This is a genomic window from Clostridium sp. UMB9555A (assembly GCF_030222355.1).
Classification (GTDB): Bacteria; Bacillota; Clostridia; order Clostridiales; family Clostridiaceae; genus Sarcina; species Sarcina perfringens.
In genome coordinates, this window is record NZ_JASORQ010000005.1 from 115343 (window position 1) to 173013 (window position 57671).

Annotated in this window: 50 protein-coding genes and 1 riboswitch (2 of these 51 running past the window's edge); of the genes, 44 read left to right on the forward strand and 6 right to left on the reverse strand. The window is 27.9% G+C overall.

The window, feature by feature from the left end:
• Nucleotides 1–728, forward strand: partial view of a DNA-3-methyladenine glycosylase family protein gene (locus tag QP548_RS13395; RefSeq protein WP_061429463.1) — the 3' portion only. Its footprint begins 211 nt before the window's first position; the window shows 728 of its 939 coding nt (coding positions 212–939); its start codon lies off the left edge, out of view; its stop codon occupies nucleotides 726–728.
• 123 nt (nucleotides 729–851) lie between these two features.
• On the opposite strand, the gene QP548_RS13400 is transcribed toward QP548_RS13395, so the two are convergent.
• Nucleotides 852–1157, reverse strand: a complete 306-nt coding sequence (locus QP548_RS13400; protein ID WP_003454503.1) for an HNH endonuclease — start codon at nucleotides 1155–1157, stop codon at nucleotides 852–854.
• Between the two features lie 148 nt (nucleotides 1158–1305).
• Complete coding sequence (locus QP548_RS13405; RefSeq protein ID WP_061429177.1) at nucleotides 1306–1956, reverse strand: TIGR01906 family membrane protein; 651 nt, start codon at nucleotides 1954–1956, stop codon at nucleotides 1306–1308.
• A gap of 372 nt (nucleotides 1957–2328) precedes the next feature.
• On the opposite strand from QP548_RS13405, the gene groES reads away from it, so the two are divergent.
• The 16 genes from groES (at nucleotide 2329) to guaA (ending at nucleotide 23131) form a co-directional block, all read left to right on the forward strand.
• Nucleotides 2329–2613, forward strand: a complete 285-nt coding sequence (groES, locus tag QP548_RS13410; protein ID WP_061429176.1) for a co-chaperone GroES — start codon at nucleotides 2329–2331, stop codon at nucleotides 2611–2613.
• 54 nt (nucleotides 2614–2667) lie between these two features.
• Nucleotides 2668–4287, forward strand: a complete 1620-nt coding sequence (gene groL, locus QP548_RS13415; RefSeq protein WP_075808028.1) for a chaperonin GroEL — start codon at nucleotides 2668–2670, stop codon at nucleotides 4285–4287.
• 647 nt (nucleotides 4288–4934) lie between these two features.
• Nucleotides 4935–5354 (forward strand): type II secretion system protein, encoded by a 420-nt coding sequence (locus QP548_RS13420; RefSeq protein WP_061429174.1) that lies wholly within the window; start codon nucleotides 4935–4937, stop codon nucleotides 5352–5354.
• A 277-nt stretch (nucleotides 5355–5631) separates the two neighbouring features.
• Nucleotides 5632–6375 carry a prepilin peptidase gene (locus QP548_RS13425; RefSeq protein ID WP_061429173.1) on the forward strand — a complete coding sequence of 248 codons (744 nt, stop codon included), beginning with the start codon at nucleotides 5632–5634 and terminating at the stop codon, nucleotides 6373–6375.
• A 69-nt stretch (nucleotides 6376–6444) separates the two neighbouring features.
• Nucleotides 6445–8136 carry a GspE/PulE family protein gene (locus QP548_RS13430; RefSeq protein WP_061429172.1) on the forward strand — a complete coding sequence of 564 codons (1692 nt, stop codon included), beginning with the start codon at nucleotides 6445–6447 and terminating at the stop codon, nucleotides 8134–8136.
• A gap of 26 nt (nucleotides 8137–8162) precedes the next feature.
• Complete coding sequence (locus tag QP548_RS13435) at nucleotides 8163–9368, forward strand: type II secretion system F family protein (protein WP_061429171.1); 1206 nt, start codon at nucleotides 8163–8165, stop codon at nucleotides 9366–9368.
• 71 nt (nucleotides 9369–9439) lie between these two features.
• A complete protein-coding gene (locus QP548_RS13440) occupies nucleotides 9440–9952 on the forward strand; it encodes a prepilin-type N-terminal cleavage/methylation domain-containing protein (RefSeq protein WP_061429170.1) in 513 nt (170 codons plus the stop codon).
• Between the two features lie 82 nt (nucleotides 9953–10034).
• Nucleotides 10035–11189 (forward strand): type IV pilus assembly protein PilM, encoded by a 1155-nt coding sequence (gene pilM, locus QP548_RS13445; RefSeq protein ID WP_061429169.1) that lies wholly within the window; start codon nucleotides 10035–10037, stop codon nucleotides 11187–11189.
• 14 nt (nucleotides 11190–11203) lie between these two features.
• Nucleotides 11204–11770 (forward strand): PilN domain-containing protein, encoded by a 567-nt coding sequence (locus QP548_RS13450; protein WP_061429168.1) that lies wholly within the window; start codon nucleotides 11204–11206, stop codon nucleotides 11768–11770.
• Entirely contained in the window at nucleotides 11760–12977 is a 1218-nt protein-coding gene (locus QP548_RS13455; RefSeq protein ID WP_061429167.1) for a hypothetical protein, read from the forward strand. Before QP548_RS13450 ends, QP548_RS13455 begins: the two co-directional genes overlap by 11 nt.
• A gap of 20 nt (nucleotides 12978–12997) precedes the next feature.
• Nucleotides 12998–13999: a type IV pilus modification PilV family protein gene (locus QP548_RS13460; RefSeq protein ID WP_061429166.1), complete on the forward strand. Its 1002-nt coding sequence runs from the start codon at nucleotides 12998–13000 to the stop codon at nucleotides 13997–13999.
• A 4-nt stretch (nucleotides 14000–14003) separates the two neighbouring features.
• Complete coding sequence (locus QP548_RS13465) at nucleotides 14004–16112, forward strand: type II secretion system protein (protein ID WP_061429165.1); 2109 nt, start codon at nucleotides 14004–14006, stop codon at nucleotides 16110–16112.
• Nucleotides 16113–16137: 25 nt separating this feature from the next.
• Nucleotides 16138–16698 (forward strand): PilW family protein, encoded by a 561-nt coding sequence (locus QP548_RS13470; protein ID WP_061429164.1) that lies wholly within the window; start codon nucleotides 16138–16140, stop codon nucleotides 16696–16698.
• A 23-nt stretch (nucleotides 16699–16721) separates the two neighbouring features.
• Complete coding sequence (locus tag QP548_RS13475) at nucleotides 16722–19331, forward strand: PA14 domain-containing protein (protein ID WP_061429163.1); 2610 nt, start codon at nucleotides 16722–16724, stop codon at nucleotides 19329–19331.
• A 424-nt stretch (nucleotides 19332–19755) separates the two neighbouring features.
• Nucleotides 19756–19853, forward strand: a riboswitch (purine riboswitch).
• 188 nt (nucleotides 19854–20041) lie between these two features.
• Nucleotides 20042–21496: an IMP dehydrogenase gene (guaB, locus tag QP548_RS13480; RefSeq protein ID WP_003454518.1), complete on the forward strand. Its 1455-nt coding sequence runs from the start codon at nucleotides 20042–20044 to the stop codon at nucleotides 21494–21496.
• A gap of 105 nt (nucleotides 21497–21601) precedes the next feature.
• Nucleotides 21602–23131 carry a glutamine-hydrolyzing GMP synthase gene (gene guaA, locus QP548_RS13485; RefSeq protein ID WP_003460104.1) on the forward strand — a complete coding sequence of 510 codons (1530 nt, stop codon included), beginning with the start codon at nucleotides 21602–21604 and terminating at the stop codon, nucleotides 23129–23131.
• Between the two features lie 119 nt (nucleotides 23132–23250).
• On the opposite strand, the gene QP548_RS13490 is transcribed toward guaA, so the two are convergent.
• Nucleotides 23251–23607: a hypothetical protein gene (locus QP548_RS13490; RefSeq protein ID WP_061429162.1), complete on the reverse strand. Its 357-nt coding sequence runs from the start codon at nucleotides 23605–23607 to the stop codon at nucleotides 23251–23253.
• 279 nt (nucleotides 23608–23886) lie between these two features.
• Between QP548_RS13490 and QP548_RS13495 the strand changes: the two genes are divergently transcribed.
• The 10 genes from QP548_RS13495 to QP548_RS13540 all read left to right on the forward strand — a co-directional run bounded on the left by QP548_RS13495 (nucleotide 23887) and on the right by QP548_RS13540 (nucleotide 32015).
• Nucleotides 23887–24465: a hypothetical protein gene (locus tag QP548_RS13495; protein WP_061429161.1), complete on the forward strand. Its 579-nt coding sequence runs from the start codon at nucleotides 23887–23889 to the stop codon at nucleotides 24463–24465.
• 233 nt (nucleotides 24466–24698) lie between these two features.
• Nucleotides 24699–24989 (forward strand): hypothetical protein, encoded by a 291-nt coding sequence (locus tag QP548_RS13500; protein WP_061429160.1) that lies wholly within the window; start codon nucleotides 24699–24701, stop codon nucleotides 24987–24989.
• Nucleotides 24986–26359: an FtsK/SpoIIIE domain-containing protein gene (locus QP548_RS13505; RefSeq protein ID WP_236907310.1), complete on the forward strand. Its 1374-nt coding sequence runs from the start codon at nucleotides 24986–24988 to the stop codon at nucleotides 26357–26359. The genes QP548_RS13500 and QP548_RS13505 overlap by 4 nt, the downstream gene beginning before the upstream one ends.
• 266 nt (nucleotides 26360–26625) lie before the next feature.
• Entirely contained in the window at nucleotides 26626–27129 is a 504-nt protein-coding gene (locus tag QP548_RS13510) for a hypothetical protein (protein ID WP_061429159.1), read from the forward strand.
• A complete protein-coding gene (locus tag QP548_RS13515) occupies nucleotides 27110–28141 on the forward strand; it encodes a replication initiation factor domain-containing protein (RefSeq protein ID WP_061415972.1) in 1032 nt (343 codons plus the stop codon). Before QP548_RS13510 ends, QP548_RS13515 begins: the two co-directional genes overlap by 20 nt.
• A gap of 22 nt (nucleotides 28142–28163) precedes the next feature.
• Nucleotides 28164–28373 (forward strand): DUF3173 domain-containing protein, encoded by a 210-nt coding sequence (locus QP548_RS13520; protein ID WP_011722909.1) that lies wholly within the window; start codon nucleotides 28164–28166, stop codon nucleotides 28371–28373.
• A complete protein-coding gene (locus tag QP548_RS13525) occupies nucleotides 28366–29622 on the forward strand; it encodes a tyrosine-type recombinase/integrase (RefSeq protein ID WP_061429158.1) in 1257 nt (418 codons plus the stop codon). The genes QP548_RS13520 and QP548_RS13525 overlap by 8 nt, the downstream gene beginning before the upstream one ends.
• Before the next feature lie 237 nt (nucleotides 29623–29859).
• On the forward strand, nucleotides 29860–30297 hold the full coding sequence (locus QP548_RS13530) for a hypothetical protein (RefSeq protein ID WP_061429157.1): 438 nt from the start codon (nucleotides 29860–29862) through the stop codon (nucleotides 30295–30297).
• A gap of 492 nt (nucleotides 30298–30789) precedes the next feature.
• Nucleotides 30790–31161 carry a hypothetical protein gene (locus tag QP548_RS13535; RefSeq protein WP_236907309.1) on the forward strand — a complete coding sequence of 124 codons (372 nt, stop codon included), beginning with the start codon at nucleotides 30790–30792 and terminating at the stop codon, nucleotides 31159–31161.
• A complete protein-coding gene (locus QP548_RS13540) occupies nucleotides 31158–32015 on the forward strand; it encodes a macro domain-containing protein (RefSeq protein ID WP_061429155.1) in 858 nt (285 codons plus the stop codon). Before QP548_RS13535 ends, QP548_RS13540 begins: the two co-directional genes overlap by 4 nt.
• Nucleotides 32016–32775: 760 nt before the next feature.
• Here the strand turns inward: QP548_RS13540 and QP548_RS13545 are convergent.
• Nucleotides 32776–34068 carry an MFS transporter gene (locus tag QP548_RS13545; protein WP_003479149.1) on the reverse strand — a complete coding sequence of 431 codons (1293 nt, stop codon included), beginning with the start codon at nucleotides 34066–34068 and terminating at the stop codon, nucleotides 32776–32778.
• Between the two features lie 629 nt (nucleotides 34069–34697).
• On the opposite strand from QP548_RS13545, the gene QP548_RS13550 reads away from it, so the two are divergent.
• The 15 genes from QP548_RS13550 (at nucleotide 34698) to ligA (ending at nucleotide 53252) form a co-directional block, all read left to right on the forward strand.
• Nucleotides 34698–36437, forward strand: a complete 1740-nt coding sequence (locus QP548_RS13550; protein WP_075808027.1) for an ABC transporter substrate-binding protein — start codon at nucleotides 34698–34700, stop codon at nucleotides 36435–36437.
• 74 nt (nucleotides 36438–36511) lie between these two features.
• Nucleotides 36512–37477 (forward strand): ABC transporter permease, encoded by a 966-nt coding sequence (locus QP548_RS13555; protein WP_061429153.1) that lies wholly within the window; start codon nucleotides 36512–36514, stop codon nucleotides 37475–37477.
• 14 nt (nucleotides 37478–37491) lie between these two features.
• Nucleotides 37492–38406, forward strand: a complete 915-nt coding sequence (opp4C, locus tag QP548_RS13560; RefSeq protein ID WP_061429152.1) for an oligopeptide ABC transporter permease — start codon at nucleotides 37492–37494, stop codon at nucleotides 38404–38406.
• 13 nt (nucleotides 38407–38419) lie between these two features.
• Entirely contained in the window at nucleotides 38420–39397 is a 978-nt protein-coding gene (locus QP548_RS13565; protein ID WP_003454477.1) for an ABC transporter ATP-binding protein, read from the forward strand.
• Complete coding sequence (locus tag QP548_RS13570; RefSeq protein ID WP_061429151.1) at nucleotides 39398–40366, forward strand: ABC transporter ATP-binding protein; 969 nt, start codon at nucleotides 39398–39400, stop codon at nucleotides 40364–40366.
• Between the two features lie 201 nt (nucleotides 40367–40567).
• Nucleotides 40568–40777: a hypothetical protein gene (locus QP548_RS13575; RefSeq protein WP_003454512.1), complete on the forward strand. Its 210-nt coding sequence runs from the start codon at nucleotides 40568–40570 to the stop codon at nucleotides 40775–40777.
• A 29-nt stretch (nucleotides 40778–40806) separates the two neighbouring features.
• Nucleotides 40807–42159, forward strand: a complete 1353-nt coding sequence (locus QP548_RS13580; protein WP_061429150.1) for a glucose-6-phosphate isomerase — start codon at nucleotides 40807–40809, stop codon at nucleotides 42157–42159.
• A 196-nt stretch (nucleotides 42160–42355) separates the two neighbouring features.
• Nucleotides 42356–42805, forward strand: a complete 450-nt coding sequence (locus tag QP548_RS13585) for a YaiI/YqxD family protein (RefSeq protein ID WP_003454468.1) — start codon at nucleotides 42356–42358, stop codon at nucleotides 42803–42805.
• Between the two features lie 372 nt (nucleotides 42806–43177).
• Entirely contained in the window at nucleotides 43178–45223 is a 2046-nt protein-coding gene (locus QP548_RS13590; protein WP_061429149.1) for a triple tyrosine motif-containing protein, read from the forward strand.
• A gap of 236 nt (nucleotides 45224–45459) precedes the next feature.
• On the forward strand, nucleotides 45460–46179 hold the full coding sequence (locus QP548_RS13595) for a pseudouridine synthase (RefSeq protein WP_003462288.1): 720 nt from the start codon (nucleotides 45460–45462) through the stop codon (nucleotides 46177–46179).
• Between the two features lie 553 nt (nucleotides 46180–46732).
• A complete protein-coding gene (locus tag QP548_RS13600) occupies nucleotides 46733–47404 on the forward strand; it encodes an LPXTG cell wall anchor domain-containing protein (protein ID WP_061429148.1) in 672 nt (223 codons plus the stop codon).
• A 1-nt stretch (nucleotide 47405) separates the two neighbouring features.
• Nucleotides 47406–47954, forward strand: a complete 549-nt coding sequence (locus tag QP548_RS13605; RefSeq protein ID WP_061429147.1) for a TasA family protein — start codon at nucleotides 47406–47408, stop codon at nucleotides 47952–47954.
• 16 nt (nucleotides 47955–47970) lie between these two features.
• A complete protein-coding gene (locus QP548_RS13610; protein ID WP_061429146.1) occupies nucleotides 47971–48759 on the forward strand; it encodes a hypothetical protein in 789 nt (262 codons plus the stop codon).
• 211 nt (nucleotides 48760–48970) lie between these two features.
• Nucleotides 48971–51226 carry a DNA helicase PcrA gene (gene pcrA, locus QP548_RS13615; protein WP_061429145.1) on the forward strand — a complete coding sequence of 752 codons (2256 nt, stop codon included), beginning with the start codon at nucleotides 48971–48973 and terminating at the stop codon, nucleotides 51224–51226.
• Between the two features lie 37 nt (nucleotides 51227–51263).
• Nucleotides 51264–53252, forward strand: coding sequence for an NAD-dependent DNA ligase LigA (gene ligA, locus QP548_RS13620; RefSeq protein ID WP_061429144.1), 1989 nt, complete (start codon nucleotides 51264–51266; stop codon nucleotides 53250–53252).
• A 34-nt stretch (nucleotides 53253–53286) separates the two neighbouring features.
• Here ligA and QP548_RS13625 read toward each other — a convergent pair whose 3' ends face one another.
• Nucleotides 53287–53610 (reverse strand): hypothetical protein, encoded by a 324-nt coding sequence (locus QP548_RS13625; protein ID WP_061429143.1) that lies wholly within the window; start codon nucleotides 53608–53610, stop codon nucleotides 53287–53289.
• 123 nt (nucleotides 53611–53733) lie between these two features.
• On the opposite strand from QP548_RS13625, the gene QP548_RS13630 reads away from it, so the two are divergent.
• Together QP548_RS13630 and QP548_RS13635 are read left to right on the forward strand one after the other, a co-directional pair.
• Nucleotides 53734–54198, forward strand: a complete 465-nt coding sequence (locus QP548_RS13630) for a restriction endonuclease (RefSeq protein WP_003454358.1) — start codon at nucleotides 53734–53736, stop codon at nucleotides 54196–54198.
• A 196-nt stretch (nucleotides 54199–54394) separates the two neighbouring features.
• Nucleotides 54395–55915, forward strand: a complete 1521-nt coding sequence (locus QP548_RS13635; RefSeq protein WP_061429142.1) for an ABC transporter substrate-binding protein — start codon at nucleotides 54395–54397, stop codon at nucleotides 55913–55915.
• Between the two features lie 267 nt (nucleotides 55916–56182).
• Here the strand turns inward: QP548_RS13635 and QP548_RS13640 are convergent, their stop codons facing one another.
• Nucleotides 56183–57671, reverse strand: partial view of a hypothetical protein gene (locus tag QP548_RS13640; protein WP_061429141.1) — the 3' portion only. 215 nt of this gene lie beyond the right edge of the window; the window shows 1489 of its 1704 coding nt (coding positions 216–1704); its start codon lies beyond the right edge, outside the window — the gene reads right to left on this strand; the stop codon is at nucleotides 56183–56185.

Here is a 57671-nt window from a genome sequence, read left to right on the forward strand (position 1 = left end):
TTGAAAATATTTGGGTTGATTATTTTGATTTAGAAAGAGATTATTCAAAAGTAAAAGAAGCTTTATCTTGGGATGAAACATTAAAGAGTGCTGTTGAATTTGGATATGGAATAAGAATATTAAATCAAGATCCTTTTGAACTTGTTATTTCATTTATAATATCAGCAAGAAATAGTATTCCTGTAATTTCAAAGACCATAAAGAAAATAAGTGAAAGATGGGGAGAACCAATAGAGTATAAGGGAAATACTTATTATTCATTCCCAACTCCAGAAAGCCTATCTAAGGCTTCAATAGATGATATAAGAGAGACAGGAGCTTCATTTAGAAGTAAATATATATGGAATACAACTAAAAACATATATAACTGTGAGTTAGCTAAAAAGGGAATACTAGAGGCTCCAGAAGAAGAGATAGTTGAAATATTAGAAAAATATGATTTAGAAAAGATAACTAATATGGATGCTGATGGATGTCATAAAGGACTTCAAGAATTTATGGGAGTAGGAGCAAAGGTAGCAGACTGTATAATGCTATTTTCTATGAAAAAAAGTTCTGCATTCCCAGTAGATGTTTGGGTTAAAAGAGCAATGATGCATTTTTATGGAGCTGATGATGCTTCATTAAATAAAATAAGAATTTTTGCAAGAGAGAGATTTGGAGAATATTCTGGATTTGCTCAACAATATCTATTCTATTATGCTAGAGAAAATGGAATAAAGATCTAAGAAAAAACTTACAAACATATTTAGAGAATTACTAGATTAAGCTAAGAATTTAAATTCTAAAGCTTATTTTAGATATTTTCTTTATATTGTTTGTAAGTTTTATTTTGATGCAGTACATTATTGTTAATAACGGCCTTTTTTACGAATAGCTTTTGATTTTTTTATAGTAACATTAGCATCGCCAGGTTGCTTTTTTATGAATTTTAAGTAACGCTTGATTTTTTCATCATCTTTAAGTCTTGGAAGAGAATTAAGTCTAACAGCCAATTCATAGTTACTATATAAAGCATGTACTTGTTTATGACAAGGTACACAAAGCCAAGTTGTTTCATCAAATCTTCCACCTTTTTCGCGAGGAATTAGGTGATGTTCTGTGATTTTAGGAACTTTTCTTTCGCAAAGAGCACATATATGAGTTTCTTTATTCATATTAATCACACCTTAAATAATTAGAATACTTATAAATATTATAATATATGTATTTAAAATTAAAAAAGCCGTTACTTTAATAGTTTGAAAATTTAAGAAGATTTATTCTAAATTTTTAAATTAACCTATTGTATATTAAATATTATTTTTATTTTAAATGTTTATGTTTTTTGAGGTTATAAAATATTTTAGATATTATTGAAAATATCATTACTAGAAATAAAATAAAAATTGCTAAAAATAAAAAATAAGATTCAGGCAAAACATTTATTATTGGATCTTTCTTAGGATCAAATATCCAGTAATCATTATTGAAAAATATTTTATGAAATATAGTAAAGACTTTTGAGAAGTTTAAGTAAAAACTTAAAATTAAACTAAGAAATATAAATAAAACTTCATAGAAGAAAATATTGAAAGCTTTTAATGATATTTTTAGTTTGAATTTTTTTGAAAGTATAAATAAAATTATTCCTAAAATTAAGCAAGCTAATCCTATTAAATATATTGAAGAAAAAATTTCTTTAACTTCTAGAAAGTGAAATTCTCCTATAGGGCTTATTTTAAAGTTTTTAAACTTAAGAACTTCTTCTGATGGAGAATTTAAATAATGAATTATATTATTATAGTCATTTAAAATTTCTTCACTGCCAATGTTGTTATAGTTAGGGATTCTATTAAGCTTAATAAATAGAGAATAGATTATGGGAGAAATATTTAATGTTACAATAACAGAAAATACTAATGAACTTATTAGTAAGTAAAATGAGAATAATATATCTTTTAAAATCTTAATCATTATTTACTCCTTAAAATAATTATTTTTATTTATTTTAGACTTTTTTATTAAATATTAAACAAAAATACATATTTTAAGAAAAATTTTAGTATTAATTTATAGTATGTAGTGTATTAAGATATAATAATATGGAAATAAGTAATAAATAGAGATGTATATTAAAAAAAGCAAATTAAAGAAATTTCAAAAGAATAGCAGAAAACTTAAGATAAATTATCTTAAACATAGAAAATAATAATAATATATTCTAAATAAATAAATTTAGTTATTGAATTTACAACTGGTAAATTATATGATAATAGTAAGAATTAGCACTCTATATTAGTGAGTGCTAAATAAAAAATAATTAGCATTTTTAAGGAGGGTTTTTTAATGAGTATTAAACCACTTGGAGACAGGGTTGTTATTAAAAGATTAGAAGCAGAAGAAACTACTAAAAGCGGTATAATAGTTACTGGAACTGCTAAGGAAAGACCACAAGAAGCAGAGGTTATTGCTGTGGGTCCAGGAGCAATAGTTGATGGAAAAAGAACTGAGATGGAAGTTAAAATAGGAGATAAAGTATTATATTCTAAATATGCAGGAACAGAAGTTAAGTTCGAGGGGGAAGAATATACTATCTTAAGACAAGACGATATACTAGCAATAGTTGAATAGTTTTAAACTATAAGTGATTTAGATATTCATAATATATTTGGGAGGTAAATTAATATGGCTAAAACATTATTATTCGGTGAAGAAGCAAGAAGATCTATGCAAGCGGGTGTAGATAAATTAGCTAACACTGTTAAGGTTACATTAGGACCAAAAGGAAGAAATGTTATTTTAGATAAAAAATTTGGATCACCATTAATAACAAATGATGGGGTTACAATAGCAAGAGAAATTGAACTTGAAGATGCTTATGAAAATATGGGAGCTCAACTTGTAAAAGAAGTAGCTACAAAGACTAATGATGTGGCAGGAGATGGAACTACTACAGCTACCTTATTAGCGCAAGCTATTATAAGAGAAGGATTAAAAAATGTAACAGCAGGGGCAAATCCTATATTAATAAGAAATGGAATTAAAACTGCCGTTGAAAAAGCTGTAGAGGAAATACAAAAAATTTCTAAGCCTGTAAATGGAAAAGAAGATATAGCGAGAGTTGCTGCAATTTCAGCTGCTGATGAAAAAGTTGGTAAGTTAATTGCAGATGCTATGGAAAAGGTAGGAAATGAAGGCGTTATAACTGTAGAAGAATCTAAATCAATGGGAACAGAGTTAGACGTTGTTGAAGGTATGCAATTTGATAGAGGATATGTATCAGCTTATATGGTTACTGACACTGAAAAAATGGAAGCTGTTTTAGATAATCCATTAGTATTAATAACAGATAAGAAAATAAGTAATATCCAAGATTTATTACCATTACTTGAGCAAATAGTTCAAGCAGGTAAAAAACTTTTAATAATAGCTGATGATATAGAAGGCGAAGCTATGACAACATTAGTTGTTAATAAATTAAGAGGAACATTTACATGTGTTGGGGTTAAAGCACCTGGATTTGGTGATAGAAGAAAAGAAATGTTACAAGATATAGCTACTTTAACAGGTGGCGTTGTTATATCTGATGAAGTAGGCGGAGATTTAAAAGAAGCTACATTAGATATGCTTGGAGAAGCTGAAAGTGTTAAGGTAACTAAAGAAAGTACTACAATAGTTAATGGAAGAGGAAACTCAGAAGAGATTAAAAATAGAGTTAACCAAATAAAATTACAATTAGAAGCTACTACTTCTGAATTTGACAAAGAAAAATTACAAGAAAGATTAGCTAAATTAGCAGGTGGGGTTGCAGTAGTTAAGGTTGGAGCTGCTACTGAAACAGAGCTTAAGGAAAGTAAGCTAAGAATAGAGGATGCTTTAGCAGCTACAAAGGCAGCTGTTGAAGAAGGAATAGTTCCAGGTGGTGGAACAGCTTACGTAAATGTAATAAATGAAGTTGCAAAATTAACTTCTGATATTCAAGATGAACAAGTTGGTATAAATATAATTGTAAGATCTTTAGAAGAACCTATGAGACAAATAGCTCATAACGCAGGACTAGAAGGTTCAGTTATAATAGAAAAAGTTAAAAATAGTGATGTAGGTGTAGGATTTGATGCTTTAAGAGGAGAATATAAAGATATGATTAAAGCAGGAATAGTTGATCCAACTAAAGTTACAAGATCAGCTCTTCAAAATGCAGCATCAGTAGCATCAACATTCTTAACAACAGAGGCTGCTGTAGCAGATATTCCAGAAAAAGAAATGCCTCAAGGTGCAGGTATGGGAATGGACGGAATGTATTAATAAAAGAATAAAAAGGATGACTTAAATGTCATCCTTTTTTATTTAACTCTTATTGAAAATAATTACATAATATGATTAAAATGGTTTAAATGTCGAAAAAGTGATTGAAAAGTTTATGAAAACAGTTTATTTAGAAATTAATTGTAATTAAAAGTATTAATTTTAAGGTTTTAATTGGTATAAAAAATATATATTAAAAAAAATAAAAAATATTGTATTATTTTGTAGACAACTGGGAAAAAATGTGTTATTATAAATACATAAGTTACAAATGATTTTTGAAAAACAAAAGAACTATAAATACTAAAGATAAAATAATGACTAGCAAATGAATTCATAGAACGAAAGATATTAAAGTTACATATGAGTTAAGTTTAAAAATAGTTTTTGCTATTAAAACAAAAGACATTAGAGAGATACGAAAGAATTTATAGAATACTTAAATAAGTTAGAATAAACAAAAGATTTAAAAAAACGAAAGAGTTAAGATAACATAAGAGATTAAATATACAAATGATATATTAAAAGAGATTCTTTAAAAGAATCTCTTTTTTTGTGCATATAAATGGTAAAAATGTCCATAATCCTAATATAAATCTAAAGTTAAATATTTTTTAACTTTAAAAAATATAAAGGGAGGACTATAAATGTCATTAATAAGAAGAAGTGTAATAAGTAGAAGAAATGAAGGGAAAAGAAATAAGAAAGGAGGATTCACATTAATAGAATTAACTGTTGTTTTAGCTATTATGGCTATAATTTTAACAGTTATAGCTCCAAATTTCTCATCTGTTAAAGATAGTGCTAAGACAAAAGTAGATCAACAAAATTGTGCTGCTATTGAAAGATCTGTGGAAATGTTATTGGCAGAAGATGCTATTTCAAGTAGTGTTACAAACATAAAAATAACTTCAAGTAATGGAAATGTACAAATTACAGGAATAAGTGATGATGCTAGTAAAGGTAAGTTACAAGATTTACTTGAAGATTTAGATAAGCCTCAAAGCGGAAACTCTTATGATGTAAATATAGAAAATGGAAGAAAAGTTACGGTGTCTATAATATAAATATACTTTAATTAAATTAATTTTTATAGGGGCTGTATAAAATATAATAATAAAACTTATTTTGCTACATGCCCTTATTTTTTAGGATTTCAAAAGATATAATTTAATCATTTATTAAGTATTATTTAAGAATAATATTAAATAATTAAAAAAAATAAATTATTCGTATAATGATTAAAAAAGCTCAATGAAAAATGTTTACAAAAAATTCTAAGATGTTTATAATAATTATGAAATATTAATAAATAATTCATTTTTAAATGATTTTGGAGGAAATGTGTCTATAATATTTTTTTTATTTGGATTAATAATTGGAAGTTTTTTAAATGTGTGTATTTTTAGAATTCCTGCGGGGGAGTCTATAGCATTTCCGCCTTCACACTGTGGTACATGCAAAAAACAATTAAAACCCATAGATTTGGTACCTGTTTTTAGTTATTTATTTTTAGGGGGAAAGTGTAGATATTGTAAAAGTAAAATATCTATAAGATATCCATTAATAGAATTGCTTACAGGTTTTTTATATTTTTGTGTATATAAATATTATGGTATATCTTTTTTGACAGTTAAGTACATAGTCTTAATTACATTTCTCATAGTAATTTCATTTATAGATTACGACACCCAAGATGTTTACGCGGTTACTACTTATCCAGCTATAATACTTGGGATTATTTTTGCCCTAATAGAAAAAATTTATTTTGGAGAAAATATTTTAAATTACTTTATAGGATTATTAATATCCTCTATAGTAATATTTTTAATTAGTAAATTGACTGGAGCTATGGGAAGTGGAGATATAGAGATACATGCTATAGCAGGAATTTTTTTAGGATGGAAATTAGCAATAATAAATATATTTTTATCATTTATTATTGGAGGAGTAATAGCTGTATTAGCTATTTTATTTAAACAAAAGAAAAAAGGTGATTATATAGCTTTTGGACCAGCTATAGGAATATCTACTATTGTTTTAATATTTTTTGGAAACATAATAATACCAATATATTTTGGGTTGTGAAAAATTTAATATACTAGTTTAGATTAAGTTTTATAGTTAAATTTTTCGCTTGAAAAGGAGGCATTTTCTTTGATTAGTTATCAGAAAAAGCGTTTAGGAGATATACTAATTGAATCAGGAAAGCTTACAGAGGATAGGCTTAAAGAAGCATTATTTATTCAGAAGCAAGTTGGAAAAAGGCTTGGAGAAATCTTAGTTGAACAAAATTTTGTTACTGAAGAGGATATAATAGAAGTTTTAGAAAAACAATTAAATATTGAAAGAGTAAATCTTGAAATTATAAGAATAGATAGAAGAGCTATAAAGATGATTTCAGAAAAGGTTTGTAGAAAACATTTAATATTTCCTTATGAAGTGGATGATAATACCATAAAAGTTGCAATGGCAGATCCACTAGATATAGTTGCAATAGATGATGTTGAGATTTCTACAGGTTTAAATGTGCGTCCGTATATAGCTGTAAAACAATCTATTCAAAGAGCTATAGATATATATTATTCAAACCAAAAAGTTTTATCAGTTGCAGAAGAATTATCAAAAGCTTCTGATGAAGAAAGTAATGAACTTAATTTAGATAAAATTGAGGAAATAGATAATTTGGATAATGCTCCTATTGTAAAAATGATAGAGTATGTTATTAAAAACGCAGTTGAAGAGAGAGCTAGTGATATACATATTGAAACTTATGAAAATATATTAAGAATTAGATATAGAATAGATGGTAAGTTACATACCATATCTACTTTGCCGGTAGATACCCTAGCTCCTTTAGTTACTCGTGTTAAAATTTTAGCAAACTTAGATATATCAGAGAAAAGGCTTCCTCAAGATGGAAGAATTCTTACTAAGGTTGGGGATAAGCAAATAGACTTAAGGGTATCTATTCTTCCTATGATAACAGGAGAAAAGATAGTTATAAGAATAATAAATAAGGAAAATTTCATAATTTCTAAGGAAGGACTTGGACTAAAGGATTATGAACTTACTTTGTTAGACAAAATAACAAAGCATTCTAATGGAATAATTCTTGTTACAGGGCCTACAGGAAGTGGTAAAACCACAACACTTTATACTATTTTAAATGAGCTAAACACAGAAAGTAAAAATATTATTACTGTAGAGGATCCTGTTGAGGTATCAATTGAAGGAATTAACCAAGTTAATGTTAATACTAAAGTTGGATTAACATTTGCTACAGGATTAAGATCTATATTAAGACAAGACCCTGATACCATAATGGTTGGGGAAATAAGAGATACTGAAACAGCTCAAATAGCAATAAGATCAGCTATTACAGGTCACTTAGTTTTATCAACTTTACATACTAGTGATGCTCCATCTAGTGTTTTAAGATTAGAAGATATGGGAGTTCAAAGATATTTGATTGCAAATGCTATTAAAGGAGTTATAGCTCAAAGACTTGTAAGAAGAATTTGTCCAAATTGTGGACAAACATATGAAGCTACACCATATGAAAAAGAAATATTAAATATAGATATAAATGAAGAGCTTATACTTCGTAGAGGAAAAGGGTGTGCTTATTGTAATAATACTGGCTATGTAGGTAGAATGGGTATTTATGAAATTATGGAAGTAACTAAGGAACATAGAGATGCTATTTTAGAAAATAAAAGTGCAGATATTCTTAAGGAAATTTCAATTAAGCATGGTATGAGAACTCTTGGACAATCATGTAGAAGGTTAGTCTTAGAGGGGAATACCACAGTTGAAGAAATGTTAAATATAACTTACGATATGTAATTTGGTGAAAGAAAAGGAGAGGAATTATGGCAAATTTTAAATATAAAGCTATTAATTCAGAAGGGCAAAGAATAGAAGGTTCTCAAAGTGCTGATTCTGAAAGCCAAGTTAGGGAAATGCTTTTATCAAATCAATATTATCCTCTAAGCATAGAAAAGGAAAATAGTAAAAGTAAAAGCAGTTTTTCTTTTAATCGTAAGGTGAAGCTTAAGGATATAGCAGTATTTTGTAGACAGTTTTATGTTATGTTAGATTCTGGATTATCTATAGGTAAAGCTTTAAATATATTAATAGAGCAAGGTGAGAAGCCAAAGATTAGGGAAGCTTTGATTGGAGTAAATGGAGATTTAAAAAGAGGTGAAACTCTAGCAAACTCCATGAGAAAAAGAAAGGATGTTTTTCCAAACTTACTTACTAGCATGATTGATGCTGGTGAGAGAAGTGGTAATTTAGATATAATCTTAAAAAGAATGGCTGAATACTACGAAAAAGAGACAAAGATAAGAGGAAAGATTAAAAGTGCTATGATTTATCCAATAGTTCTTGGAGTAGTAGCTATTATTGCTATTACATTTATTCTTACCTTTGTAATGCCAACCTTTGTACAAATGTTTGAAGAAAACAATGTAGATCTTCCAACATCAACTAAGATGGTTCTTGGGACAAGCAAAATGTTAGGGAAGTATGGAATTATAATTTTTTTAATTTTAGTAACAGCAATTATATTACTTGGCAAATATTTAAAGAGTGAAGAGGGTCAATATAAGTTAAGTGTAATAAACTTAAAAATTCCAGTGATAAAGAAATTAACTCAAAAAATAATAGTTTCTAGATTTACAAGAACAATGGGAATAGTATCATCAAGTGGAATGTCCTTAGTAACCTCTCTAGAAATAGTTGCCTCTGTAGTTGGAAATAAAATTGCAGAGAAGGAATTACTAAAAGTAAAAGAAAAGGTCTTAAAAGGCGAAGGATTAGGAGATTCAATAATGAATATAAAAATCTTTCCACCAATGCTTGCTTCCATGGTTAAGGTTGGAGAGGAAGCTGGTTCACTAGATAGCATATTAGATAAAACAGCAGACTTTTATGATGATGAACTAGAAAGAGAAATACAAACAGCAACAGCCTTAATAGAGCCAGCAATGATAGTTCTTATGGGAGTAATTATAGGATTCCTACTAATTTCAATATTAACACCTATGTTTAAAATGTATAACAGTATAGGTTAAAAGGAGAATTACTAAGAATTAAAAGTTTAGCTTTTAATATAAATTACATATTATTTTAAGGAGGAAAACCAATGAATACAAAAAAACAAAACAAAAAAAAGAAAGGGTTCACGCTAATTGAACTTATTATAGTAATAGCAATCATAGCAATATTAGCAGCAATAGCTATACCAAACTTCTTATCAATTCAAAGAAAATCTAAAGTTAAAGCAGATATAGCAAGTGCTAAAAACATTTATGATGTAACATCTGCTTTAGTTGCCGATAATAAAATAACTTCTGATTGTGCATATGTTTTAGATCCAAATGCAACAGAAAAAGATATCGTAGAAAAAGCTATGCAAACTATACCAACTTCTAAATCTATAAAAGGAGATTACTTTAAAGTTGTAGTAACTGGAATTACTAATGATTCTACTAAAGGTGTAGATGCTCAAGCACCAAAAATAAGTGTTTATTTAATTAAAAAAGGACAAGATAATGGTGATGCACCTAATATAACTGATCAAAATAATCAAAATTTAACAAAAGATGCAGTTTTAATTTATCCAGATGCAACTGGGGAATATAATATAAATGATTAATATTTAATTTCAATATAATTATGAAAAGTGTAAGGAAACTTTCCTTGCACTTTTCAACTATAAAGGCAAGGGAGGGAAAGTTTTGGCAATAGGAAATAATGAGAAAAAGAGCATATTGCAGATGGATGTTTCTGATATACTCAAGGCTCTTAAGAAGAAAAATTCTGGGAAAAAGAATGATAAAAAAGGTAGTAAGAAAAAAGCTAAGATTGTTATATGTAAAAAAGCTATTTCTATTGATGTTGGAAGTGAGAATACCAAGGTTGTGGTTGGTAGATATCATAGAAACAAGGTTACTATAGACAAAGCTTTTTCTTTTAAGACTCCTGAAGGAAGTATAGAGGATGGTCATATTAAGGATGTAGATAGTTTGGCTATAGCTATTAATGATGCTTTAGATTCTCATAATGTTAAGAATGATAATGTTATTTTTACTACAAATAGCACTTCTATTATAAATAGAACAATTATTATTCCAAAGGTTAATGAGGATGAAATAGAATCAGTTATTAAGTATGAAGTTCAGCAATATCTTCCTATAAACTTAGAGGATCATATGATTCAATATAATATTTTAGATGAAAAGGTTATTGATGGCAATGAAAAGCTAGAGGTCTTAATTGTGGTTTATCCAAATAAAATGGTTTATTCCTATGCAGAGCTTGTTAATAAAATTGGTGGAAAACCATATGCTTTAGATTTAAATTATAATTCTAAAAGAAAAGCTTATTATGTAATGAACCCTGAAATAAAGGAAACGGCTTTAAGTATTGATATGGGAGCTGAGAATATAGGCTTAACAATAATGAAAGACAATGAGTTAATACTGATAAAAACTACAAAATCTGGTGGAAATTATTTGAATAGTAAAGTATCAAAAGTATTAGAAATTTCATTAGAAAATGCAGAAATGCAAAAGAGAGAAAATTGTAATTTGATGAACAGAGAAGAAGGGCCTTTAGAGCATGTTGTTAGAGAGGTTGTAGATTCTTGGTTTGATGAAGCAAATAGAATAATTAAATATTATAAAAGTAAAAATACTCAAAATAATATAGACAAGATATATCTTTGTGGAGGAAGTTCAAACATAAAGGGGCTAGAAAGATATGTATCAACTAAACTAAATATGAAAGTAAAGATAGTTCAAGGAAATAGCAATATAGAATTTAAAAAAGGTGTAGAAGAAGTGAATATTTCAGAATACATAAATGCTATTGGAGCCTTAATAAGACTTTAGGTTGGTGATAAATAATGAGAGATTTTAACTTTTTCTCCCATATAGCTGAGGAAAGAAAAAGTGATTCAAAAAGAAAGTATATAGGATTTGGAATAATTGGAGCCTTAGCCTTTATATTTGTAGTTAATTTTTCAGTGAACATGTTAAAAGAGCATGTTTTAAATAAAAACATAAATTATTATCAAGGAGAAATAGATAAGCCAGATATGCAAGAAAAGTTAGGTTTAGCAATGAAGGTGGAAAAGGAGCATGATGATTTAGAAAAGTATTATACTAATGTGAAAGTTGCTACAGAACAAGTTTATGATAATAATTATGTAACTACTCAAAGGATTAAAATAATAAATAGTACTGTTCCTAAGGATTTAGTATTTACTCAAATAAGTATAGATAATAAAACTTTAACAATACAAGCATTATCAAAAACAAGAAGTGCTATAAGTGATCTTCAATATAACTTAAATAATTTAGGTTTTATAGAAAATACATATATAAGTGGAATTGGAGAAAGAAATGCACAGGGAGACTATTCATTCTCCATAAGTTGTACTTTAAAGGAGGTAGGAAATAATGAAAATTAATAAAAGAGAAAAAACTTTATTATTTGTCCTAGCTCTAGGGGTTGTTGGTTTTGGATATTATAAAGTGGTTTGGGATTATCAATATAACAAATTGAAAGACTTAAAATCAAAGGAACTAAAAGTAAAGGAAGAATATAACCATGATGTGAAAATGGTTAATTCCACAGAACCTAATAAAGAAGAAATAAATATTTTTAACTCAGAAATTCAAAATTTAACATCAGGCTTTTATTCAAACATATCACAGCCCAATATAATATTAGAATTAAATAATCTTATGAATGATGCAAATGTTAAAGGAACTATGAGTTTTTCTGAAATAAAAACTATGCCAGTTATGGAGAAGCAAGATGGAGATTCCTCTAGTAAAAGTGAGGATGATGAAAATCCAAATCAAATACAGGGAATAGTTAATGATTATAACAATATAACTAATAAGAAGAAAAATGAAGATAACAAAGATAAAAAGCAAGAAGAAATATATAACTTAAGTCAAATGACAGTTTCATTAAGTGTAAATGGTACTTATGATAATGTGATGAAATTTATGAAGTCTATTGAAGAGAATCCAAAGCACATAAATATACTTAATTTTAATTTAAGTGCACAAACTGATGGAAATGTATCAGCAAATATGAATATACAACTTGTTGCAATTCCAAAGATAGATGATTCAAAAGAAGAGTTTACAACAGCTGATGAGAAGTATGGTAAGGAAAATCCATTTTCAGGAGCAAGTGCAGTTGGAACAGGAACAATAGAAAATGAATTAGAAAATTCAAAGGTTAAGAATGATTTCTTAATGACTGTTAGACCTATAAACTCAGATTTGCCAACAATAGTTTTAGGTAAAGCAGATGATAAAGATAAAAAAACATATTTAAATAATGATGAAAACTCAGTAAGTAATATTGAAATGTACATTTCAGGTGATAATGGAAAGTACTATTACAAATACAAGGTTGAAGGAAAAAGTTATCCAACAAAATTTGAGGGTAATGGAGAAGAATTTAAACCAAATGGAAATGATATAAACTTTGAAATATTCTCAGAGAAAAGAGTAAACAAAGATGATAAATCTGGAGTTAACATAAAAATTGTAAATAGTTCAGATAAAGAAGTTAATTTAATAATAAATAAGGATGACGAAAAAAGTCCAAGAGTTAATGTAACCACAGATGGTAAGGTTAAAATCATTAAAAACTAATAGAAAAGGTGTGTGAAGCTATGGGTATCAAAAAAAGAAAAAGTAAAAAAGGGTTTACAGTAATAGAAGCTATAATTAGTTTGGTTTTGTTTACTTTAATAATGATACCCCTAGGTAGCTTTACTTTAACTGCAGTTAAAACATCAGTAAAAAGTGGTGAAAAGCAGCAAGCTATAGATATTGCTCAAAGTACCATAGAACAAATAAAAGCATTAAAAATTGATAAATTATATAATTTATCCACATATCCCGATAAAAATAAAATAGTATTGAATAATGGAATGATTATAACTTTAAATAAAGAAAATAATAGTCAAGATAACTTTGATTCTTATAAAGTTAGTGGTATTTTTAAACCTAATAATACAAATAAGAGTTTTGAGATTGAGGGTACTATAACTCCAAATTTAAATGATTATAATCATAATAAAAGCGAAGAAAATAAAGAGAGTGAAAAATTAGACTTTAATTATTGTGTTTATATTGGAAATACTAGTATAACTGTTTATAAAATAGTAAATAGGGTATGGTATAGATTAAAATATAAAAGAATTAACAATGAAAATAATGATTTACTTGAATTGAGTATAGATAAGAATATTAAAGGTGAAATTAAGATTAGATCAACACATGAAACTGATATAGATGTATCATCAAATACTGATAATGTAAAAACTAAAAAGGATTTGAATGAAGAAGATCTATTAGATAAAGATAAAGAGTCTAAAGTTAAAGTTCTTTTTTATGAAGATGAAAAAAATAAAGCTATAAAGTTGAAAGCTTCTAATAGTGATACAAATGGTGATTTAAGTGTATATGCTTATAAATACAAGGGGAGTGGTGTAAGGTATTATGATAATATTGAAAATACTACTCCTCAAGGCATAGTTAAAATTTATAAAAACTATGTTGAGAAATCACCTTATGACAATAAAGTTGGTTTATATGATATAGACTTAAATGTCAATTATGGCAATCAAGAGATATACAGTATAAAGGCTACAGAATTTATAGGAGAGTGATAATATGTTATACATGAAGAAGAAAAAAGGAGCTTCTCTTGCATATGTAATAGTAGTCTTGGCAATAATTGCAACAATAGGTACAGCTATAGTTTCACTTTCTTTAGCAAATTATAAAGCTATAATAGTTGATTCTAAAAAAACTCAAAATTTATATATGTCAGAATCAGGGTTAGATGAAGCTAAAGTGAAAATTAATAATTTGACTTCAAAGGCTGTAGAAGCGGGAAATGATGCGGTAACTAAAAGTAGTATTGAAAATTTAACTTCTGAAAATATAGAAAGTACTCAAAATGAGATTTTTAAAAAGGAATATAAAAAATACATACAGAATAATCTTAAAAGTTTATTTAAAATTAAAGATGGACATGTCTTGTTTAATACAAAAGGATTTAAATATGAAAAAGAAGATAATTATTATGATATAGAATTAGTTTCTATAAATAATAATAAATTAGAGTTAGTTAATAGAATAAACCAATTAGGTGATTTGGATAAAAACTTTATTTTTGAATTATCAGGAAATAAAAAAAGTGATAAGGAGATTCTAACTCTAAGATTAAATTCAAAATTTAATGTTAAAGATGGAAATGAAATTAAAAACTATAAGGATGTATCATTAACTTTTGAGATAGAAGTGCCAGATTATAATGGAGCATATTATACAGAAAAGATACCAGTATATAATATATGGCAACAAGGTTTAGTGGTAGGTGAAAATCTTAATATTAATCAAAATAGCAATTTAAATATAAATGGAAGTGCTTATGTTTCGGCAAATTATAGTTTTGAAGATAATAAGTCATATAAAAATTCAAGTCAAAACAAAAATGCAAGTGGAATAGTTATTTCTGGTGGTGATTTAAGTGTAGATAACGGAATTTTAGTTAGTAAGCAAGACATAATTCTTAATGGAGAGAATGGAGAACTTAAAGTTTTATCTTCATTAGGTGGAAATAATGGGGGAGTGTATACACATAATCTTGGTATATATTCTTTTGAAAATCTCAATTCTAATAAAGTTTTTGGTAATAGTGAAACTTTAGAGGGAAATAAGATTGACACTAAGGTTCCTGTTTATACTATGAATGATTTAATAATGAATGGATTAAACTCAACAATAAAACTTCAAGATGGTTTTTATGGAATAAACAGTAACTCTGGTGATAAAACTTTAACTGGAGAAAAACAAAATTCAAGTGCTATAATAATAAATTCAAAAGATTTAGGCAATGGATCAAGTTTAGATATCAAGAATAAAGCTGTAATAATGGGAAGTGCATATATAAATACTTTAGGTGAAAGTTACCAAACAGGGGAGTCTTTAGCTGTAAAGGGAAATTATATAGCTTATACATATGCGGTTAAAGGTAAAGATGTTGAGTTTAAATATTATAATCCGCTACAGTTAGTTGAGAGAATAAATGGAGATAGCAGTTTAGACGCTAAAGCTAAATACTTTAAGGAAGCTAGTAAGAGTTTTAATATAAAAAGTAATGGAATAAAATTACCTAGTTCTGATGATGTAATAAGTGTTGGGGTAACTGTAGATGGTAATAATGATATAAAAGGAAACAACTTAATTTTAGATGATATTAAAAAAATAAGAGAAGAGTATGTAGATAATTATTTTAGAAAAGTAAATGTAGTAAATACAGAAACAACAATTTCTAGAGAAAAGAAATATACAAATAAAATTACAAAGGATAATGATTTAATATATATTGATATAAATAATGGAGCTAATGTTCTAAAAAATATAGAGAATAGTCCGTTGAAAATAAAAGATAAATTAATAACAATAAATAAAAGTTGTAATGGGATTATTATAACAGATAAAGATATAAAAATAGATAGTAGTATAGATTTTAAGGGAACTATAATAACTACTGGGAATTTAGATGTTTTAAATAAGGATACGACTAAAAAACAAAATATAAGTATAACTTATGATGAAGAATATTTAAAACAATTAATAGGAAGTAATTATGAATATTTTAAAGGCGTATTTACTGGAAATCCAGATTCTACATATTTATTAGTGAAATCAGAAAAAGATATAAATGATATAACTTTAGATTTAGTTAAAACAAGTAATTGGGAAGTAAACTAACTATTAAGAGAAAGATGGTGATTAAATGAAAAATTTAAAATTAAGAAAAAGAGGTCTTTCTCTTATAGAATTAGTTGTAGCACTATCATTAATAGCAATCATATTAATGATAGTCAGCCCATTCTTTATTTCAAATTATGTAACTTTAGATAAGACAAGCAATCAAATAGATTTTCAAAGGGAAGCAAAGTCTATAATGAATTATTTTACTGAATCATCTATGGAAGCTTCAAAAATTTCAAGTATTAAAATTGATAATAGTAAAGATAGTATTGATCTAACTAGAAATAGTACAACCGTTGGTCTAGGAAAAGGAGATAATATATCAATAACATTTGATAATGATGAATTAGATAATAATATAAAAACTACTTTTAGGTTAGAAAATGAAGTTTTATATTATAAGAAAGATAATAAAAAAGAGTTTCAGATAGGACAATTTGTAAAAGATATAGAATTTAATGCATTACCTAGTGGAAAAAATTTTAATACAGCTAACTCAATAGAGGTAAAAATAGAATTTGATACTAAGTATGCTACTCCATATGAAGTTAGTAATATATTAACTTTTAGAAATAAAAAATAAAAGAGGGTTTGGAGGTGAAATAGTTGATTAAGTTAGTTGATAATAGAAGAAATAGTTTTATTTTTATATTAGCAATAGGGATAATAAGTTTAATAAGTTTAAATGTTTTAGCTTATTCAATCTCTAATACTAAAATAAGTACTGATAATACGGAATATAAAATAAATAACAATGAAGAGGTAAATGTTACTTATATGGTACAATTACAAGATTTATCTGCTAGATATTTTGGGGATAGTTTTTGGAATGGATATAATTATGTAGAAGATCTTAGAAATATAACACTAGATTTAAATATACCTAAGGGAATACGGGTAAAAGAAATAAAGTTGAGTCAAGAGGAAACTAATGAAAATATTAATATTGATGGAGTGAATATTAATTCAATTAAGCTCCCAAATGTAGAATATAAACTTTCAGGAAATTGGTGGGACAGATATTATAGTGCTAATCCTTTTAAAATTACTATAAAATATATTGGTAAGAATTTAAATAATGAAGCTATTAATGAATATATTGTAGATGGAAGTATAAAAATAAATGGAGCTACTTTAAAAAACTTACCGGAGGTAAAATTTACTGTTAATAATGGATTAAGTGTAAATATATCTGTAAGTGATTCAAGGGGTACTTTAGGAAAAACTTATAATACTGAAAATGATAAAAATAATAAAATTTATTACGAAGATTTAACTCAAGATAATACTTTAATAGGAAGAGGATTAGCTAACTTTAAAGTTTCAGGAATAGCAAAGGATAAAAATAGTGATTATTATTTAAAATACAGATTTATAAAAAGGGGACAAGATGACAATACTGAATGGAAAAGTATACTGTTAACTACAAATAGTATAAATGCAGATATAGATTATGATAATCCTAATAATTTAACATTTAGATCTTACGATGTTAACCATTTGCCTACATTAAGTGGTAATAGCCAATGGTCTGACCCTAATTTAGTATTTAAAAATCCATCAAGTAATATAAAATATTTACCTACAACTGTTGCTAGTAGTAAAAGTCAATATGGACATTTAACTAGTTATATTGATAGTGATGGGATAACACAATACAAATGGGTACCTAATATGACTTTTTATAATAATATGTATATTGGTGGAGAGTATAAAGAGGCAGCCAAATATTGGGGATACATAAAACCTAAAAAAACTGGGTGGTATATATTGGGTATACTATCTGATGATGGTGCTAAGGGAACTATTACAGCCGATGGAAAAGCATATGAATTTTCAAAGAATGGATTTTATCCTCATGGGGTACAGTATTTTTCAAATAGTAATGCAAATCCAATATATTTAAATGAAAATGAATACTATCCTATATCATTAGAATATTTTAACTGGGGAGGTGGAGGTGCCTTTAAAGTAGGGTATCAATATAGTAAATATAGGGAGTATGGATATGAACATAGAAAATTTATGGGAGAAGATGGATCTGCATTTACTTTCTATCCTTCAAAAAGTAAAGAACCAGGTGAAAATGCCGATGGAATATTTACTGGTGGAAAGGATGGAATACCATTTCCATCAGAAGAAGGTAGTTACTACATCGATTATAGAATAGTATCTATAGATAAGAATAATGATTCAAATCAAGAGGTGTTAAAGGAAGGTAAATATGGTTATTTTAATGTAGAGAATAGATTTATTACTAATATAAGTATAGAAAATGGAGAAAAATTAATCCAAGGGAAAAAATATGATTTAAAATATACATTAAAACCTAAGTCTATTGCGACTAAAGATATAAGTAATATTTCTAGTGACAAGTTACCAGATACTATAAGACTAACTGATATAAAAATAAATGGAATGTTACCTCCAGGAATTAAGTTCGTTTCAAAAAGCAATAGTAATTTAAATGAGAATTCAAATAGATATTATATCATAGAAAAGTCTGGTGATGAGACACCAAATGGTACTAATTTTACAATTAAATTTAGTAATGATTTGGTTTATACTTTAGATAAAAGTGATATGATGTATAAAGCTGAAATTATAGAAATTCCAGTTAAAATACAAATTGGTAGAATTGGAGAATTTATCTTTAATGGAAATGATAATAGAATTACCTATAAGTATTCGGGAAAGGATATGGCAACTATAACTCAATATTTTCCTACAATAAATATAAATGCTATAAGTAGTTCTAAAATAATTAAGATGGGAATTTTAGATTCAGCAGTTAAACCTAGTAATATTGGAAATGTTAATAGTATAAGTAATGTAGTAAATGGAATTCCAAGTAAAGTTGCATTAAGTGTAAAAATAAATTCATTAGGAACTATTATTAATGTTTCTTTAAATTCAAATTACTTAAGAACAGGAAATAGAGATATAACTGTAAGTAAATATAAGATAATAAATGGAAATGTTGACTTTGAAAAATCTGAAACTGCAGAATTTAGTTTAAACAATAATAATATATCCATAAAAGATAAAGATAAATTTAAATTAGAAGAAGGTACTGATTATTTAATTGTTATAAATATTACACCAGACATACCAAATAGGGAACAATTAAAAGTAGAGGGTTCTATTGAAGGTGCAAGTGATATGGATAAGCATTATGCAATTCTTCAGCCAACAGAAATGCCAGATGTATTTTAATCTAAAAGAAAAATAAGATCACATAACTTAATTTGTGGTCTTATTTTTGTATTTATTAATAAATTTTAGAGCATAATATATTTAATTAAGACTTAAAAATAAGATTAATATAGAAATGCTTTAGTATTATTTAATAAAAAGTGAATATTTATTTATAACTAGGAAGACAAAGGAAAAATTTCATTGAAAAGCTTTATTATTACAGATAATCTGTAAGATATATATAATAAAATTAAAAATGTATGTATTAATATGAAAAGTACCACTAATAAGTATATACTATATTATATAAAAATAAGTGAATTATTTCTTGCAAATTATATAAAATATGATTCTAAAAAATCAGATGTGAACTTTTGAAATTTATTTTATGCATTTTATTGACAAGCTTTCTTTCATAGATTATAATTAATAAAAATTAAACAAAACGGAATATAAACAAACTCGTATAAGCTTTGAATAAGGCAAGGCGTTTCTACCGGAAACCTTAAATTTCCGTCTATGAGTGAATTTGATATACTATAGGCGTACTATAAGCATATTAACTTCACTTAGGAGTTATTATGCTTTTTTTTGAAAATAAAATTTCATCTTTTGTGTATATTTGCAAGTTTGCTTTCAAAAAATAAGTAGAAGTTTAAAAGGTAGAAATACGGAAAAACATTTAATTGTACGTAAATAACTTAAAGATAGTGTGTGGAGGCGATAGTATGGCAAGAATATTAAAAACAGCATATACATTTGATGATGTATTACTAGTACCAAACAAATCAGAGGTCCTACCTAATGAGGTTTCTTTAAAAACTCAATTAACTAAAAAAATTCAATTAAATATTCCATTAATGAGTGCAAGTATGGATACAGTTACTGAATCTAAAATGGCAATAGCTATGGCTAGAGAAGGTGGAATAGGAATAATCCATAAAAACATGACAATAGAAGATCAAGCAAGAGAAGTTGATAGAGTAAAAAGACAAGAAAATGGAGTAATAACAGATCCAATATTCTTATCAGAAGATCACACAGTAAGAGAAGCTTTAGATTTAATGGCTCAATATAGAATTTCAGGAGTTCCTGTAACAAGAGAAGGAAAACTAGTTGGAATCATAACAAACAGAGACATAGTATTTGAAACAAATTACGATAAAAAAGTTTCAGAAGTTATGACAAAAAGCCCATTAGTTACTGCGAAGGAAGGAACTACATTAACTGAAGCATTAGAAATATTAAAGCAACATAAAATAGAAAAGCTTCCTTTAGTTGATGATGAAAATAATCTAAAAGGACTTATAACTATAAAAGATATAGAAAAAGCTAAAGCTTTCCCAAATGCAGCTAAAGATGAAAAAGGAAGACTTTTATGTGGAGCTTCAATTGGTGTAACTAATGACATGATGGAAAGAGTAGATGCAGTAGTTAAAGCAAAGGTTGACGTTATTGTTTTAGATACAGCTCATGGTCATTCAAAAGGAGTTATTGAAGGAGTTAAGAGAATAAAAGCTAAATATCCTGAACTCCAAGTAATAGCTGGTAACATAGCTACACCAGAGGCTGTAAGAGATTTAGCAGAAGCAGGTGCAGATTGTGTTAAGGTAGGTATAGGCCCTGGATCAATATGTACTACAAGAATAGTTGCAGGTGTTGGGGTTCCTCAATTAACAGCAGTTATGGATTGTGCTGAAGAAGGTAAAAAATTAGGAATACCAGTAATAGCTGACGGTGGATTAAAATATTCAGGAGATATAGTTAAGGCTTTAGCAGCTGGAGCATGTGCAGCTATGATGGGATCAATCTTTGCAGGATGTGAAGAAGCACCAGGAGCTATAGAAATATATCAAGGTAGAAGCTATAAAGTTTACAGAGGAATGGGTTCACTTGGAGCAATGGCTAAAGGATCAAGTGATAGATATTTCCAAAATGGTACTAAGAAATTCGTTCCAGAAGGTGTAGAAGGAAGAATTGCTTACAAAGGACATTTAGCAGATACTATCTACCAATTAATAGGTGGAATAAAATCAGGAATGGGTTACTTAGGAGCACCAACTTTAGAAAATTTATATGAAAATGCTAATTTTGTTGTTCAAACTTCAGCAGGATTTAGAGAAAGTCACCCTCATGATATAAACATAACTAAGGAAGCACCAAACTACAGTGTTAACCAATAATTAGATTAAAAGCTTCAGCAAAATGTTAAAATATATATTAAGTTTTAACATTTTGTTGAATATATTTTATACATAAACGGAAAATGAAATTGTGGAGGAAAGTAAATGAGAGATTTAGTTTTAGTTGTCGACTTTGGTGGGCAATATAATCAATTAATAGCTAGAAGAGTTAGAGAATGTGGAGTTTATTGTGAAATAATACCTTACACATACAGCATAGAAAAAATAAAAGAAAAGAATCCAAAAGGAATAATATTCACTGGTGGACCAAACTCAGTTTATGGAGAAAACACTCCTACATTAGACAAAGAAATATTCAACTTAAATGTTCCTGTATTAGGAATATGCTATGGAGATCAATTAATGGCACACCTTTTAGGAGGAAAAGTTGATACTGCTCCAGTAAGAGAATATGGAAAAACTAATGTAACTTTAGATAATTCATCAAAATTATTTGCTGGAATAGAAGCAGATGAAACTTGTTGGATGAGTCACACTGATTACATAGCAGAAGCACCAGAAGGATTCAAAATCATAGCTCATACAGATGTTTGTCCAGTAGCAGCTATGGAAAACGAAGAAAGAAGACTTTATGGGGTTCAATTCCATCCAGAAGTTGAGCACACTCCATTTGGTCAAAACATGATGAGAAATTTCCTTTACAACATATGTGGATTAGAAAATTCTTGGTCAATGGCTTCTTTCGCAGAAGAAAAAATAGCTGAAATCAAGAAAATAGTTGGAGATAAAAAATTAATATGTGCATTATCAGGTGGAGTTGATTCATCAGTTGCAGCTGTTATGGTTCACAAGGCTGTAGGTAAGCAATTAACTTGTATCTTTGTTGACCATGGTCTATTAAGAAAAGATGAGGGAGATCAAGTAGAAAAAATCTTCAAAGAAGGTTTTGATATGAACCTTATCAGAGTGAACGCTCAAGATAGATTCTTAGGTAAATTAAAAGGAGTTTCAGATCCAGAAACTAAGAGAAAGATAATCGGAGAAGAATTCATAAGAGTATTTGAAGAAGAAGCTGGAAAATTAGGAGATATTAAATTCTTAGTTCAAGGAACAATTTATCCAGACGTTGTTGAAAGTGGAACAGATACTTCAGCAGTAATTAAGAGTCACCACAATGTTGGAGGACTTCCAGAAGATATGGAATTCTCATTAATAGAGCCATTAAGAGAATTATTCAAAGATGAAGTAAGAGCTGTAGGAGAAGAATTAGGAATTCCTCACCACTTAGTATGGAGACAGCCATTCCCAGGACCAGGATTAGCTATAAGAGTTCTAGGAGAAGTAACTGAAGATAAATTAGAAGTTGTTAGAGAAGCTGACGCTATATTCAGAGAAGAAATAGCTTTAGCAGGTCTTGAAAGTGAAATATGGCAATACTTCGCAGTATTACCTAACATTCAATCAGTTGGTGTTATGGGAGACGAAAGAACTTACTGCCACACTGTAGGATTAAGAGCAGTTACATCATCAGACGGAATGACTTCAAACTGGGCTCATATACCATATGAAGTTATAGATAAAGTATCAAGAAGAATTGTAAATGAAGTTAAGGGAGTTAACAGAATTGTTTACGATGTAACTTCAAAACCACCAGCAACTATCGAGTGGGAATAAAATATATAAGTAATTAAAAGTGATAAAGCCTATTTTACAATGTTTATTTTAATTAATAATCTGTAAAATAGGCTTATTTTTATATGGTTCACCACCAATTTTCACCACCAAAAATATATTTATTTAATATGAATATTATCTTTTAAAAATATGTATTCTGGTAATGTTAAAGACTTAGCGAAAAGAATATTATCATTTTTTTCAAAGTGAAAGAAAGTTAGGTATTGACCTTTACAATCTATTTCTAAAACATCTTTTATTGAAATTGTTTTATTCCAATTTAATCTAGGTGATGGTATAGGATCAGGTATAATTAGTATATTATTAAAAAAGTAATAGTCAAATCCGTCATTTAGTCTTTTAAAAATTTCATCATTTTTATCAATATTATTTAACCAAGAAATTTCCAGGTTTTCAATTTCTAAAAAACCTATTGAAGGTTCAAAATCGAAAGCTATTAATATATCAGATTCCATTTTTTTAACTCCTTTCTATTAGATCAGTAACTTTCTTTTATTATACTAAAAATATATTAAGTAAAAAATTGAATTAAGGTTTAAAGGTAAGTGTGATTTGAGAAGCTTTTATTTGGTTAAAGGTTTATTTTTTATCTTTATTTATCAAAAAAGATAAAAAATAAAATAAAGTGTTTACAAATACAAGAAGTAGTATTATTATATATTTAAGGTAGTTGCTCGAGAGATACTCGGAAAATACCTGAATGAAAATTTTAAGTAAAGAAAGGAGTTTTAAAAATGAACTTAAATCTAACATACAAGTATAATATAGTTTTGTCTTTAGCTAATCAAGAAGTAAAGATGCAACAAATAAGAGATGAAATTGAAAAGAGTATTAAGGAATACAATGTTAAATCACGAACTGCAAAGAATGTTAAGGAAATAATTCATTCTGAAATTAAAGAAGATTTACTTTTTGTTTGCTTAAGTACAAAAAACCACTTGGATAATCCTGTAAGGGGATTGTATCTTTTATCAAAAATTACGATGGAACAGCTTAAGAATAATAAAAAAGGTGATTTGATTGAAAAGATAATTAGAAATAAATCTTTTTTTAAAAGTGTTGGTGAAGCAAAAGAAGTTAAGAATTTGAAGTTTGAAAAATCAGATAAAATAGAAGAGATTGAGGAAAGTAATGTTTTAAACAATGCTGTTATAAAGTCAGAAGAAAAAAGTGAAATTCAAGGAAATAATGTTAATCTAAGTAAGATAAATACCTTAATGAACAAACTAATATTACTTAGAGAGCAAGAGAGAGAAATAATAGAAGCAATAAATGAGGAATTGAAAGGAGGTGAAATAAATGAATTTAAGTAAAGAAGAATCAGAATGGTTGGATGAAATTTTTTGTAATGATGAAGATGTTGATGAGGAAAGTAATGAAGCATTTGATAAATTTGATGATTGATTGAGTTGATTTTTATTACTAATAGAAAGGAGAAAGTAATGAATAAAAGAATACTTAGAGCATTTTCAAGAGAGCCACCTAAAAAATATAAAAATATTTAAAGATAATTTATTGTCACTAAAAAATATAAAGGAGATTAATTATGGGAAATTTTCGTGCTTATAAAAACTATTTTTTTAAAGTATTAATTATTTTGTGCTTATTTTCTTTATTATACAGAGAAATTTATCCAAGCAGAGTATGGGGAAAATTGCTTTTTGCTTCTGTAAATTTAGTTAGTGAAGGATTATTTAATAATTATATTGATAGAATGGCTTGTTGTTATTTTACTTTAGCCACAGGTTTAATATGTTGTTTCTTATCTCAAATATTTTTTTCTGTATTAAAATTTGCATATTCAAGGTTAAAAGGATATAGGAGAAAATACTTATGATAGAAAATTTTTTTAGAATGATAATGAAGAAGGACACTAATGGTTGGCAGACCGTTAAATATCCTCCTCCAGTATCAAAAAAGTTTGGTTTTATACCCTTAAAAATTGTATCGTTGATAATAATAATAATTTTAGAGAGCATTATTATTGTTAATATTTCTGAAATTAATATTTTCAAAAATAATATTACACAAATTTTAATAACAATTTTTTATTTTTATCTTATATATAAAACCATAGTCCATTATATGAGATTTCAAAAAAATAGACAAGAAGAAAGTAATTTATGGATAGAGAAAAGACTTGTTTATCTTATTCATAGTCTAAAACTTTATGATGAAGAAATGATTGGAATAGGTTCGGATAAGGAAAAAAGAATTGTAAGAACTATTCAAATTATGTATAGAGAAGATGATAAAAGAGTTTATGCAAGAATTTTAAAAAGTGGTAATCGTTTTAATAAAATTGCTCCAACTTTAGGTGAAAATATAGAAAGCACTTTAGGATTAGAATTAGATAGAACTAATTCTACTGTGGATTTTTTTGAGTACGTGCTACTTAAAGAAAAAGATAAGAGAATAGATTTAAGAGAGAGCATTAAGAATCAACATAATAATTCAGATGTAATTAACATAAGTGGCAATATATCTTATCGATTAAGTAAAACTCCACATAGTTTGATAGTTGGGGGAACTGGTAGCGGAAAATCATTTTTTATATTGGGCAAAATTGTAAGTTATTTAAGTTTAACTCCACAAGCAGAATTGTATATAGTTGACCCTAAGAAGGCAGATCTAAGTCTTTTAAGATTTATAGAAGGTATGGAAGATAAAGTAGTAACAGAACCAAATCAAATTGCAAGGATGTTAAGAGAAGTAGTAGAGATAATGGAGGATAGATATAAGACTTATTTTAATGATATTTCTGCATTCGGTAAAGATTATACTGATTTTGGATTATCACCTGTAATTCTAATATTCGATGAATTTAGTGCATTTATTCATTCAGTAGATAAAAAATTAAGTAAAGAAGTGTTAGATTATATATTTACAATAGTAATGAAAGGCAGACAGGCAGGAATTCAAATTGAACTTTTGCTTCAAAGACCAAGTGCAGATGATTTGCCAACTAATATTAGAGCACAAATGGGATTTAAAGCGGGATTAGGTGCTATGGATAAAATAGGATACAATATGATATTTGATACTAATGATGTAGATTTTAAAACAGTTACTGAAAAAGGTGGAGGTTATATTCAAATAGATGGAGTACATACTGCTCCAGTTTATTTTGAAACTCCATATATAGATAAAGATTTTGATTTTATACAAGAGATAAGAAAGTTAATTGAAAGTAAAAAGCAACAATAATTGTCATTTTGGATAATATTGTAGACGAAAACGGAGTTTTTCGAATGGAATGGTCGGAAATATTATCCAAAAATGACAATTGAGCGTTAGCTCATAGCATTAAAAATTAACTAGAAAAAGAAAGCTCCTCTGTGAGTAACACAGGGGAATCTCCCTCAAAGAAAACTCTCGAAATGGTTGAAATGTAAGAGTTTTGGGAGGGTTTGAAATTTCGAGATTTCGGAACTTTAAAAAACTAAAATTTTAAAAAAAGGAAGGTAGTAAAAATGGAAAAATTAATTTTAAAAAGTACAACATTATTTAATTTAAATGATTCAGAAAATATTGATTTAGGAGATTTAAATTTTGATATTTCTCAATTTAAAGTTCCTAATGAAATGGTAGTTCCTAAAGAAGGGATTAACGTTAAAATAGAAAAAGAAAAAAACTTAAATGGTGAATTAGTTGAAACAGGAGAATACACTTTAATATTTAAAATATATGATTTGAATTTTATTAGACTTGTTATTCAAAATGGTTCAACAGAAATAGGAAATCCTATAACTATAATTGTTGAGAAACAAAAGAATATTCCAAATTTAGAAAGATTTGAAGAAGGAGAATTTATACCAGTATCATTTAAAAACATTAAGGTTAAACCTAAAAAAGTTCAAAATAAAACTTTTATAGGAAAAGATGTAGGGTATAAAGATGTTTGGCAATATTCAGATATTAAGGTAGTAGCAGAAAGCTATATTATAGGTGAAGAAAATGGAGCAAAAGCAAAGTAATAAATGTTTAATTGATTATTTTCGTTGTTCAATACCAAATAGTAATTTAAGAAATGTATCTAATAATGTTTTGGGAATAGAATTTTCTAATTTTGTAGGGGGAACAGTAAAAGGTTCTCCCTATCCAACTTATGATAGTTGTCTTAGTTTTGCAAATATTAATCTTCATTCTAGTCAAAGTCATAATAATATTCTAATAGATATGGGAGGACAAGCGTGTAGACAATATGAAGAATATATGGATAGAGTTGAAGGTTGGCATTGGTACAAATTAATTTCTTATATATTAGAAATTAAGGGTAATATATCAAGAATAGATTTAGCTTTAGATATATTTGATAATTCAAGCCCATCTGTTAGAACATTGCAAGATTATGTTAAGAGAGGTCAGTTAAGTACAAAAAGTCATAAATTTATTGAAATAAATAGTGGAAGAGTTTTAGATGGAAAATTAACAGGTTTTACTCTTTATATAGGTGCTCCTCCACAGATATTAAGAATTTATGATAAAAAGCAAGAAAGAAGAGATAATGTAGGTGAAATTATTAATGTTGAACAATGGGTTAGATGGGAACTTGAATTGACAGGTAAAAAAGCAATGTTAGTAGCTTTTAAAATATCTAATGGTAAGCCACTAAATTTAATAATAAAAGGTATTTTATCAGCACATTATTGTTTTAAAACAAAACCTAAAAATGCTAGTGATTTACACAATAAAAATAGATTATCTAATATGAGATGGTGGGATAAATTTGTTGGTGGGATTGAAGCTATTCCATTAAAAGTTCAACGTGAAAAAATGACACTGCAAAAGAAAAAAAGATGGGTTGAAGAAAATACTGCAAAATCAATAAGTATGATTTATGAAGTTTTTGAAAGTGTATATGGAAGTGAATTTGCGGGGATCTATTTAAAAGAATTAATTGAGAATGGAAAACAAAAAATAAATGTAGCGGATAGAACTTTAATAGATCAACGTATTTTAGAGTTAATAAATGAAGAAGAATATTGATATACAGAAGGGAGAGTAAAAGATGGGTGTTACTGTATGTAAAGATGATTTAATGAGAATGGGATATAAGAAATACCAAGCTATATCTTTAGTCAGACAAGCTAAAGCTATTATGGTTCAAAGAGGTTGTCCGTACTATAATAATAAACGTTTAGGTAGAGTTCCAAGAGAAGTTGTTGAAGAAATTTTAGGAGTTTCTTTTGAAATAGAGAAGAGTGGTATTAATGAATAAAAAAACACAACATACAACAAAGTACCCAGGTGTTTATGTAGATGATAAAGGAAGATTTTTTTATCAGAGTGAGTTTGGTACAGATAAAGTAACGGGAAAAAGAATTAGAAAAAAAGGAAGAAAAGATAGGAATGGTAAGCCTTTTTCTTCCGCTTTAGAAGCTAATAAAGAATTAACTCGTTTAAAAAGAGAATATCATAAAGCTGAAAGTTATTCAAATTATAAAATGACTTATGAGCAATTCATGAGAGAGGTATATATTCCATGCTATAGGACAGATGTAGAAGAAAGTACTTTTAGTACTAGAGAAGCAATATTTAATAAATTAATTAAAAGATTTGGAGATATTCAACTTAGAAATATTACAATAGAAGATATTCAAAATTATAGAACATTTATATTAACTGATAAAGAAAGTGGTGGAGAAGGATTTTCACAAGGGTATTGTAGTATTTTATTTGGAACTTTAAGAAAAAGTTTAGATAAAGCAGTTGAAATGCAATACTTAGAAAAGAATGTTTCAAAAAAAGTTAAAGCTATATCTAAAGGGAAAACTATAGTTCCATATTGGACTAAAAAAGAGTTTGAAAAAGTTATTAATCAAATTTATATAAAAGATTTTTATGAGCATTTAAATTTTGTAATGTTATGGGTTTATTATATGACTGGAATTAGAGTTAATGAAGGAACTGCTCTATATTGGAATGATATAGATTTAGAAAAAAAACGTTTGAAAGTTCATCATATGTTAATAGTTAAAAATAGAAAAGAGTGGAGAAAAAATTCTTATACAAAAACAGAAGATGGTAAAAGAATAATTGCTTTAGATGATGATACAGTACAGATTTTAAAAGAATGGAGAGATAGACAGAAAGAAATAGGATTAGGTGGAGAAGAAGATTTTATATTTACTTACGACGGATTACCAATGATTAAGTCAACTATATCTAGGATAATTACTAGATATTCAAAACTGGCGGGAGTAAAGAAGGTACAAGCAAAGGGATTAAGGCACTCTCATGCTTCATACCTAATTAATGAATTTAATGTATCAGTTCTTGTTTTATCACAACGTATGGGGCATTCTAGTCCAGATATAACTCTTAAACATTATTCACATTTATGGAGTGGAGCAGATACGGAAATAGCTAAAAAGATAAGTGGAAATATAAAAATAGAAACTGCTAATTCAACTAAGCTTAAATTTAATGGCAATCAATCAGTTAATAATAATATTAGATTGGTTTAGTTATTTAATGGAAAATGCCCGTAGGGGTTACCATTTACAGTGAGTAGGAGCATGATAACCTAGTTATGGTATGAGCCTTTTTATAGGGGAGGCGGTAAGGTTAAAGGATTATGCTCCGAGAGGCTCACTGTCAATGGCATTTGGAATGGACTTTGAAATTAATAATTAGATACAATTAACTTAAAAAGTATAGATTTGAAAGTTAAAAGATTATTAGAATAGAAATGAGGTATTGTTTTGGGAAAAAGTTTAGAGAAACAATTAGAGCAAGCTATTAAATTGGCTTCTATTAAACACTATGGTCAAAAAGATAAAGCTAATAAGCCTTATATTTTTCATTTATTGCATGTAATGAATAATCTTGATGATTTAAATGCTAAAATAGTAGGTGTATTGCATGATATTTTAGAAGACACAGATATAACTAGAAATGACTTATTGAATTATGGTTTCTCAGAAGAAATTGTTATTGCAGTTGAAATATTAACTAAGCCTAAGAATCAAAAGTATATGGATTATATAGAAAATATTAAAAGTAATACTATTGCTAGAAAAGTTAAATTGATAGATTTAAAACATAATATAGATTTAACAAGACTATCTGAAATATCGGATAAGGATTTAAAACGTAATATTAAGTATTTAGAAGCTTATAAAAGGTTAAATAAGTATTGATTATAATATATTTTCTAAAATATGTTATAATTTAAATACAATAAATATGGTATTTATGCATAAATAAGAATATAAATTGCAAGATGGATAAATAGGAATTTATCTAGATGCTGGGATGAATTAGAAATAAAGATTGTTAGAGTGTTATATTAGTATTCTTGTGGTATAATATGGTTATTATAGTTACTATTAATGACCTTATGCAGTTAGAAAACACTAACAAAATAAAAATTTTCAATAAGGAGCGTGATTTGCATGAGCAAGCAAGTTTACATCAGTGCTGATTATGATCGACTTAATGGCGATCAAGATGTTGTAGATGAATTGAATAAATGGGGAAGTGATAATCTACATAAAGTCGATTTCATTGATATGTCGAAGGTGTCGTCTGGCACTGTAGCTAATAGTGATGATTGTCGTATTTGTGATTTAAAAGCCGAATTTAATCGTCAAATTAATGCATCGTCGGCAGTAATTTTTGTTGTGGGGGATATGACCTCTTCTCGTACAGCTGGAAGTGGATGCGAACGTGCATCAAAAGAACAATGGCAGTGTTCTTGTACACCTTATAAGCAAAATACCAATGGTACTAAAGCGTGTAAGGTTTACAGTACTTCTAAGTGTGGAGAAAATGACAATTACGGAAACATAAATGGATGTTCTTATCTCCGTCATGAATTTGAGCAGGCAAAAAAGAAGAAAAAAACAATCATTATTGTATATAATTCTACACGTAATGAATTAAATTGGCTTCCATCATATATGAATGGTTACGGAAATGATGCGAAACCATTCTGGAAAAAAGATTCTAATGGGAAGAAAGTTGGAGACTATTCCTACATAAAAGAGGTGCTTGGATTTTGATTGATTTCATCAAAAAAAGTGTAGCATTGGCATTTGCTTTCGTTACGGGTATATTTACCTTTGTGCCGGAGGCGTTCTTTGGGAAACATGAATGGGTAACGCAAGAGACACTTAAACAAGATAAGTGGTTTAATCATTTAGATGTTCAAGATGTTAATATAGTAATTTCTCGTCTTGTGTGCTTTTTGCTTGTCTGGGGTGCAATATCGTTGCTGTATATGGGCTTTCTAAAAATATGTAGATGGATTACAATCAAAGGCCAGAATTATTCAATTAGAGTAGAGTATGGAAATATACTCACAAAGAGGAAATGTAAGCGAGTAATCAATTTTGATGAGTGTTTTACAACAAAAGTAGGTAGCGCAACCCCAGATGTCAAACCCAATTCCATATGTGGGCAGTATTTATCATTACATCCAGATTTAGATGTCCAGCAGTTGATAGAAACTTCCAAAATTAAACCAGCAGGGAGCAAATCAAAATATCTGAATAAAACACGGTATGATTCAGGAACCATAGTTCCAAATGGCGATGACTTATTGATGGCATTTGCAAAATTAGATGAACGAGGTAAAGGGCGATTCTTTTCTCGTGACGAGTATCTTGTGTGCTTGGATTTGTTGTGGAAGGAATTAGAGAATCACAATTCTGAAAAAGACATATGCGTACCAGTATTAGGAGCAGGAACAACAACATTTGATGGTGGATCGGGAGCATCCATTTCACAGCAAGATTTGCTAGACATGATGATTTGGTCTTATAAATTAAGTTCTCATAAAATAAAAGCTCCGCATAAGTTGCGTATTGTCTGCAAGAAAAACAGTGGTTTTTCCATCAATAATATAGGAAAATGATCTATGGTATATTCTAAGTGAACATAGGTAAATACAATTCAATATATTAATATGAAGGCTTCACTAACACGGCTGAAAATAAGTAGAATATAGTATTCTGAGTCATAAAAGTTAATTTACAAATTCCAATTTATCAAGTAGATGAAAACCTTGATATATTGTGAGTTATAAGTAAAGTGGACAAATTTACTTGGTTATTTTTATACGTTTCAATATGAATGTTGGTTAAAAATAGAGTTTAAATTAATTAAGTAGTATTGTGATATTTTGTGAAAAATATTATTATAATAAATAAGGTCTCCCACCATAAACCTCACCAAAATAACAAAAAAACTTGTAATCCTTGATTATATGCGGATTATAATAGTAATAAATTTATTGAGTGGGAATAATATAAATAATTAATTCAGATAGGTATTAATCCTATCTGAATTTTAATATAATTTATCTGATTATAAATTATTAGGTCTAAATCAGATAAAATTTAAGTATCCAAACTAATCAAAAGATATATAAATTTTTATTACGGATAAATAGGCAGTCATTTTAATATGATTGTCTATTTATCTTGTTATAATCAATAAAAACATATACATTTTTGTTATTAGATTATAAATAGGGTTTAATAATATTTTGTGGATAATTTAGAGTTTTTATTTTAGTGGATAATTTTATATTTATAAATTACTTAATTACTTATAATTTAAAATAAAAAAGTAGCTATGAAAATTCATAGCTACTTTTGTTTTATATAAATGTTTTATTTTGCTGATTTCTTTTGTAAAGCTTGGAATAAAGCTATTACTCCAATTGCTACAATTATTAAAACTATAAATACTGAAAATCCTTGTGAATATCCAGCAAATCCTGATCTGTTTAGGAATGATGCCATTACAGGAGGTATTAAGAATCCACCTAAAGCACCTAATCCACCAATCCATCCTGAAGCTCCACCCATTGCTTCTGGAACTGCATTAGGAACAATTTTGAATACTGCTGCGTTTGCAACTCCCATACCAATAGCAAGTAAGATTATACCGATTATTGCTAAAGTCATAGTTGAAGCAAAAGTCATACAAATTGCACCGATAAGTGCTATTCCTAGAGAAACTATAGTAGTTATTTCTCCACCGTTTTTATCAGCAACTTTTCCACCATATATTCTAGTTAATGAAGTTAATATAGAATATAAAGCTGTTAAAAGACCTGCAACTTTCATGTTTAATCCGAAATAAGTCATCCAGTAGTTAGGGAACCAACCTGTTAATGCTAAGAATCCACCGAAAGTTGTGAAATATATGAATACTAAAGCCCAAGTTTTCCATGACTTAGCTGATATTAAAAGTGTTTCACTTGCTTTTCCCTTAGGGAATAATTCTTGACCATACTCTTTTGATGCTATTTCCTTAGCTTCATCTTTATTTATTCCTTTGTCAACAAGTTGGAAGTACCAAGCATTTTGACCTATTTTTATGTAAATTACAGTACCAACTATTAAGAATATTAACCAAGCTAAGTAAGAACCAGGTAATCCTAATAGAGGAAGTGCTAAGTTTGGAATTAATAATGCAAATATTCCAGGTGCTAAGTTACCAACACCACCATATATTCCTAAAGCTACACCTTGTTTGCTTTTGGGGAACCAATATGATGCTTGGCTGACACCAACAGAGAATGTTGCTATACCACATCCAGATAATAGTCCAAGTGCAAATAATAAATAGTAATATTGATTTAAGTTATCACTGAAGAAAGCTAATACTACGTATAAACCACCCATACCTATTATTGATAAAAGTAGTAATACTATAAGGGGCTTTCTTCCACCAGTTGTATCAACCCATGCTGAGAAAGGTATTCTAAGAAGAGAACCTGACAGATTAGGGGCTGCAATAAGTAATGCTAGTAATACTGGATTAAGGTTTACGAAGGCTTCTTTAAATACTGCAGAAGTTGGTCCATAAAGAGAAACTGCTGCAAAACCTATGAAGAAACCTAATGTAGCTCCTATTAATCCACGATTTGGATTACCTTTAAGATTTAAGTTTTTCATCTCATTCACTCCGTTTTTCTGATTGTTAATTTTTTAACTCTAAAATTTCTAATTCATCTAATAATTACTTTGAAAGTATATCATTAAATAAAAGAATATACTGTAACTTTTATCACGAAAATAAAAAAATATTTTTATAGGAACAAATTATTAAAATTTCATATTATATATATTATTATCTTTAAAATTAATAATTTAATACATATTAGGCATATATTTAAAATAACTTATTATTTATAGTTAAGATTTATTAATTGTAATTAATAATCTTTTTGAGAAAATATTTATAATGAAAAAATAATTTTACAATATTGCAAAATTATTGGAAATAATTTAAAATACAAATAATATAATTTTAAAAGACGTGTGTTTTTCTATGATATACACTTGAGTTTTTAATAAAGTAATTATATATTAAGGTTTATTTTGATAATTTATTAATTTAAATGTGTACTTACAAGTAAATTATAAGTTATATAAGTTTTAATATAAAAACAAAGAAAAATACGTAATAAAATTTTATTTTAAAAATCACAGTAAATGTATGTTATTGTAGCAATATTTTTTATATGGGGCATTTTAAGTTTGTTACGTAACAGCAATAAATATATTAAAAGGGGGCAGATTAAATGAAAAGAAAATTAGTTATATTATTAACAGCAGGGTTAGCAGCTTCAATGTTATTTGTAGCATGTGGAGGCGGAGCTAATAATGCAACTGAAGGAAATAGTAATGGATCAGAGTCTGGAGGAACTACTAAGGATTTATCAAAGCCAGAGAGAATAGAGGCGTCAAATCCTAGTGCGCTTCCAGATGCTGCAAAAAATAGAACTGATACTTTAATAGTGGGAACTACAGATCCAAAGGGGGAATTTGTACCAATATATTCTTCTACTCTTTATGATTCATGGGTTAATAATTTAGTATTTGATGGATTAATTTACAATAATGAAAAAGGGGAAGCCGTTCCAAATGTAGCAGAAAGTTATGAAGTTTCTGAGGATGGAAAAACTTATACATTTAAATTAAATAAAGGTATTAAATTTACTAATGGTCAAGAATTAACAGCAAAAGATGTAGCGTTCACATTTACTTCTATTTGTGATCCAGGATATGATGGACCAAGAATGGATGCTGTAAGTAACCTAGTTGGATATGAGGAATATAACAAGGGCGATGCTAAAAATGTTGAAGGTATAAAGGTTATTGATGATTATACAATATCATTTACTAATAAAAATGTTGACGCAGCTGGTATATGGAATTTTGAATATGGAATTATGCCTGAAAGTGTTTATAAATTTGAAAAAGGAAACTTCCAAGCAGTTAAGGATAAATTATTAGAGCCAGTAGGTTCAGGAGCTTATAAATTTGTTCACTTTAAACCAGGACAAGAAGTTAAGTTTGAAAAAAATACTGATTACTGGAAAGGGGAGCCGAAGATTCCTTATATAGTAATGAAAGTTACAAATGCACAAACATTACTACAAGAATTAATGGCTGGAACAGTTGATATAGATAGAGTTGGTGCTAAACCAGAAAATATAGACCCATTAAAACAAGCTGGATTCTTAAATTTAGATTTATATATGAAAAATGGTTATGGATATATAGGACTTAACTATGGTAGTGATAAAGTTAAGGATCCTAAAGTGAGACAAGCGCTACTTTATGGATTAAATAGAGAAGGATTCATGCAATCTTATTACCAAGGATATGGTCAAGTTTATAATTCACACATTCTTCCTACTTCATGGGCATATAACCCAGATGTTCCTAAGTATGAATATAATCCAGAAAAGGCTAAAGAATTACTTGATGAAGCAGGCTGGAAAGATACAAATGGAAATGGAGTTAGAGATAAGGATGGAGTTGAATTAGAACTTCAATGGTTAACTTATACTGGTTCTAAATATGTTGATGCTTTAATCCCAATAGTTCAACAATCTTGGGAACAAATTGGTGTTAAGGTTACTCCAGAGTTAATGGAATTTGGAACAATGATGGATAAAGTTAATAACAGAGAATATGATATATTCAATGGTGCTTGGAACCTTTCAATAGATCCAGATCCATCAGGAATATTTGCTATTTCTCAAGATGTACCAGGCGGATTTAATAATATTGGTTGGAGAAATGAAGAAGCAGATAAGTTGTTAAAAGAAGGTAAAGGAACAACAAATCAAGAGGAAAGAAAGAAAGCTTATGCTGAATGGCAGTTAAAATTCTCTGAAGATGTACCTTACATTCTTATTGGAGATGCACAAGAAATGTTTGCATCAAATTCAAGAGTTAAAGGATATAACCCTTCAACTTATATAGATTGGACTCACGATGTTTATAAACTTGAATTAGATAGCAATAAATAAAATTTAAAATAAATTAAGAAAATTAGCCTGGACAGAAATCCAGGCTAATTTTGAAAAATGGGGGGAACAGCAGTATGCTACAGTATATCACTAGAAGAATACTATTAATAATACCAACCATTGTTGGTGTATCATTAGTACTTTTCTTCATATTTGCTATGGCTCCAGGGGATGCTATTACAGCAAATATGGATCCAAATATGAGTATAGAAACAAAACAAGCAATAAGAGAAAAATATCATTTAGATGAGCCAAAAACAACACAGTACATGTATTGGTTAAAAGGCGTTGTAACAGAAGGGTCTTTAGGAGAATCTTTTTACTATAAAAGACCAGTTTCAGAAGTAATGAAAGATTTTATACCAAATTCTTTTATTTTAGGAGCGGCATCATTGATTTTGGGGCTTATAATTGCGGTGCCAATAGGTATAGTTTCAGCAACAAAGCAATATTCATTTTTTGATAAATTTTTTACGGTATTTGCCCTTATGGGAATATCAATGCCATCATTTTTCTTTGGACTTATATTAATTAAATATTTAGGAGTTCAACTTAATTTATTTCCAATATCGGGTATGACTACTCCAGGAAGCGCATATACAGGAATGCAATATATTTTAGACGTATTAAAACATATGATTTTACCACTTATAGTTTTAACTCTTGGAAGTGTAGGTGGATGGATGAGATACACAAGATCAAGTATGCTTGAGGTAGTTAGACAAGATTATATAAGAACTGCTAGAGCAAAAGGATTAAAAGAGAAGGTAGTTATATATAAACATGCTTTAAGAAATGCACTTATACCAGTTGTAACACTATTAGGAATGTCAATTCCAGGATTATTCTCAGGTGCTACATTAACAGAAAAAATATTTAACTGGCCAGGAATAGGTCCAGTACAGTTAAGTGCAGTTAATAACAGAGATTATTATCTACTTATGGGTATAAACCTTACTTTAGCTATATTAGTTTTAATAGGAAACTTACTTGCTGATATTATATATGCATTAGTAGATCCAAGAATAAGGCTTAAGTAGGAGGTGCTTTTTATATGCAAACAGAATTAAATAAAGAAGTTAAAGTGAAAAAAGAGAAAATAGAAAGCCCTTGGACTGTAGCTTTTAAAAGACTGAAAAAAAATAAGCTAGCTTTAGGTGGCTTATTTATATTGTTGGTCTTAGTTTTAATTTCAATATTAGGACCAATGTTATATCCACATGATCATTTAACAATAGATTTAGTAAGAACTAATCAACCTCCATCAGCTCAGCATTGGCTAGGAACTGATGAATCAGGAAGAGATGTTTTAGCTAGACTTATGTACGGGGGAAGATATTCACTTTCAATAGGTATAGTTGCTGTAGGAATTTCTATAATTATAGGAACAACTTTAGGTATATTAGCTGGATATTATGGTGGCTTTGTAGATAGTTTAATTATGAGAATTGTTGACGTATTTATGTGTTTCCCATTCTTATCATTATTAATAATGGTATCTGCTATAATGTCAGATTTAAAAATACCACCAGAGTATAGAATTTTCGTAGTTATGTTTATTATAGGGGCATTGAGTTGGACTGGTACCTGTCGTATGGTTAGAGGTATGGTCTTATCTTTAAGAGAACAAGAGTTTATGCAAGCGGCAGAAGCTTTAGGACTATCAGATACTAGAAAAATGTTTTTACACTTATTACCTAATACATTAGCAGTTATTATAGTTTCAGCTACATTGGGAATTGGTGGAGCTATATTAACAGAATCATCTTTAAGTTTCTTAGGGCTTGGAGTTACACCTCCTACACCAACTTGGGGTAATATGATACAGACAGCTCAAGATTATTATACATTAACAAATAGATGGTGGTTATGGATACCTCCAGGAGTATGTATATTCTTAACTGTTATATCTATAAATATTTTTGGAGATGGATTAAGAGATGCTCTAGATCCTAAGCTAAAGGTCTAAGGGGGCGAGTGTAATGGGAAAAACATTAGTAGAATTTAAAAATCTTGAAACTCACTTTCATACAGGTGAGGGAATTGTTAAAGCAGTAAATAATGTTAGTTTTAAAATAAAAGAAGGAGAGACAGTTTGTGTAGTTGGAGAATCTGGATGTGGAAAATCTGTTACTGCTATGTCTCTTATGAGATTAATACCTAGTCCTCCTGGAAAAATAGTTGGAGGAGAAATTCTTTTTGAGGGAAAAGATGTTTTAAAGTTCACAGAGCAAGAACTTATGGATATGAGAGGAAATGATATATCAGTTATCTTCCAAGAGCCTATGACATCATTAAACCCAGTATTTAAAATAGGAGATCAAATTTGTGAAGCAATAATTCTTCATCAGCATTTATCAAAAGAAGAAGCTGAAAAGAAAGCTATAGAAGTTTTAAAAATAATTGGTATAGCTAGAGCAGAAGAAATAATGAAATCTTATCCTCACGAATTATCAGGAGGAATGAGACAAAGAATTATGATTGCTATGGCAGTTTGTTGTAATCCTAAGCTTTTAATAGCTGACGAGCCTACAACTGCCCTTGATGTTACAATTCAAGCACAAATTCTAGATCTTATGAGAGATATTAAAGAGAAATTAAATACATCAATATTATTAATAACACATGACTTAGGAGTAGTTGCTGAAATGGCTGACTATGTGGTTGTAATGTATGCTGGTAAGGTTATTGAGGAAGCTCCAGTTTTAGAGCTTTTTAAAAATCCTCTTCATCCATATACACAAGGTTTACTTAAATCTAAGCCATCAGTTAATGGAAATGAAACTAGACTTTATTCAATACCAGGACAAGTTCCTAATCCAGTAGGCATGCCAGATAATTGTTACTTCAATGAGAGATGTGATAGATGTATGGAAAAATGTAAGGATGTTCAACCTACTCTTGTTGATGTAGGAAATAGACATAAAGTTTCATGCTGGTTATATAAGGAGGGAAAGTAGATGGCAGATAATACAGTTTTAAAAGTTGAAAATTTGAAAAAATACTTTCCGATTAAAGCAGGAGTTTTTTCTAAGACAGTTGGACATGTAAAAGCTGTTGATGGAGTAAGTTTTACTATAGATAAGGGTGAAACTTTAGGATTAGTTGGAGAATCAGGTTGTGGAAAATCAACAACAGGAAGAGCAATTTTAAGATTATTTGAAAAAACAGATGGAAATGTATATTTTGAAGGAAAAGATATTTTTGATCTTAAAAAGAAAGAACTTAGAGCTTTAAGACCAAAAATGCAAATGATATTCCAAGATCCATATTCATCATTAAATCCTAGATTATCAGTAGACTCTTTAGTAGGAGAAGCTCTTTTAAGCCATAAATTATGTAGTAAAGAAGAATTACCTGAAAGAGTAGCTCAAACTATAGAAAGATGTGGACTTGCTAGATATCATATGAAAAGATATCCACATGAATTCTCAGGTGGACAAAGGCAAAGAATAGGTATAGCAAGAGCATTAATTTTAAATCCAAGTTTTATAGTTGCAGATGAACCTGTTTCAGCACTTGATGTTTCTATACAATCGCAGATTGTAAACTTAATGATGGATTTACAAGAAGAGATGGGATTTTCATATCTTTTCATATCTCATGATTTAAGTATAGTAAAGCATATTTGTCATAAAATAGGTGTAATGTACTTAGGTAGCTTAGTTGAATTAGCTCCTAAAAATGAACTTTATGATAATCCATTGCATCCATATACAAAGGCATTATTATCAGCAGTTCCAATACCAGACCCTACAATTAAGAGGGAGAGAATAATATTAAAGGGTGATATTCCTTCACCAGCTAATCCACCAAGTGGATGTAAGTTCCATACTAGATGTCCATATGCTATGGATAAATGTAAGAAGGAAGCTCCAGAATACAAGTGTGTTGGAAAAGATCACTTTGTTGCATGTCACTTAGTTTAATTAAAATTAGGTTTTATTTATTAAAATGTAAAAATAGAATTAAAAAATTAAATTTTATGTAGTGTAGGGGATTAAATTCTCCTACACTATAACTATATATAATAAAATTTCATTAAATATATAAAAAGTTTTATATTGTATTGTAATCCATAAATAATAAATGATAAAATATTAACGTGTGGTAAACAGGGGGAATTAAGTTTGTTTTGGTTTAAAGATGAAATAACTAGAAGAAAAGAAAAAGAAGAATATGAGAAATTAATGGAAGAAGTTAAAAATAAAGAAAAGCCAACTTTTAAGGATTTGGTTGCTATAATGTTAGCGCAATACGCAATAATACTTCCAATGGTTTTTGGAGGCTTAATTATTTTTGCGATTATATTATATATATTAATGGCGTGGTTAAAATAAATTTATAAACGCTAATGGAGGTAGTAATAATGAAAAAAGGATTAGTTGTTGATTTATCAAAAGCAGCTCCATATTTAAAATCTCACGAAGTTGCTTACATGCAAGAAACTATAAACCAAGCACACAATAAATTACATAATGGAACAGGTGCAGGAAATGACTTTTTAGGATGGGTTGACCTACCAGTTAATTATGATAAAGATGAGTTTGCTAGAATAAAAGAAGCTGCTAAGAAAATACAAAGTGATTCAGATGTATTAGTTGTTATAGGAATAGGTGGTTCTTACTTAGGAGCAAGAGCTGCTATAGAAATGTTAACTAATAACTTCTATAATTCTGTATCAAAAGATAAGAGAAAAACTCCAGCTATATTCTATGCAGGAAATAACATAAGCTCAAGCTACATGGCTGATTTATTAAAAGCTATTGATGGATTAGATGTAAGCTTAAATGTTATATCAAAATCAGGTACTACTACAGAACCTGCTATAGCTTTCAGAATCTTAAAAGATTACATGGAAAAGAAATACGGAAAAGAAGAAGCTAAGAAGAGAATATATGCTACAACAGACGCTAAGAAAGGTGCTTTAAAAACTTTAGCTGATGCTGAAGGATATGAAACTTTCGTAATTCCAGATGATGTTGGAGGAAGATTCTCAGTATTAACAGCAGTTGGATTATTACCAATAGCTGCAGCTGGAATAAACATAGATGAAATGATGGAAGGAGCTGCTGATGCTAGAGAAGAATATGCTAACCCTTCATTAGCTGATAACGAATGTTACAAATATGCAGCTGCTAGAAATGCTTTATACAATAAAGGTAAAGCTATAGAAATATTAGTTAACTATGAGCCATCAGTTCATTACTTCAATGAATGGTGGAAACAATTATATGGAGAATCAGAAGGAAAAGACAACAAAGGATTATTCCCAGCTGCTGTTGATTTCTCAACTGATTTACACTCAATGGGACAATACATCCAAGAAGGTAGAAGAGATATCTTCGAAACAGTTATTAATATAGGATCTCCAAGAGAAGAAATAGTAATCGAAGCTAACGATGAAAACATAGATGGATTAAACTTCTTAGCTGGAAAAACTATGGATTATGTTAACAAACAAGCATTCAGAGGAACTTTACTTGCTCACAATGATGGAGAAGTTCCAAACGTAGTTGTTAATGTTCCAGAATTAACTCCATACTACTTCGGAAGATTAGTTTACTTCTTCGAAAAAGCTTGTGGAATCAGTGGATATGTTTTAGGAATAAATCCATTTGACCAACCAGGTGTTGAAGCTTACAAGAAAAACATGTTTGCTTTACTTGGAAAACCAGGTTTTGAAGATTTAAAAGCTGAGTTAGAAGAAAGATTAAAATAATATAAATTTAATTATAAAAAGGAGCTCTTTTTAGAGCTTCTTTTTTGTTTTAAGAGTATAATTTTATTAATATATAAATTATTTATTATTTTAAGAGTATTAGTAAATTAATAAGAATGTGTATAATTTTATTAATGGATAATTATTTAATATTCAAAAAAGATAATAGAGAATATATTATGGGAGGATTATAAAGGTGAAAATAATTATTGATGGTGATGGATGTGCAGGAAGAGATATAATTGAAGAGGTTGGTAAAAAGCATTCAGTTAAAATATTAATTTATTGCACAATAAATCATATGATAAATTCAGATTACTCTGAGGTAAGAATGGTTGATGGTGGATTTCAAAGTGTAGATATGTATGTGGCTAATAATACTGAGGAAAATGATATTGTAATAACTCAAGATTATGGAGTTGCAGCTATGGCTTTAGGAAAAGGAGCTTTAGCCATTAGCCCTAGAGGATATATTTATGACAATGATAATATTGATAGATTACTTTTTGAAAGACATTTAAGTCAAAAAAATAGAAGAGCTGGTGGGAAATCAAAAGGAAATCATAAAAGAAATAAAGAAGATGATGATAGACTTTATTATAATTTAGAAGTTTTGATAGAAAAGGTAAAGGCTATTTTAAATTAGATATAATAAAATAAGGTTTGAAAAATTAAAAAATAAGTTTGGAAAATTAAAAAATAAACTTTGTAGAATTAGAAGATAAACTTAATAAATAATGTAGATAATATTTAAATGACATTAAAAAGAAATCTCAGAGTGGCTGAGATTTCTTTAATGGTTTGATTATATGGATATAATAAAATTAGGAGATTTACAGTGTTAAGTAACACTACCTATATTATAGACAGTTTTAAACTTTTTATACATTTTATAAAAGTAGAAAAAATGTAGAAATAGAGTGTTTTATGGTAAGAAAAATAGAAAATATTTACATAAAAACAGAAGTATAATATAATTTATTTATCTATAATGTTTCGGGTTTTAGGGGGAGTGATTATGGGAGAATTACTTTTAGAGTTAGATACGAGAGATATAATAGAACATAATAGTCCGGTTAACATAAAAATAATAAATAACACTAATGACAATTTAAGATATAAAATCTTAATAGGAAAGGATGGAATTTGGGAAACTTTAAGAGAATTTGAAAAAGAAGATGAATTTATATGGACTCCTAAAGAAGAGGGAGAGTATATGATTATGGTTCAAGGAAGAAAAGAGGATTCAAATAAGCCTTTTGATTACAAAGTTACTGAGGGTGTTAATGTGAAAAGAATAGTTCATAGCCTTCAAGATGAAATGAATAAAGATGAAATTAAAGAAGAAAAATTAATAAAAGGAATCTATCTAAATAAAGATGTGTTTAATGTTGGAGAGAAGGCAGAGTTAAAGGTTGATAGTAACAATGAAAATATTATGTATAGATATTTTATAAGTGGAAAGAACGGATGGCAACTTATAAAGGATTATACATTAGAAAATAAATTAAATTATACTATCAATGAAAGTGGTAAATTTGAGTTTTTAATTGAATGTAAAAAAACAAGTTCAACTAATACAACAGATGATTATGCCACAGTTATATTTACATCAAAAGAATTTGTAAAGCCTGAAATAATTAATTTTATTAATTTAAGTGAAAAATTAATAGTAAACTCAGAGCTTACCTTTGAAGTGGAAGCAAATTTTGAAGATGAAAGAACAGCACTATATAAGTTTGTAAAAATTTCACCTGATGGAAGTAGAACTTGCATTCAAGATTTTTCATCAAGTCGTATAGTAACTTTTAAAGAATTTAAAGAGGGAAGATATAAGCTTTTATGTTTAATAAGAGATATGTATTCTAATAAGGAATTTGATGATAGAGCCGTTATGGTATATGATATAAAACCATATGAACCATTACAATTAAGAAGTTTTACCACAGATTTAAGCTCACCTCAAGAAAAAGGAGAGGTAATAGAGATAAAAGCTGTTATTGATGGAGGAAGTGATATCCTCTATAGATTTAAAATAGATGGAGAAATATCTGAAGATACGGGTTATACAAGAAATAGCACTTTAAAATGGAATGCTAAAAAAGAAGGAAATTATAGAATAACTCTTTGGGCTAAGGATGAATCCTTTATTGGAGATTATGAAATAGAATCTAAATTAGATTATAAAATAGAAAAAAAGGTGAAAAAGCCAATAAAAATAACAGAATTAATATTTGATAGAGATAAGACCCCTTTAATAAATGAAGTAATAAAACTTAGGGTTAGTGCAGAGGGTGGTACTGACTTAAAATATTCCTTCTTAATAATTAAGGAGGGTAAAACCATAGAAAGTATTGATTTTGGAAGTAATAATTGGGTAGAATTTATTCCAAATGAAAAAGGAAATTATCAGCTTGATGTAAGAGTAAAAGATAAGTATTCAACAAAGGAATATGATGTGCATACTGTTTTAAATTTTAAAGTTAGGGAGTATGCAGAAGGGAAAATTGATCATATATTAGTTCCAGCTAAGGAATATTTTTTAGTTGGAGATGATATCGATATTGAAGTAATAGTTCAAAATACTAGACAAGTAAAGGTTAAGTATGTTACTAAGGTAAATGGACAAGTAGTAGAGGAAACTGATTATGTAAAAAATAAGAGGTTTAAAGTTACACCAAAATGTCCAGGAAAATACACAATTGATATATTTGCTAGAAATATTAAATGTAAAGAGGGATTTGATTCAAGAAGGGAAGTAAGATTTTATGTTAGTGAAGCTCTACCTATTACAGATACTAAAATAAGTACTTCTGATAAAGTCTTTAAAATTAATGAGGAAATAAACTTTTCTACAAAATGTGAAGGTGGAAGTAGAGTTTGCTATGAATATTATATAATGGTTAACGGAAATTGGTCTTTAGTTCAAAAATATAGTAGAAAGAGTTATTATTCTTTTAGACCATATGTACCAGGAAAGTATAAAGTTTTAGTATTAACTAAAAGTTATTATAAAAAATGTGCTTATGAGGACTATGATACTTTTGAATTTAAGGTAGAATAAAATATTAAAGTTTAATATATGTTTAGGACTTTATTTTATATAATATTGATTTGAAAATAAGCTTTTAAGACTAATATTAAGTTGGTTTTTAAATTATTTAAAATTAATATTTACTTAAAATAGAGTCTTATTTATTTTTATAGTTTTAATAAGTATAATAAGTTGTAATTAGTTAAACTTTGCTTTATACTAACCACAGATATAAATGTGATTTTTTACGAAGGAGTGATTAGTTAGTGGAAAGATTGGATAAGGTTTTATCAAACTTAGGATACGGAACGAGAAAAGAAATAAAGCAAGTTGTTAAAAAAGGATTTGTAACAGTTAATGATGAGAAGGTTAAAGATAGTGGACTTCAAATAGATCCTGAGAAAGATACAATAGTTATAAATGGGGAAAAAGTAGAGTATAAAAAGTACATATATTTAATGATGAATAAGCCAGCTGGAGTAATTTCAGCAACTTATGATAAGAGAGATGAAACTGTTATCGACTTATTATATATGGAAGATCAAGTTTTTGAACCATTTCCAGTAGGAAGACTTGATAAAGATACAGTGGGATTATTATTATTAACTAATGATGGAGATTTAAATCATAAATTAATTTCACCTAAATATCATGTTGATAAGGTTTATTATGCAGAAATAAATGCTCCTATAACAGAAAAAGATATTAAAGCTTTCGAAAATGGTGTAACTTTAGATGATGGATATAAGTGTATGAGTGCAAAGCTTAAAGTTATAGAAAATTTAGAGGATTCATCTAGAGTAGAAGTTACAGTTCAAGAGGGTAAATATCATCAAGTAAAAAGAATGTTTGAAGCTAGAGGGAAAAAGGTTGTTTATTTAAAAAGAACTTCTTTTGGTAATCTTCCACTTGATGAAAGTTTAGAAGAAGGCGAATATAAAGAGCTTTCAGAAAGTGAATTAGCGGTACTTTACAAAAATTTTTAAAAATTTAAATAGTAATGATTGTAAAGAAAAAATTCATGTAGGAAAACTTGCAAAAAAAATATTAGATTACTTGCAATTTAAGTAAACATCTAATATAATAGTTGTGCGAGGATAAATAAAAGGAATAAATAGCCCCCTTTTTATTTATTGCTTATTGCTGAAACGCAACCTAGCCCCAAGGGTTGCGTTTTTTATTTGCACAATAATGCAAGAAAAAATGCGTTTTGAATTAGTTGTTGAAATAATATATTCAGATTATATATATAGTTGATACTTTAAAGTATCAACTTTTTTTATTTATGTTATGTTTTAAGGAAATGTTATTATTTTACAAAGATTATATAAGCAGTTGTTTAAAGGTTTGTTGTAAAAAACTTTTCCTTAAAGAATTAAAAAGATACTCTCCATAAATAAATTAAGGGTATTCTTAAGATTATGTAATATTTTCTTAAAATAAATATGAATTAAGTTATTTTTTTTATAGTTTATGAATATAAATATAAAGTTAAATTACATTTATTATGTTAATACTATTAAGAGGGGGGGAAACAGTATGAGAAGAACTAAAAGCGTATTTTTATGTGCACTTTTAGCAACATTAGCTTTTATGCCAGCTAAAGATAATACCGTATTTGCTAAAGAAAAAGTTGGCGTTACTGTAGATGTAGTGGAAGAAAAGAATAATTTATTTAATGAAGAAATTATTTGGGAACCAGGAAGTTTAGAAGAAAGCTCAATAAAAATATCTAATAACTTAAGTAAAGATATAGTTATAAAAACTCTAAATTTTCATGATGAAAAACTCTTAGACTATGTAAATTCTTCATATATTGATGAGGGAGATGAAAGGTATAAATATTTTCTAGAAAATGCATCAATTATTGTAAAAGATAGTGATGATATAATTTTTGAAGGAACTCTTAAGGATGTTTTTTCAGGAGGAAATATTAAGTTAAAAGACGGAATAAATGTAGAGGCCAATAATAGTAAGCTTATAGATTTAGAAATAAATATTTCTAATGACTTAGACAATAGGGGACAAGGAATACAAAATGTATTTAATCTTAGTGTTCAATATGAATATGAAGATGAAAGCAATAATGGAAGTGGAAACTTACCAAATACAGGGGGCTTTAGCAATAATAATTTTATGGTTTTTGGAGTTCTAGCTTTAGGTATAGGAGCATCAATATTAAAGTTACCTCAAAAAAAGGAGGAGATTTAATATGAAAACCCGTAAGATGAGAAGGATAATTTCATTGGTATTAGCTATAGGAATAACAGGAGGTTTAGGAAGTGTAGCCTATTTTTCAGATAAAGAAAACGTAAACGGTGATTTAAAGTTAACTTTAGGAACTTTAAGTTCTGAGGCTACAAAAACAATTAAAATAGAGAAAATGGATATAGAAGTTCCTGTTAGTGATAATTTTATAATAACTAATAATGGAACTTTAGATCAAATAATGACATTAAATTTTAAAAATTCATCAATAGGAAATGATGGACTAGAGAAAATAAAGTATTCCTTAAGTTTTGAAAGTAGTGAAAATAGAGATATACAAGGATATGGAAATGGAGAAGAGACATTACTTTCTCTATTTGATAAAAATATTAAATTATTAGATACAGAAGGTAATGAAGTAGCTTTAAGTGATGGTGAAGTTTTAACTGCTACATTAACTTTAAATATGCAAAGAGATATGCCAGAGAATTATTCTAATACAGAATTTAAATTTGATTTAAATATAGGTTATGCTCAGGAAAATAGTAAATAGTAGAGGAGGAGTTTAAGTGATTAGTAAGAATAAAATTATAGCATTAATTTTAGGAGTTTCACTTGCTTCAAGTGCTACTTATGGAAGTTATGCTTATTTTAGTGGAGAGTATTCAGTAGAAAATACGGCCAAAATAGTTGAGTTAGATCCTAAGGAAAGTCCTTTTGAAATTTCAAAGATAAGCACTAGAGAAAACTCTCTTGTATTAGAGTTTTCTAAAAAAGTTTTCTATAGTGGAGAGGATATAAATAGTGATATTATTGGAAGTGAAACTTTTTTAGATAATGCTGAAATTTCAATAGATGGAAAGGAAATTATAATAAGTAAAAAGGATGGAGAATTTTTAATTCCTGTTGGAATAGAAAATAATTTGCCAAGTATAAAATTAAATAGTAATTTTGAAGATAGATTTGGTAAGGATTTAGAAGAAATAACTTTATACTTATATGAAGATTCTAATGGAAGCATTACCTGGAGTTTAACTAATGATTATAAGGGTGATGAGGAGATTAAATCTAATAATGAGATTAAGGAAGATGAAGGGGTTAAACCTAATAGTGAGATTAAAGATGAGGCTGTAGATCAACCTAATAATGAAGTTAAAGAAGAATCTTCAATAGAAAATTCTAATAATGAAGGTGAAAACATTGAGACTCCAAAGAGTGGTGATGAAAATAATACACCTGTAGAAGAAGAGAATTCACTTAATGAAGGAAATTTAGAGCAAGAAAATATTAATGAAAATGAGCTAAATAAATCCTTAGTAGAGGGAGAAATTTCAAATAATCTTACTAATATTAATTAAGAAAAAATATATGAAATAAATTAAAGATGTAAATTTAAAAGATTATATTTAAAGTAAGAGTATTATATTTGAAATAAATGGTCACATTTTATAATGTGGCCATTTATTTTTTATTAATCATGTAAAAGAATAATATGTTTGATAGAATATAATATATAGATTTATATGGTATAATAAAGTTTAGTTTTATTGTAGGAAGAGGAGTGATCTAATGGATTTAAAAAGCTTGCTTAATAAAGAACAATATGAAGCAGCAACCACAATTGATGGTCAAGTACTTATATTAGCAGGAGCAGGTTCTGGTAAAACTAGAGTGCTTACACACAGAATAGCATACATGATAGAAAATGATATAAAACCTTATAATATATTAGCAATAACATTTACAAATAAAGCGGCAGGGGAAATGAGAGAGAGAGTAAAATCTCTAGTTGGTGAAGTGGCAAACAACATGTGGATATCAACATTTCATTCATCTTGCGTGAGAATTTTAAGAAGAGAAATAGATAAATTAGGATATAGTAAAGACTTTACAATATATGATTCATCAGATCAGAAAACATTAATAAAACTTGTAATGAAAGAGCTTAATATTAATGAAAAAGAGATAACTGATTTAGAGATTTTAGGTACTATAGGAAAAGCAAAGGATAATATCCAAAGTGCACAAAGTTTTAAGAAAGAAAATGAAAGTAATTTTAGAAAAAATAAAATAGCAGATGCATATCTTTTATACCAAAAGAAATTAAAAGAAAATAATGCCCTAGATTTTGATGATTTAATAGTAAAAACTGTTGAGTTATTTAGAAAGCATAATGATGTATTAGAGTTTTATCAAAATAAGTTTAAATACATAATGATAGATGAGTATCAAGATACAAATAAAGCTCAATATGAATTTGCTAAGCTTTTAGCTGCAAAACACAAAAATATATGCGTAGTTGGTGATGATGACCAATGTATTTATGCTTGGAGAGGGGCAGATATAAGAAATATATTAGATTTTGAAAAGGATTATCCAGAGGCTAAAGTTGTTAAGCTTGAACAAAACTATAGATCAAAAGGAAATATTTTAGAGGCTGCTAATAAAGTTATAAAAAATAATGCAGAGAGAAAATTTAAAATTTTAAGAACTGAGCAAGTAGAGGGAGAAAAAATAAGTATTCATAGAGCTTACTCAGATAAAATGGAGGCAGCTTTTGTTGTTTCAGAGATAGAAAAATTAAAAAGTGATAAAGGATATAAGTATAAGGATTTTGCTATTCTTTACAGAACAAATGCACAGTCTCGTAATTTTGAGGAAGCCTTAAGAAGAGCAGGAATTCCATATAGAATTTTTGGAGGACTAAAATTCTATGATAGAAAAGAGATAAAAGATGTTCTTGCATACTTAAAAATAATAGTAAATCCTAAAGATTCTATAAGTTTAAGAAGAATAATAAATGTTCCTAAAAGAAGCATTGGAGATACTACTGTAGAAAAACTTCAAAATCATGCGTCCGAAATAGATGATACATTATACAATGTTTTATTAGATGTAGACTATGTGCCAGGATTAACAGCTAGAAGTATAAATCCTATTAAGAAGTTTACTGATATGATGGAAGAAATAATGGTTATGTCAGAGCAATTAAGTGTATCTCAATTAATTGAATATGTTTTAGAAAAAACAGGTTATTTAAAATCACTTAAAGATTCAAAGCTTATAGAGGATCAAAGTAGAATAGAAAACTTAGAAGAATTAGTTTCTGATGCTGTTGAATTTGAAAAGAGTAATGAAGAAGATAAATCATTATCAGCTTACTTAGAGAAGGTTGCCCTTGTTCAAGATATGGATGATTTAGAAGCAGAAGATAATTATGTAATGCTAATGACAGTTCACAGCTCAAAGGGACTAGAATTCCCAACAGTTTTCTTAGTTGGTATGGAAAATGGAATATTCCCAAATGCAGCTTGCTTTGAACATGATAATCAAATGGAAGAGGCTAGAAGACTTTGCTATGTTGGAATAACTAGAGCTGAGGAAAAGTTATATATGACATCAGCTGAAACAAGAATGATATTTGGTAAAACAGTGGCTTATGGACAATCAGATTTTATATCAGAAATTCCAGCTAACATAAAAGACTATGTAAATATCAATGGTAAAAGTTCAAGTAACTCTTTCAAAAATAGTTCACAAACTTATGGAGAGACTAGAAAAACTTATAATCCTCACAGTATAAGAGGAGGGATGAGTCTTTCTAAAGCAAATGAATCCCTAAATAAGACTTTAGCAGGAAAATCTTCAGGTAATGCAGGAATAGATGAATTAACTATGGGAAGAAAAGTTAAGCATCCTAAGTTTGGTGTAGGAACATTAATAACAAAGAGTAAAGTTGGAGATGACTATAAGCTTACAATTGCCTTTGATAGTCAAGGAGTTAAACATTTAATGTTTAGTTTTGCACCACTAGAGCTTCTTTAATATAGAAATTTACTTTAATAAGGAGTAGATGAGTAAGATGGATAAGAAAAAATTAATAGAAGAGTTAGTTGAAGAGTTAAATAAATATGCTTATGAATATTATGTTTTAGGAAATTCTTCAGTGACAGATAAAGATTATGATAAAAAATACTATGAATTAGTAGATTTAGAAAAGGAAACAGGATATAAATTACCCTATTCACCTACTCAAAGAGTTGGTGATGTAATTCTTCCTGAGTTTAAAAAATACACTCATAAAGCTAGACTTTGGAGTTTAGACAAAGCTCAAACTTTAGAGGAAATTAGAGAATGGCATAATAGAAATGTTAAATTCCTTGAAGAATATAATAGAACTTCAGATGAAGAATTACCACCATTAAAATATATTTTAACTAAAAAGTTTGATGGATTAACAATTAATCTTTCCTATGATGAAAATGGAGTATTAGTTACTGGAGCAACTAGAGGAACTGGGGCTATTGGTGAAGATGTGACAGCTCAGGTTAAAACTATAAAATCAATTCCATTAAAAATTGATTGTCATGATTTTCTAGAAATTCATGGAGAGGCTATTATGACTACAGGAGCCTTTGAAAAATATAATAGTGAAGCAGAGACTCCTCTTAAGAATTTAAGAAATGGAGCAGCGGGAGCTTTAAGAAATTTAAATGTAGCAGAGACAGCTAAAAGAAATTTATCAGCTTTCTTCTATGATGTTGGATATAAGGAAGGAGCTCCTTTTAAAACTTATATGGAAATGTTAAATTTCATAAAAACTAAGGGATTTCCAATGGATGATTATATTAGGGAATGCACAACTTTAGATGAAATTCAAAAAGAAATTGATTATATAAGAGATATAAGATTTGATTTGAATTATGATATAGATGGATTAGTTATAGCTATAGATGATATAAGAACTAGAGAACTTTTAGGATATACAGTTAAATTTCCTAAGTGGGCTATTGCATATAAATTTGAAGCACAGGAGGCTACAACTAAGCTTTTAGATGTTGAATGGAATGTAGGTAGAAGTGGAAGAGTATCTCCAACAGCTATCTTAGAGCCAGTAGAGTTAGCAGGAGTTACTGTTAAGAGAGCTACATTAAACAATATGGATGATATAGCTAGAAAAGGAGTAAGATTAGGGGCTGAAGTATTTGTAAGAAGAAGCAATGATGTTATTCCAGAAATAATGGGAGTAGTTCCTGAAAGCTTAGAAGGTACAAAGGAAATTGAAGAACCAAAGGTATGTCCAGCTTGTGGAGCACATTTAGTTCATGAAGGAGTTCATATCTATTGTGAAAACACTTTAGGATGTAAGCCTCAAATGGTTAAAACTATAGTTCACTTTGCGGGTAGAGAAGCTATGAACATAGCTGGTTTTTCAGAAAGAACAGCAGAGCAATTATTTGAAAAGCTTGATATAAGAGATATATCAGATCTTTATAAATTAGAATATGAAAAATTATTAGATTTAGATAAGTTTGGCCCAAAGAAAGCACAAAATCTTTTAGATGCCATAGAAAAAAGCAAAGATTGTACTTTAGAAGCATTTTTATATTCCTTAGGAATTCCTAATGTAGGAGTTAAAACTGCTAAGGATTTAGTAAAGAGATTTGAGTCTTTAGAAAACCTAGAGAAGGCTACTTTTGAGGAATTAGTATCTGTTCAAGATGTTGGAGATATAGTTGCTAGAAGTATAATAGAATTCTTTAAAGAGGAAAGAACTTTAAAAGTAATAAATGAATTATTATCCCTTGGAGTAAATCCTCATTACGAGAAAAAAGAAGTTTTAGAAAGTCCATTTATGGGAAAAACAGTAGTAGTAACTGGTACTTTAGAAAACTATTCTAGAACATCAATAAAAGAAAAATTAGAATCTTTAGGAGCAAAGGTTTCAGGAAGTGTAAGTAAAAAGACTGATTTTGTAATAGCAGGAGAAGCAGCAGGTTCAAAATATGATAAAGCTAAATCTTTAGGTGTTACTATATTAAGTGAAGAAGAATTTGAAAATATGATATAAAAAAATAAAAGCTATGTGTAATTTCACATGGCTTTTATTTTTCCACTATATTTGAGTTTTCTTTTATTTCCTCTGATATATTTGTATCCTCTTCTAATTTTGTATCAGCTTTAATATCTTTATCTAAAAGGTTTTCTTTTATTTCAGAATATGAAACTGAATCAGCCATAGTATTTAAGTTATCAAATATTTTTTCCTTATTTCTTATTAGAGATATATTGTGTGCTATTTTTTCAAGTAAATAATTCTTATACTTTATTTGTCTGTAAGCTTTATTTGCAATTACAAAACTCCAGATTCCTAAAAATATCATTATTAACATGAAAAGTATAGCAACAACTTGAACTGCTAAGGTCATTTAACTTTACCTCCATATAAAATAATAAATAAATTATACCATAAGAATAGTTATAAATAGTATTAAATAATTATTACATTAAAACATATAATTTTAGTAAATGATAAATAAGGAGATAAGTATATGTTGAAATCTTTTTATGTTCTTATGAATTCAAAGAATATAGAAAAGTCATTAATGAAATTTAGGAAGATATCAATAAAAAAAGTAAGTCAAATAATAATTAAAGAGTGTATTAAAGAAAAATTAAATTATGAAATCATAGAAAAGAATAATAATGAATTTATAGTAGAAATAAGTTCTAGTAGAAAAAAGACTTTAATAGTATTTCATAAAGCATTGGCTGTAACAATTTATGATTACTATAAGTTTATACGTTTAATACAAGATAGAGAGATAGATAAGGGTGTATATATTACCACAGGAGTTTTTCAACAAGATGTTTATAACATGGCAGAAACAGATAGATTTATAAATAGAATAAAACTTCTAAATGGAAAAGACTTTGTTGTTAAGCAAAGGTGGATAAAGAGAAAGAAACATCATCATATTTCATACGACAAATTAAGTTTTAAATCTTTATTTTGATGGTAAAGATTTGTTTTATATAAAATTTAATGAGTTTAAATTACTTTCTTATGATTGATAAGATGTACAATCCTTTTACCATTTTATTTAGATAGTTTTTATAACTATATTTAGAAATAAATCAAAGAAATGATATTTAGAAATAATATATTTGTCAATAATTTAAAAGGAAAAGATTATTGAAGGAGATATCTACATGAAGAAAGTAATTTTATTTATATGTTTAATAATTTTATTAGTAGTTGGAGTAGGAAGGAGTTATGTGGATGTAACCCCTGTTTCTAATATGAACTTTGAATATAATGAAGGGCTTATATATTCTCTTGAAAGTTTACCAGATACCATAAGGCCTAGTGAATCATTAAATAAAGGAGAAGAGGATTTAGTAAGCAATATATTTTCAGGATTAGTTGAGGTAAATGAAAAAGGAGAACCAATTCCAGACCTTGCTATGGGATGGAAGGTTAGTGATGATGGCTTAGAATATACATTTAAAATTAATGAAAAAAATAAGTGGAGTAATGGCACAGAAGTTACAGCAAAGGATTTTCAAATATTTTTTAGGGATTTATTAAGTCCAGATAATGAAGATTATACAAGTAATGAGTTATATAGTATTTACGGAGTTAAGGATTATAGAGAAGGGAAAATTGATTTTAGTGAAGTAGCAATAAGTAGTCCTGATGATTATACATTGGTTTTAAGAATGAACAATAAGGATGATGATTTACTTAAAAATTTAGCTAAACCTATATATAGACTAAGAGATTTAAATGAACCATTAGATAATTATAAGAAAGATTTTAATGAAATATCATATACTGGTCCATATGTTATATATGATGTAACTAAGGATGGATTTATAAGATTAAAAGACAATCCTTATAATAGTAGCGAATTAGAAATAAAAGATATAGCTTTTAAGGAGAAAGACTCTGATGAAATTGAGTTAGCAGCTTTTAATTTAGAAAAAGTAGATATTTTAAAGAATCCTCCTATAATATATTCAGAGGATATAGGATTATATAAAGATTTAAGTAAATATAATAGTGATATTTTAAAGTTAATGATTGTAAATAGTGATAAAGCTGAAATGGCGCAGGGAATATCTAATATTATGCAAGTTTTAATTAGTGATAGTAATATATTAAAAAATAATTTAGGAAAACCATATATAAAAGTAATAAATAACAAAGATGAAATTCACTCAATTAAAAAGGATGGAGCTAAAGGAGATTATAAGATTAATGAATCAGAAAAAAATAATCTTAAAGAATCAGGTAAAAATACTTTGAAAAAGGTTCTTAATAATAATGAGGTAGTAAAAATAGTTGTAGGAAATAATGAAGAGGATAAAGCTTTAGCAAATGAACTGAAAAAATTTTTAGACAAGGAGCTAGCCATAAAGAGTATAGTAAAAATTCATGATGAGGGTATAGAGGAAGTAATAAAAAGAGGAGAGTTTAATATAGCTTTTGGTGAATTAAACTTAAATGAAAAAAACTTAGAAAGCTTAAAAAAGGAAGATATAGATAAAGAAGAGGGAGAAGTAGCGGATAAGAGTGAAGAAGGGGAAAAAGAAACTGCTACTTCAGAAAAGTCTAATTTAAGTTTAGTTAGTTTATATTTTAAAAATGATGTTTGGTGTAAGTCGCCAAAGGTTAATTATTTATTTATTGATTCAAATGGAAATTTAATATTAAAATATAGCAGTTAAAATACTTATAAGTTTATATGAAAGTAAATTTGCACTCTAAGTATTAAAAAACTTTAGGGAAATTTATTTTACATAAGTAACCCTAAATTACAAATTGTATTTAATAATAAAATCTAAGCTAATAAAATATATTTTCTGTCATATAGATCTAAATCATAAACCATATTTAATAAAAAACTTATAAATAGCACATTAGGAAAAGAAAGATTATAGAAGTTCCTAGAAAGCTATTTATAAGTTTTTAATTGTTTTATGAAGCATAAATTATTATAAATCAGTAGAATCAAGAATATTTTTCATTTTATCATCTAAATCCTCTTTTTTATCTATTGAAGAATCACTATATTCAGATATTTCTCTAGTTAAGTTTGGGTTTGTTGGTGGTGGAGAAATTTCATCAACTTGATTTTCATTAGTTATAGAATTATAGTCTGATTCTCCAGCATCAGGTGGAACTATAGGAGTCTTAGAGTTAAAATTATTTAATTTAGGAAGTTTATTTATTTTTTGTACATTCTTTAAAGAGTCTATTTCTTCTACTAACATAGCACTTTTTTTCTCTTTAGGAGTATCAGTAATAAAATCTATATATTTATCAATAAAACTATTTATAAATACAAAGAATATAAACATATTTTTTGTACTATCAAAGGTAGTTTTATCTGAAGTGAAAATTGATTTCTTTGTAGAGTACTTTAGATTTTTTGTGAATATAGGTGCTAATCCTGTAAGTTCAGGGCTATTAGCATTAGTCATTCTAAACATTGATTCATCAATTAAATCATCAGGCTTTAAAGAGAACTTTTTATATCTTTCATGAGAATCTAAATTTGGTGCATCAGGGAAACTAGTTACTATTCCTGAGTTAACTATATAATTTTTATAAACTTTAGATATTATATTCTCTCTTTTATCTGAGGAATCCTCATCTAAATCAAAGGACATTAAAAGGTTAGTTAAATATAAGCATATTTCCATGTTAGAATATTTATACTCTTTTTTATCTGTTCCTTTTAGGATTATTCCCTTTTCATCATTAAACATATTACAGAAAAGCTCAATTAAGTCTAAGTAAGCATCTTTAAATATAAGTATGTTTGTATTCTTATAGCTTAAATACATATTTAAGGCTAGTAGAGAAGTGGTTTCAAGATTAGAAAATGTGCTATTTGATTCATAGTATTTGTTTAATATGAAATCAGATAAATCTAAAACTAATAATTTACAATCTTCATTATTTGAATATAGAAGCATGTTATTTAAGCAATAGTCTATTTTGCAACATTCATCTAAGGAAAGTGAGTATAATTCTTCTTTAAAATTAACAAACATGTTTAATATTTGAAGAGCAAAATCTTCATAGGTTTTGCTATCAGAATCTTCAGGGGCTACTTTACTATACATATAGTAAGCTAACATCATTAATGCTTGATCTGAATAAGACATTTCATCTTCTTTTTCGCTTATATTTAAGCCAGATTTAGAAGAAGACTCATCATTTTTTTTATTTACAAAAAAACCTTCTGGATTTCTTAAATAGGTATAGTAAAATTCCAGTTGAAGCTTACTTAAATTTTTATAAAAGGCAGCTCTTTTATAAAGTGCACTATTAATATTTTTAAATTTTTCATAGTAAGAACAAAGTCTTAAAAGAGAAAGGGTCATTAATGCATTAGATGAAACTGGAATATCTTTTTTAAAGGTGGTATCATCCCAAGTTTTTGAATACTTAGAAGAGTAAATATTAGGCTTTGCT

Bases quoted from the DNA above. Each gene is read 5' to 3' on its own strand.
- QP548_RS13400 (WP_003454503.1), bottom strand. From the start codon at position 1,157: ATGAATAAAGAAACTCATATATGTGCTCTTTGCGAAAGAAAAGTTCCT.
- QP548_RS13405 (WP_061429177.1), bottom strand. From the start codon at position 1,956: ATGATTAAGATTTTAAAAGATATATTATTCTCATTTTACTTACTAATA.
- groES (WP_061429176.1), top strand. From the start codon at position 2,329: ATGAGTATTAAACCACTTGGAGACAGGGTTGTTATTAAAAGATTAGAA.
- groL (WP_075808028.1), top strand. From the start codon at position 2,668: ATGGCTAAAACATTATTATTCGGTGAAGAAGCAAGAAGATCTATGCAA.
- QP548_RS13420 (WP_061429174.1), top strand. From the start codon at position 4,935: ATGTCATTAATAAGAAGAAGTGTAATAAGTAGAAGAAATGAAGGGAAA.
- QP548_RS13435 (WP_061429171.1), top strand. From the start codon at position 8,163: ATGGCAAATTTTAAATATAAAGCTATTAATTCAGAAGGGCAAAGAATA.
- QP548_RS13440 (WP_061429170.1), top strand. From the start codon at position 9,440: ATGAATACAAAAAAACAAAACAAAAAAAAGAAAGGGTTCACGCTAATT.
- QP548_RS13450 (WP_061429168.1), top strand. From the start codon at position 11,204: ATGAGAGATTTTAACTTTTTCTCCCATATAGCTGAGGAAAGAAAAAGT.
- QP548_RS13455 (WP_061429167.1), top strand. From the start codon at position 11,760: ATGAAAATTAATAAAAGAGAAAAAACTTTATTATTTGTCCTAGCTCTA.
- QP548_RS13460 (WP_061429166.1), top strand. From the start codon at position 12,998: ATGGGTATCAAAAAAAGAAAAAGTAAAAAAGGGTTTACAGTAATAGAA.
- QP548_RS13465 (WP_061429165.1), top strand. From the start codon at position 14,004: ATGTTATACATGAAGAAGAAAAAAGGAGCTTCTCTTGCATATGTAATA.
- QP548_RS13470 (WP_061429164.1), top strand. From the start codon at position 16,138: ATGAAAAATTTAAAATTAAGAAAAAGAGGTCTTTCTCTTATAGAATTA.
- guaB (WP_003454518.1), top strand. From the start codon at position 20,042: ATGGCAAGAATATTAAAAACAGCATATACATTTGATGATGTATTACTA.
- guaA (WP_003460104.1), top strand. From the start codon at position 21,602: ATGAGAGATTTAGTTTTAGTTGTCGACTTTGGTGGGCAATATAATCAA.
- QP548_RS13490 (WP_061429162.1), bottom strand. From the start codon at position 23,607: ATGGAATCTGATATATTAATAGCTTTCGATTTTGAACCTTCAATAGGT.
- QP548_RS13495 (WP_061429161.1), top strand. From the start codon at position 23,887: ATGAACTTAAATCTAACATACAAGTATAATATAGTTTTGTCTTTAGCT.
- QP548_RS13500 (WP_061429160.1), top strand. From the start codon at position 24,699: ATGGGAAATTTTCGTGCTTATAAAAACTATTTTTTTAAAGTATTAATT.
- QP548_RS13505 (WP_236907310.1), top strand. From the start codon at position 24,986: ATGATAGAAAATTTTTTTAGAATGATAATGAAGAAGGACACTAATGGT.
- QP548_RS13510 (WP_061429159.1), top strand. From the start codon at position 26,626: ATGGAAAAATTAATTTTAAAAAGTACAACATTATTTAATTTAAATGAT.
- QP548_RS13515 (WP_061415972.1), top strand. From the start codon at position 27,110: ATGGAGCAAAAGCAAAGTAATAAATGTTTAATTGATTATTTTCGTTGT.
- QP548_RS13520 (WP_011722909.1), top strand. From the start codon at position 28,164: ATGGGTGTTACTGTATGTAAAGATGATTTAATGAGAATGGGATATAAG.
- QP548_RS13525 (WP_061429158.1), top strand. From the start codon at position 28,366: ATGAATAAAAAAACACAACATACAACAAAGTACCCAGGTGTTTATGTA.
- QP548_RS13535 (WP_236907309.1), top strand. From the start codon at position 30,790: ATGACCTCTTCTCGTACAGCTGGAAGTGGATGCGAACGTGCATCAAAA.
- QP548_RS13545 (WP_003479149.1), bottom strand. From the start codon at position 34,068: ATGAAAAACTTAAATCTTAAAGGTAATCCAAATCGTGGATTAATAGGA.
- QP548_RS13550 (WP_075808027.1), top strand. From the start codon at position 34,698: ATGAAAAGAAAATTAGTTATATTATTAACAGCAGGGTTAGCAGCTTCA.
- QP548_RS13555 (WP_061429153.1), top strand. From the start codon at position 36,512: ATGCTACAGTATATCACTAGAAGAATACTATTAATAATACCAACCATT.
- opp4C (WP_061429152.1), top strand. From the start codon at position 37,492: ATGCAAACAGAATTAAATAAAGAAGTTAAAGTGAAAAAAGAGAAAATA.
- QP548_RS13565 (WP_003454477.1), top strand. From the start codon at position 38,420: ATGGGAAAAACATTAGTAGAATTTAAAAATCTTGAAACTCACTTTCAT.
- QP548_RS13570 (WP_061429151.1), top strand. From the start codon at position 39,398: ATGGCAGATAATACAGTTTTAAAAGTTGAAAATTTGAAAAAATACTTT.
- QP548_RS13580 (WP_061429150.1), top strand. From the start codon at position 40,807: ATGAAAAAAGGATTAGTTGTTGATTTATCAAAAGCAGCTCCATATTTA.
- QP548_RS13590 (WP_061429149.1), top strand. From the start codon at position 43,178: ATGGGAGAATTACTTTTAGAGTTAGATACGAGAGATATAATAGAACAT.
- QP548_RS13600 (WP_061429148.1), top strand. From the start codon at position 46,733: ATGAGAAGAACTAAAAGCGTATTTTTATGTGCACTTTTAGCAACATTA.
- QP548_RS13605 (WP_061429147.1), top strand. From the start codon at position 47,406: ATGAAAACCCGTAAGATGAGAAGGATAATTTCATTGGTATTAGCTATA.
- pcrA (WP_061429145.1), top strand. From the start codon at position 48,971: ATGGATTTAAAAAGCTTGCTTAATAAAGAACAATATGAAGCAGCAACC.
- ligA (WP_061429144.1), top strand. From the start codon at position 51,264: ATGGATAAGAAAAAATTAATAGAAGAGTTAGTTGAAGAGTTAAATAAA.
- QP548_RS13625 (WP_061429143.1), bottom strand. From the start codon at position 53,610: ATGACCTTAGCAGTTCAAGTTGTTGCTATACTTTTCATGTTAATAATG.
- QP548_RS13630 (WP_003454358.1), top strand. From the start codon at position 53,734: ATGTTGAAATCTTTTTATGTTCTTATGAATTCAAAGAATATAGAAAAG.
- QP548_RS13635 (WP_061429142.1), top strand. From the start codon at position 54,395: ATGAAGAAAGTAATTTTATTTATATGTTTAATAATTTTATTAGTAGTT.